At 45.2% G+C, this 57,671-nt stretch carries 48 protein-coding genes and 1 CRISPR repeat array (1 of these 49 running past the window's edge); of the genes, 27 read left to right on the top strand and 21 right to left on the bottom strand.

Annotated elements, in window-relative coordinates; all coding sequences use genetic code 11:
• Positions 1-1,707, bottom strand: the 5' portion of a protein-coding gene (locus AACV78_RS20615; protein WP_194008924.1) for a hybrid sensor histidine kinase/response regulator. 846 nt of this gene lie to the left of the window's left edge; only the first 1,707 of its 2,553 coding nucleotides appear in the window; its start codon is at positions 1,705-1,707; its stop codon lies beyond the left edge, outside the window.
• 249 nt (positions 1,708-1,956) lie between these two features.
• Here AACV78_RS20615 and AACV78_RS20610 point away from each other — a divergent pair, with 249 nt between their 5' ends.
• The 5 genes from AACV78_RS20610 to AACV78_RS20590 all read left to right on the top strand — a co-directional run bounded on the left by AACV78_RS20610 (position 1,957) and on the right by AACV78_RS20590 (position 11,057).
• On the top strand, positions 1,957-3,243 hold the full coding sequence (locus tag AACV78_RS20610; protein ID WP_194008925.1) for a CBS domain-containing protein: 1,287 nt from the start codon (positions 1,957-1,959) through the stop codon (positions 3,241-3,243).
• A 448-nt stretch (positions 3,244-3,691) separates the two neighbouring features.
• Complete coding sequence (locus tag AACV78_RS20605; RefSeq protein ID WP_194008926.1) at positions 3,692-5,611, top strand: response regulator; 1,920 nt, start codon at positions 3,692-3,694, stop codon at positions 5,609-5,611.
• 570 nt (positions 5,612-6,181) lie between these two features.
• Entirely contained in the window at positions 6,182-9,634 is a 3,453-nt protein-coding gene (locus AACV78_RS20600; RefSeq protein ID WP_194008927.1) for a PAS domain S-box protein, read from the top strand.
• A gap of 700 nt (positions 9,635-10,334) precedes the next feature.
• Positions 10,335-10,649: a DUF1830 domain-containing protein gene (locus tag AACV78_RS20595; protein WP_194008928.1), complete on the top strand. Its 315-nt coding sequence runs from the start codon at positions 10,335-10,337 to the stop codon at positions 10,647-10,649.
• Between the two features lie 63 nt (positions 10,650-10,712).
• Positions 10,713-11,057, top strand: a complete 345-nt coding sequence (locus AACV78_RS20590) for a late competence development ComFB family protein (RefSeq protein WP_194008929.1) — start codon at positions 10,713-10,715, stop codon at positions 11,055-11,057.
• 92 nt (positions 11,058-11,149) lie between these two features.
• Here AACV78_RS20590 and AACV78_RS20585 read toward each other — a convergent pair whose 3' ends face one another.
• A complete protein-coding gene (locus AACV78_RS20585; RefSeq protein WP_194008969.1) occupies positions 11,150-11,503 on the bottom strand; it encodes a DUF6464 family protein in 354 nt (117 codons plus the stop codon).
• Between the two features lie 249 nt (positions 11,504-11,752).
• Positions 11,753-12,484: a sucrose-phosphate phosphatase gene (locus tag AACV78_RS20580; RefSeq protein ID WP_194008931.1), complete on the bottom strand. Its 732-nt coding sequence runs from the start codon at positions 12,482-12,484 to the stop codon at positions 11,753-11,755.
• An 85-nt stretch (positions 12,485-12,569) separates the two neighbouring features.
• Here AACV78_RS20580 and AACV78_RS20575 point away from each other — a divergent pair, with 85 nt between their 5' ends.
• Positions 12,570-12,746 carry a hypothetical protein gene (locus tag AACV78_RS20575; protein WP_194008932.1) on the top strand — a complete coding sequence of 59 codons (177 nt, stop codon included), beginning with the start codon at positions 12,570-12,572 and terminating at the stop codon, positions 12,744-12,746.
• A gap of 101 nt (positions 12,747-12,847) precedes the next feature.
• Here the strand turns inward: AACV78_RS20575 and AACV78_RS20570 are convergent, their stop codons facing one another.
• Both AACV78_RS20570 and AACV78_RS20565 read right to left on the bottom strand, forming a co-directional pair.
• The gene (locus AACV78_RS20570; RefSeq protein WP_194008933.1) at positions 12,848-16,195 is read right to left on the bottom strand and encodes a PAS domain S-box protein; all 3,348 of its coding nucleotides are present in this window, start codon (positions 16,193-16,195) and stop codon (positions 12,848-12,850) included.
• A 546-nt stretch (positions 16,196-16,741) separates the two neighbouring features.
• Positions 16,742-17,401 carry an HAD family hydrolase gene (locus AACV78_RS20565; RefSeq protein WP_194008934.1) on the bottom strand — a complete coding sequence of 220 codons (660 nt, stop codon included), beginning with the start codon at positions 17,399-17,401 and terminating at the stop codon, positions 16,742-16,744.
• Between the two features lie 458 nt (positions 17,402-17,859).
• Positions 17,860-22,514: a CRISPR direct-repeat array (repeat unit 37 nt; unit sequence GCCGCAATAAACTCCACTCCCTTCTAGGGATTGAAAC).
• 209 nt (positions 22,515-22,723) lie between these two features.
• Here AACV78_RS20565 and AACV78_RS20560 point away from each other — a divergent pair.
• Complete coding sequence (locus tag AACV78_RS20560) at positions 22,724-24,532, top strand: aspartate kinase (protein ID WP_194008935.1); 1,809 nt, start codon at positions 22,724-22,726, stop codon at positions 24,530-24,532.
• Between the two features lie 282 nt (positions 24,533-24,814).
• Here the strand turns inward: AACV78_RS20560 and AACV78_RS20555 are convergent, their stop codons facing one another.
• The 3 genes from AACV78_RS20555 to dcm form a co-directional block, all read right to left on the bottom strand.
• Positions 24,815-25,180: a DUF5615 family PIN-like protein gene (locus AACV78_RS20555; RefSeq protein ID WP_194008936.1), complete on the bottom strand. Its 366-nt coding sequence runs from the start codon at positions 25,178-25,180 to the stop codon at positions 24,815-24,817.
• Positions 25,155-25,508, bottom strand: a complete 354-nt coding sequence (locus AACV78_RS20550) for a DUF433 domain-containing protein (protein WP_194008937.1) — start codon at positions 25,506-25,508, stop codon at positions 25,155-25,157. The genes AACV78_RS20555 and AACV78_RS20550 overlap by 26 nt, the downstream gene beginning before the upstream one ends.
• 117 nt (positions 25,509-25,625) lie before the next feature.
• Positions 25,626-26,591, bottom strand: coding sequence for a DNA (cytosine-5-)-methyltransferase (gene dcm, locus AACV78_RS20545; protein WP_194008938.1), 966 nt, complete (start codon positions 26,589-26,591; stop codon positions 25,626-25,628).
• Positions 26,592-26,848: 257 nt separating this feature from the next.
• Between dcm and AACV78_RS20540 the strand changes: the two genes are divergently transcribed.
• Complete coding sequence (locus AACV78_RS20540; RefSeq protein WP_194008939.1) at positions 26,849-27,232, top strand: DUF4346 domain-containing protein; 384 nt, start codon at positions 26,849-26,851, stop codon at positions 27,230-27,232.
• Positions 27,233-27,291: 59 nt separating this feature from the next.
• On the opposite strand, the gene psb32 is transcribed toward AACV78_RS20540, so the two are convergent.
• Positions 27,292-28,014 carry a photosystem II repair protein Psb32 gene (psb32, locus tag AACV78_RS20535; RefSeq protein WP_194008940.1) on the bottom strand — a complete coding sequence of 241 codons (723 nt, stop codon included), beginning with the start codon at positions 28,012-28,014 and terminating at the stop codon, positions 27,292-27,294.
• 262 nt (positions 28,015-28,276) lie between these two features.
• Between psb32 and tnpB the strand changes: the two genes are divergently transcribed.
• Positions 28,277-29,437, top strand: coding sequence for an IS200/IS605 family element RNA-guided endonuclease TnpB (gene tnpB, locus AACV78_RS20530; protein ID WP_194008941.1), 1,161 nt, complete (start codon positions 28,277-28,279; stop codon positions 29,435-29,437).
• 51 nt (positions 29,438-29,488) lie between these two features.
• Positions 29,489-29,686, top strand: coding sequence for a hypothetical protein (locus AACV78_RS20525; RefSeq protein WP_194008942.1), 198 nt, complete (start codon positions 29,489-29,491; stop codon positions 29,684-29,686).
• 205 nt (positions 29,687-29,891) lie between these two features.
• On the opposite strand, the gene AACV78_RS20520 is transcribed toward AACV78_RS20525, so the two are convergent.
• Complete coding sequence (locus AACV78_RS20520; protein ID WP_445329593.1) at positions 29,892-30,575, bottom strand: NADPH-dependent FMN reductase; 684 nt, start codon at positions 30,573-30,575, stop codon at positions 29,892-29,894.
• Between the two features lie 303 nt (positions 30,576-30,878).
• On the opposite strand from AACV78_RS20520, the gene ftsH reads away from it, so the two are divergent.
• Complete coding sequence (gene ftsH / locus AACV78_RS20515; RefSeq protein WP_228042360.1) at positions 30,879-32,816, top strand: ATP-dependent zinc metalloprotease FtsH; 1,938 nt, start codon at positions 30,879-30,881, stop codon at positions 32,814-32,816.
• Positions 32,817-33,191: 375 nt separating this feature from the next.
• Here ftsH and AACV78_RS20510 read toward each other — a convergent pair whose 3' ends face one another.
• Positions 33,192-33,803, bottom strand: coding sequence for a M23 family metallopeptidase (locus AACV78_RS20510; RefSeq protein WP_370528823.1), 612 nt, complete (start codon positions 33,801-33,803; stop codon positions 33,192-33,194).
• Between the two features lie 296 nt (positions 33,804-34,099).
• On the opposite strand from AACV78_RS20510, the gene AACV78_RS20505 reads away from it, so the two are divergent.
• Entirely contained in the window at positions 34,100-34,480 is a 381-nt protein-coding gene (locus AACV78_RS20505) for a hypothetical protein (protein WP_194008944.1), read from the top strand.
• A 167-nt stretch (positions 34,481-34,647) separates the two neighbouring features.
• On the opposite strand, the gene AACV78_RS20500 is transcribed toward AACV78_RS20505, so the two are convergent.
• Positions 34,648-35,478, bottom strand: a complete 831-nt coding sequence (locus AACV78_RS20500) for a phytanoyl-CoA dioxygenase family protein (protein ID WP_194008945.1) — start codon at positions 35,476-35,478, stop codon at positions 34,648-34,650.
• Positions 35,479-35,701: 223 nt separating this feature from the next.
• On the opposite strand from AACV78_RS20500, the gene AACV78_RS20495 reads away from it, so the two are divergent.
• Both AACV78_RS20495 and AACV78_RS20490 read left to right on the top strand, forming a co-directional pair.
• A complete protein-coding gene (locus tag AACV78_RS20495; protein WP_194008946.1) occupies positions 35,702-37,156 on the top strand; it encodes a RecQ family ATP-dependent DNA helicase in 1,455 nt (484 codons plus the stop codon).
• A gap of 240 nt (positions 37,157-37,396) precedes the next feature.
• Positions 37,397-38,359, top strand: coding sequence for an RluA family pseudouridine synthase (locus AACV78_RS20490; protein ID WP_194008947.1), 963 nt, complete (start codon positions 37,397-37,399; stop codon positions 38,357-38,359).
• A 53-nt stretch (positions 38,360-38,412) separates the two neighbouring features.
• Here the strand turns inward: AACV78_RS20490 and AACV78_RS20485 are convergent, their stop codons facing one another.
• Positions 38,413-39,450 (bottom strand): protein-L-isoaspartate O-methyltransferase family protein, encoded by a 1,038-nt coding sequence (locus AACV78_RS20485; protein ID WP_194008948.1) that lies wholly within the window; start codon positions 39,448-39,450, stop codon positions 38,413-38,415.
• Positions 39,451-40,039: 589 nt separating this feature from the next.
• Here AACV78_RS20485 and AACV78_RS20480 point away from each other — a divergent pair.
• The 4 genes from AACV78_RS20480 to AACV78_RS20465 all read left to right on the top strand — a co-directional run bounded on the left by AACV78_RS20480 (position 40,040) and on the right by AACV78_RS20465 (position 44,435).
• On the top strand, positions 40,040-41,896 hold the full coding sequence (locus AACV78_RS20480; RefSeq protein ID WP_194008949.1) for an albusnodin/ikarugamycin family macrolactam cyclase: 1,857 nt from the start codon (positions 40,040-40,042) through the stop codon (positions 41,894-41,896).
• 60 nt (positions 41,897-41,956) lie between these two features.
• Positions 41,957-42,232: a PqqD family protein gene (locus AACV78_RS20475; protein WP_194008950.1), complete on the top strand. Its 276-nt coding sequence runs from the start codon at positions 41,957-41,959 to the stop codon at positions 42,230-42,232.
• A gap of 111 nt (positions 42,233-42,343) precedes the next feature.
• Positions 42,344-42,763, top strand: coding sequence for a lasso peptide biosynthesis B2 protein (locus tag AACV78_RS20470; RefSeq protein WP_194008951.1), 420 nt, complete (start codon positions 42,344-42,346; stop codon positions 42,761-42,763).
• Positions 42,764-42,824: 61 nt separating this feature from the next.
• Entirely contained in the window at positions 42,825-44,435 is a 1,611-nt protein-coding gene (locus AACV78_RS20465; protein ID WP_194008952.1) for a cyclic peptide export ABC transporter, read from the top strand.
• Between the two features lie 178 nt (positions 44,436-44,613).
• On the opposite strand, the gene AACV78_RS20460 is transcribed toward AACV78_RS20465, so the two are convergent.
• The 3 genes from AACV78_RS20460 to AACV78_RS20450 all read right to left on the bottom strand — a co-directional run bounded on the left by AACV78_RS20460 (position 44,614) and on the right by AACV78_RS20450 (position 46,351).
• The gene (locus AACV78_RS20460) at positions 44,614-45,372 is read right to left on the bottom strand and encodes a phycobilisome rod-core linker polypeptide (RefSeq protein WP_194008953.1); all 759 of its coding nucleotides are present in this window, start codon (positions 45,370-45,372) and stop codon (positions 44,614-44,616) included.
• 102 nt (positions 45,373-45,474) lie between these two features.
• Positions 45,475-45,735 (bottom strand): hypothetical protein, encoded by a 261-nt coding sequence (locus AACV78_RS20455; protein ID WP_194008954.1) that lies wholly within the window; start codon positions 45,733-45,735, stop codon positions 45,475-45,477.
• Between the two features lie 19 nt (positions 45,736-45,754).
• Positions 45,755-46,351: a phycobiliprotein lyase gene (locus AACV78_RS20450; protein WP_194008955.1), complete on the bottom strand. Its 597-nt coding sequence runs from the start codon at positions 46,349-46,351 to the stop codon at positions 45,755-45,757.
• A 136-nt stretch (positions 46,352-46,487) separates the two neighbouring features.
• Here AACV78_RS20450 and AACV78_RS28785 point away from each other — a divergent pair, with 136 nt between their 5' ends.
• On the top strand, positions 46,488-46,751 hold the full coding sequence (locus AACV78_RS28785) for an NblA/ycf18 family protein (protein WP_445329592.1): 264 nt from the start codon (positions 46,488-46,490) through the stop codon (positions 46,749-46,751).
• 445 nt (positions 46,752-47,196) lie between these two features.
• Here the strand turns inward: AACV78_RS28785 and pstB are convergent, their stop codons facing one another.
• From pstB to pstS, 4 genes are all read right to left on the bottom strand, one after another.
• Positions 47,197-47,997, bottom strand: coding sequence for a phosphate ABC transporter ATP-binding protein PstB (pstB, locus tag AACV78_RS20440; protein WP_194008956.1), 801 nt, complete (start codon positions 47,995-47,997; stop codon positions 47,197-47,199).
• 114 nt (positions 47,998-48,111) lie between these two features.
• Complete coding sequence (gene pstA / locus AACV78_RS20435) at positions 48,112-49,005, bottom strand: phosphate ABC transporter permease PstA (protein ID WP_194008957.1); 894 nt, start codon at positions 49,003-49,005, stop codon at positions 48,112-48,114.
• 34 nt (positions 49,006-49,039) lie between these two features.
• Entirely contained in the window at positions 49,040-49,996 is a 957-nt protein-coding gene (pstC, locus tag AACV78_RS20430) for a phosphate ABC transporter permease subunit PstC (RefSeq protein WP_194008958.1), read from the bottom strand.
• 438 nt (positions 49,997-50,434) lie between these two features.
• Positions 50,435-51,589, bottom strand: coding sequence for a phosphate ABC transporter substrate-binding protein PstS (gene pstS, locus AACV78_RS20425; protein WP_194008959.1), 1,155 nt, complete (start codon positions 51,587-51,589; stop codon positions 50,435-50,437).
• 414 nt (positions 51,590-52,003) lie between these two features.
• Between pstS and AACV78_RS20420 the strand changes: the two genes are divergently transcribed.
• From AACV78_RS20420 to AACV78_RS20385, 8 genes are all read left to right on the top strand, one after another.
• Positions 52,004-52,582, top strand: coding sequence for a biotin transporter BioY (locus AACV78_RS20420; protein ID WP_194008961.1), 579 nt, complete (start codon positions 52,004-52,006; stop codon positions 52,580-52,582).
• Entirely contained in the window at positions 52,531-52,737 is a 207-nt protein-coding gene (locus AACV78_RS20415; protein ID WP_194008962.1) for a hypothetical protein, read from the top strand. The genes AACV78_RS20420 and AACV78_RS20415 overlap by 52 nt, the downstream gene beginning before the upstream one ends.
• 45 nt (positions 52,738-52,782) lie before the next feature.
• Positions 52,783-53,292 (top strand): signal peptidase II, encoded by a 510-nt coding sequence (gene lspA / locus AACV78_RS20410; RefSeq protein WP_194008963.1) that lies wholly within the window; start codon positions 52,783-52,785, stop codon positions 53,290-53,292.
• 300 nt (positions 53,293-53,592) lie between these two features.
• A complete protein-coding gene (locus AACV78_RS20405) occupies positions 53,593-55,230 on the top strand; it encodes a B12-binding domain-containing radical SAM protein (RefSeq protein ID WP_194008964.1) in 1,638 nt (545 codons plus the stop codon).
• A 163-nt stretch (positions 55,231-55,393) separates the two neighbouring features.
• Positions 55,394-55,726, top strand: a complete 333-nt coding sequence (locus tag AACV78_RS20400; RefSeq protein ID WP_194008965.1) for a type II toxin-antitoxin system RelE/ParE family toxin — start codon at positions 55,394-55,396, stop codon at positions 55,724-55,726.
• 4 nt (positions 55,727-55,730) lie between these two features.
• Positions 55,731-56,084: a helix-turn-helix domain-containing transcriptional regulator gene (locus AACV78_RS20395; RefSeq protein WP_194008966.1), complete on the top strand. Its 354-nt coding sequence runs from the start codon at positions 55,731-55,733 to the stop codon at positions 56,082-56,084.
• A gap of 13 nt (positions 56,085-56,097) precedes the next feature.
• Entirely contained in the window at positions 56,098-56,559 is a 462-nt protein-coding gene (locus AACV78_RS20390; protein ID WP_194008967.1) for an SRPBCC family protein, read from the top strand.
• Positions 56,543-56,731: a CPXCG motif-containing cysteine-rich protein gene (locus tag AACV78_RS20385; protein ID WP_015176827.1), complete on the top strand. Its 189-nt coding sequence runs from the start codon at positions 56,543-56,545 to the stop codon at positions 56,729-56,731. The genes AACV78_RS20390 and AACV78_RS20385 overlap by 17 nt, the downstream gene beginning before the upstream one ends.
• A 7-nt stretch (positions 56,732-56,738) precedes the next feature.
• On the opposite strand, the gene AACV78_RS20380 is transcribed toward AACV78_RS20385, so the two are convergent.
• Positions 56,739-57,488, bottom strand: a complete 750-nt coding sequence (locus AACV78_RS20380) for a gamma-glutamyl-gamma-aminobutyrate hydrolase family protein (protein ID WP_194008968.1) — start codon at positions 57,486-57,488, stop codon at positions 56,739-56,741.
• Positions 57,489-57,671 lie beyond the last annotated feature (183 nt).

The following is a 57,671-nucleotide window of genomic DNA, read 5'->3' as shown; positions in this document are numbered from 1 at the left end:
GAAGCGATCGCACTCTTGTTTGACCCGCTGTTCTTGTATTAATTCTACTCCTTTAGCCGCAGCTTTTTCTTTGAGGGCGTGCAGGCTCTGGGAAGCTAATTTAGAAATTGAAAATTCACTAATTTTTAAGATTGCTTTCCCCGCTTCTACTTGCGATAAATCTAAAATATCGTTGATTAATTCTAATAAGTGGTCGCCGCTATCTCGGATAGTTTGCAGGTATTGTCGCTGCTTTTGCACCGGCACTTGTTTGGTGCCAACTTTGCCGTAAGACCACCGCAACAGCGTGTCGGAAATGCCGATGACGCAGGTGAGGGGAGTCCGCAATTCGTGGCTCATAGCTGCCAAAAATTCGCTCTTGGCAAGGCTGGCAGACTGGGCGGCGACCAGTGCATCGCGCAGTTCTCGCGTGCGCTCTATGACGCGCTGTTCTGAGGTGTACTTTTGTTGCTGAACTTCTGCATAAAGTTCGGCTTGGTAAATGGCGATCGCCAAATGTTCTGCTATTTGTCGCAAAAATGTTATTTTGCTTTCTTCCCACTCCCGCACAGTAAACTGGTGGGCAATTAGCAGCCCCCACAAGTCGTCTTGAACTACGATCGGCACTAGCAATTTCGCCCGCACCTGAGCCCGCCGCATCAACTCTAAAAAACAAGGGTGCGAAGAGTAAGTTTTTTCGACATCCGTGACGCACAAAGCCAAACCTTTGCGATACTTTTCTCTGTCGATGACTCCATCGGGAAAACACTCGGCACCTTCACTAAAATTTAGTACAGACGAGATAGCGTCGCTGGCTAAAGCTTCGTAGGTAACGCGACCTAAATACAAGAAATACTGGGAATTTTCTTTTACTTCGCCAGACGCAGAAACCTCTGCCAGTATTTGTTTACTTAATTTGCCATCGGGAGAGGCTGGCACTTTTTCAAATTGATAAATTAACAGGCGATCTACATCCAAAAACTCTCGCACTCTCGAAACTGCTTTTGACAAAATGACAGGCAATTCCAAACTCTGGCGGATTTGAGTTGTCACCTGATTCAACAGTCGCTCTTGTGCGAGCTGCTGCTGCAAAGCATCTTCCACTGGCTGATAAAATTGAATGCAGGAATTTGGCATTTCTTCTGCGCGATCGCCCACTTCGGTCATCTGGTGCTGTAGTGTTTCGGGAGCGATCGGTTGGGGCGCGGAATTTTCCTCTATTTCCGTTTGGGCTTGTAGGGGCTGGTGATTATTTTTGCTGGCATCGATTGCGAGAATATCCAGCAAATTTAGGGTAAATTCGCTTTGAATAACGGCCGAGTTTGGCTGTATATTTTTAATGGCTTGTTTGAGGGTACGAATATTAATTTTTCCCTTGGTTCCTGGCGTTATTTTGGCGATTTTTGCTACTATGGGAGAGAGGAAATTTGCGATCGCCTCTGGCTCGAAAGTCAACTCCACATTTAATTGCCAATTGAGATATTTTTCGCTGTGTTTGCGTTCGTTTGTTGCAGCAGCATCTAATGGCTTCCCCCGCAGCAGCGCGCTAAACCCATCTGATATTACTGCTGCAAACCGTTCCGACGAGTTTTCCCGATTTTCAGTAAAGGCAGGAGCATCGTCCGCCAGCCAAATCGCCCCCGGGAGTTCAGCCATTTGCTGTAACAACTGGTAAGCAGCCTCAAAGGTTGCTAGTGGCAAAGTTCGACTTAAGCTTTTTGGTTTCAATCTAGGTATTTTTCCGGTTGTTTTCAAGAACACAAGATCGAGCCCGATATTTTAGGGACGAAACCGGGGCGCAGCAGGCGCGAACGCTCCCAAAGACTTGAGATGAAAGTAATCAGAAGGCTGGCTCTCATCAGGCCCGCGAGTGGGAGAGTACATTTCTCCCTATAGTTGTGATTACTTTAAACAATCTTATTCCAGTATAATATCAATATATAATTTGTTAACTTCTACTTAACACTATCCGGGTAAATGAGCAATCCAACTCAACTCACCCCCGATTTCACGATCGGACATCTGCCGTCTCACCACTGCCAAGTGAGTGCTGCAACTCTAGCACAGGTAGTGGCTGAAAAATTCGAGCAAGAACCAGACCTGCCGGGAGTAATTATTACTCACGAATCGCAGGTGTTGGGAATGATTTCTCGTGTCAAATTTCGAGAGCAAATGATTCTTCCCGATCGCGTAGAACTTTACGGGCAGCACCCGATTCGAGCTTTGTTAGATTTTATCAGAATTCCGCCTTTGGTGATGGAGGAAAACTGGAAAATTGACGATGCCGTGCAAGCCTCTCTCAACAGGCAAAAAGACTTGATTTATGAACCAATTATTGTGGTAATGAAAAACCACACACTCCGCCTTTTGGATGTTCAAACTCTGGTAATAGCGCAATCTAAAAATTTAGCGCAAGCTTACAAAATTATTCAAAAATATCGAGCAGAAAAACAAAAACATCTGGCGATAATTCAAAAAGAGCAAGCCCAAGTTCGCGAATATCATCAGCTTTTACAATCCCAAGTTATGGAAACAGAAAAATCGCAAAATACTCCCAGTTCTCAGGAATTGGCACTGGTAAAACAAGCCGAACAAATTGCTCAAATGAATCGGCGATTTGTGAGAATTGCGAAGTTGATTTCGTCGGAGGGTCGCCAAGCATTTCAAGCTACTTTTCAAGGTGCTAATTCTATTTGCAACAATACAGATAAAATTTTGGGAGTTGGCAAAGCCATAGCTAACGATCTAGAAACGGTTAACCGTACTTCCCGAACTATCCGGGAGGCGATCGAACAAGTCAGGCATTTAGCAGTACAGGTAGCTGTAGTTACCAATCAGATGGAACGCAAGCCCAACGGTCTTGGTCAAGTGAGTTTAGAAATTGGCCGACTGGCAAGTAAAACTTTTGAATTGGGGACTCAAATAGAGCAAATTGCCAGCCGGTTTAAACTTCGCGTTCACGAACTCACGGAGGCGGCAAGAGCTGGTGCTAATGTGGCAAAATTCGTGACCATCAAGATCGATCGTGCCGAAATGGCGCTGTTAGAATTGGAGGAATTAATAGCAGAAAAAAATCCTAATTCATTTATAGATACTAAAGAATCTTTAGGTGTCAAGAAAAGTGCTACAGCCCATTCTTTAGTTAAAGATATAGAACACGCAGAAATCGCGGTTTCTGAATTAGAAGAAATAGTTAAGCAACAAAATTCTTCGCAATATCTGATCGAAAAAATTCAGCAGGCTCTGAAGTCGAAAAAGCCCTAAAATCTTAGCAAAAATATGGTAAAAAGATATTTTTTTTCAATATTACAAGCATAATAAAATCTTATATGTTGACTGTCGAAAAAATACTATTTGTTGGAGCGAGGTGAAACAAATTAAAATAAGAGTTGGAAAAGGCTATTGAACATGGGTGTCAACTTAATATCTTGTGCCGTGCCGCTCTATTGTGTGACGGGAATAACCCCGCAGAATAGTGTTCAAAGTGAGTATTGTTGAGGGAGATTAGTGGGTATGCTCCCATCGAGACCAATCGGACTAGAGATACAAAAGACCTCTCATAAAAAGCCTGTAAAGAGCATCCTCGCCGCTCCACAAGAATTGTTCGAGAGGTATCAAGAAGTTATGATTTCATTGGACATGATGCAGGCTATTGAAAGCCGCAAAAATTGATCGTAAATTCCACGAATAGCTTAATTAAAAGGTGATAATTATGAAAATTTTGCTAGTAGAAGATGACGCAATTACAATTAATTTGTTAACTCAATCGCTCAACGCTCACAATTACAATGTGAATGCGGCGACCGACGGTGAAACAGCATTATATTTGGCGCGGGCTTACGATTACGACTTGATTGTTTTGGATGTGATGATTCCTAAATTAGACGGTATTAGTTTGTGTCGGAAATTGCGATCCTCCGGCTGCAAAATGCCGATTTTACTGCTGACGGCGCTAGATAGCAGCAGCAATTTAGTTGAAGGTTTAGAAGCTGGTGCAGATGATTATGTGGTCAAACCCTTCAATCTGAAAGAATTAATTGCTCGCATTCGGGCTTTGTTGCGCCGGGGTAAGGCAAGTTTGTCGAGTACAAATTTGACTTGGGAAAAACTGCAAGTCAACCCGGATACTACGGAAGTCACTTATGCCGAAAAGATGCTGCATTTGACTCCTAAAGAGTACAATTTGTTGGAACTTTTTTTGAGAAATCCCCGGCGCATTTTCAGTCGCAGCGCTATGCTCGATCGCATTTGGTCGTCCGGCGAATTTCCTCAAGAAGAAGCCGTTACCGCTCACATTAAGGGGTTGCGGCACAAATTAAAAGCAGCCGGGATGACTGTAGATTTAGTCGAAACTGTGTACGGATTGGGCTATCGGCTCAAAAGTCTGCCGGAGGATATGGAGAACCAAAAAGTTCTCCAGGAAACGGCAGAAACTACTAGAAGTCAAGAGAGTTTATCTGCTGAATCCAGCGGGCAGAATCAGGAATTAAATAATGAGGAGCGCCACTTGAAAGTCCTGAGTGCGATCGCCCAAATTAGGGAAAAGTTAAAAGCCGATTTTAGCGAAAAGGTGGCGATATTCGATCGCGCGATCGGTCAACTCAAAAGCGGAAGCTTGGAGGACGAACTGCGGCGGGAAGCTCAGGAGCAAGCTCATAAATTAGTCGGTTCTTTGGGAACTTTAGGGCTGCCGAAAGGTTCGGAAGTGGCGCGCAAAATCGAACATTTGTTTAAGGCTGAAAATGTCTTGAAACCTGGGAATGCTGAGCTGATGGAGGAATTTCTGGATTTGCTCAAACAGGTATTCGATCGCCCGCCGGAACCTGAAACCGAGCCTGTTGCTGAGGTTGTCCGACAATACCGCATCCTGATCGTTGATGATGATACTTTGCAGAGCGATCGACTAAAAATAGCAGCCTCCGGTTCCGGCTTCGAGATAGAAGTCGCAAACTCTCCGCAATCGGCAAGAAATGCGATTTCTCAACGGCCTCCCGACGCGATTTTGCTGGATTTGACCTTTTCGAGAACTCAGGAAAACGGACTTAATCTCCTAGCCGAACTCCGCAGTGAAAAGCCCGAAATTCCGGTGATGGTTTTTAGCGGGCACAATCAATTGAGCGATCGAATAGAAGTTGCTCGTTTGGGAGCTTCCGGCTTTTTACACAAATCAATTCCCGCAGCAGATATACTCAAAGCAGTCGCCCAACTCCTCGACCATACGGACTCTACAGAAGCCAAAGTTATGGTGGTAGATGATGACGTGCATCTATTGGCTGTACTGAAAGTGATTCTACAACCTTGGGGATTTCAGGTGACAACATTAGATAATCCAGAAAAATTCTGGGATGTACTCGAAACCACTTGTCCCGATTTGCTAATTTTAGATGTGGAAATGCCCGGTTATAACGGTATTGAGTTGTGTTTGGCAGTACGGAACGATTTGCGTTGGAGCAAGCTCCCAGTCCTATTTTTGACTGCTCATTCCGAGTCGGAAATAGTGCGCCAAATGTTTGTTGCGGGTGCTGACGATTACGTGAATAAGCCGATCGTAGAACCGGAATTGATTGCTCGCCTCCTGAACCGTTTGGAACGAAGCCAACTCAGACACAGACTGTCTCTGACACAGGGTTAAGCTTAGTCTCGATTCTCCCAGCGCCCTCCGATCGAAGGGGGGACAAGAGCGTCATATCCCTAGGACGATCGGGTGATTTAGGGCGGATCGAAGTCAACCCCTACTCCCCTTTTTAAGGGGGATGGGAGGGGAATCCGAACTCGACGCTAAACCCGAGGTACAAAGATTTTCAGGGAATTGTCAAATCAAGGATGCAGCAGATGTCCGAGACTGTGAATGCAAGCTTTCACCGAGATTTGGGATGGTTAGGTTGTGCGATTCGGATGCGTGCCGATCAATGTTTGATATCATGTATGTCGATTACCATAACAAATACTGTTCCCGCGTGCCCACAAAAGTACCCAATATTGAGCCTGTGCAAGTCCGCACGCGCGAACCTTATACCATTTTTCTAAAGATTTGCTATGGATGAAGTCATAGCCCCCCGATGCTTTGGGGGGTTGGGGGGAGGTAGTATGTAGCGCTACTTTATGAAATTGGCATTACTGCGGTCAATAGACCAGACTGGATATGACCGACAGGCAAAAACACAAACTCATTTAAAAACATATTTACAAAAACACGAAAGTAATGGTATTACCCTCAGACAAAGCCGCTATCAATGACAGCGAATACGAATTAATTTACACACCGGATTCCATTCAACCTCACGGCATTTTGTTGGTGCTAGAATCTCCGGTGTTGAAAATTTTGCAAGTTAGCAACAATACTTTTGATGAACTCGGCATTGAGCCCGAAGCACTTTTGGATCATTTTTTACAGGAATTTGTTAAAAGTGAGGAAATTGAGGCTATTGAAAAAGCTTTATTGGGAAACAGCTCTCAACGTAATCGTATTACATTATCATTCAAAAATCAAAAGCGCCAGTCTATTTTTGAGGGAACGCTGCATCAATCAAGTTCAGTATTAATTGTGGAACTAGAGCCGATTGTTGCGCCCAAAGCTAGCGATTGTTTCAATTCTGATGATTTGATTCAACAGCAGATTGACAAAATCCACAACACGCCAAACCTGCAAGCGCTGTGTCAGACAGCAGTTGAAGAAGTGCGGAGAACGATCGGTTTCGATCGGGCGATCGTCTATCAATTTGATGCCACCGGTGCCGGGAAAGTCGTCGCCGAAGACAAAGTAGAAAATTTAGCTCCTTTATTGGGGCTGCACTATCCGGCTACCGATATTCCCCACCAGGCCAGAAACCAGTTCACGATGAATTTAATTCGGTTTATTCCCGATATTCACTATCAGCCCGTACAACTAATTCCTCACTGCAATCCGCTGACCGGTCGCCCTCTGGAGCTGGAATTTTCTTTGTTGAGAACAGTTTCTCCTTGCCATCTTCAATATCTAAAAAATATGAAGATTGGCGCTAGCATGACTGTGACATTAATGAAAGACCAAAAACTCTGGGGATTAATTGCCTGTCACCACCAAACACCAAAGTATCTCAACTACCGAACAAGAAAGACTTGCGAATTACTAGCCAAATTTATCAATTTAGAACTAAACTACAAACAAGATAGCGAAGATCGAAAATATGCAATTTATTTAAAAGAAATTTGCCGTAAATTTATCGCAGAATTTTCTCAAGAAAACTGTTTTGTAGAAGGTTTACTTAAATCCCCAGAGGCATGGCTGGCCTTGGTGGGGGCTACCGGTGGAGTTGTGTGTGCCAATGAAAATTTGATGGCTACCGGCAAAACCCCTGAATTAGGAGAAATCGAAAAGTTAATTGCTTGGATAAAACCTCAAATAAATAATGAGATTTTTTATACAGATTGTCTAGCAAAACTGTATCCGCCAGCCCAGAAGTTTAAAGAAGTTGCTAGCGGTTTGCTGGTGATGGCTTTGTCGGAAATGCAAAATTATTATATTTTGTGGTTCCGTCCCGAAGCAATTCAAACTGTCAATTGGGCCGGTCAACCAGAGTGGCCACTTGAATTTAAACCGGATGGTAGCAGGTTGATGTCTCCTCGCACTTCCTTTGATTTGTGGCAAGAAACTGTGAGGTTAAAATCTTTGCCTTGGCAGCAGTGCGAAATTGAAATTGCCCGAGAACTGCGAGTGGCGATTGCTAGCATTGAGTTGCGGAAAATCAACCAGCAGCTTAACTTAGCTTTGTCGGCTACCAAAATCGGATTTTGGGACTGGGACGTGCAGCAAAATCGCATTGTTTGGTCGAGGGAACACCAAGAGTTGTTTGGTTTGGTACCGGGAACTTTTGCCGGAAATTATGAAAATTTTGTGGCCTGCATTTACCCCGAAGATTTAGAAAGTTTGGAGAATGCTGTGAATGTGGCGCGAGTGCAGCGATCGAACTTCTGTCACGAACACCGCGTGATTTGGCCTGATGGCAGCATTCACTGGATTGAGGGGAAAGGTAAGTTTTTTTATAGCGAAGCGGGCGATGCAGTGCGGATGGTGGGGACTGTTAGAGAAATTACCGATCGCAAAGCTGGAGAATTACAGTTGCGCCTGTTGGAATCAGCAGTCATCACGACTAACGACGCGGTGTTAATTACCGAAGCTGAACCGATTCGCGAACCGGGCCCGCGAATTGTTTATGTCAACCCAGCTTTCACGCGGATGACTGGCTATACGCTAGAAGAAGTTTTGGGCAAAACGCCGCGCATCTTGCAAGGAGAAAAAACAGATAGGGCAAGTCTCGATCGGATTCGGAGAGCTTTGGAAACCTGGCAGCCGGTGCGGGTTGACTCGATCAATTACCGCAAAGACGGGACGGAATTTTGGGTAGAATTGAGCATTGTGCCGATCGCAGGCGAAAAAGGTGGGTTTACCCATTGGGTTGCCGTGCAGCGCGATATTAGCGATCGAAAACTTGCTGAAGCCACCCTCCAGCAGCTCAACGAACGGTTAGAAATGCGAGTTTTGCAGCGAACCAGAGAACTAGAATTTTCTCAAGCAGAACTCCGGAAAAGCGAAGCTTTATTTCGCTCTTTGAGCGAGAGTTCCCCCGTGGGCATTTTCAAAATCGATGCAGGGGGGAAATGTACCTATACAAATCCGCGCTGTCAAGCAATTGGCGGCTTCACAGCAGCAGAAGCTTTGGGAAACGGCTGGATGCAGTTTGTTCACCCGGAAGACATTAAACTAATTCGGTCTAAATGGTCGGAATCGCGATCGCTAGAAGAGGTATTTTCCTGCGAATTTCGCCACGTCAAACTAGACGGAACAATCAGGTTTTGTTGGCTAAAAACAGCTCCGATTTTTTCCAACCGAGGTCAACTAATCGGTCACGTCGGCACAGTCACGGATATCACAGAAAGCCGGGAAATTGAAAAAATGAAAAATGAGTTTATTTCCATTGTCAGCCACGAACTGCGAACGCCGCTCACTTCAATTCACGGTTCTTTAGGTTTGCTGGCTGCTGGGGTGCTAAAAGATCGACCGGAAACTGCCGAAAAAATGTTAGAAATCGCGTCTTGTCAGACGGAACGGTTAGTGCGTTTGGTTAACGATATTCTCGATTTAGAGCGGCTAGAATCGAGCCAAGTTACGATTATTAAGCAGTGGTGCGACGCGGAGGTTTTGATGCGGAAGTCTGCGGAAGCTGTGCTGTCTGTGGCTGCTGAAAATCAAATTAATTTGTCGGTTTTGCCCTCTTCTGCACAAGTTTGGGCTGACCCGGACAGGATCGTTCAAATGCTGGTAAATTTGTTGAGCAATGCGATTAAATTTTCGCCGAGCGGGTGTACAGTAACTGTCAGGGTTGAAGATTTGGGCGATTCCCTACGGGATAGCTACGCTTCACGGGTTTTATTTGAAGTCAAAGATCGGGGTCGGGGGATTCCTGCCGATCGACTAGAAACTATCTTTGGACGGTTTCAACAGGTGGATGCTTCTGACTCCCGCCAAAAAGGAGGTACGGGTTTGGGTTTGGCTATCTGTCGCAGCATTGTGCAGCAGCACGGCGGCAGAATTTGGGCCGAAAGTGTTGTCTCTGAAGGCAGCAGTTTCTATTTCACGGTGCCTGGACCGTTTGAAAGCGAAGGGGAAAAAAGTTAGCTAATAATCTCGGAAAAAAGCGACAATATCAAGGTAAAACCCCCTCAAATCGCGGTAATTTCCTTGCAAAAATCACGCCATTATCTTAATAAATCTGGTTTCTGCGTCCAGGAAAATCCTAATTCGGCTGTTTTCAGAATTTCCTCATTTTTTTGATTTAGCTTTGAGATCGGGTGATTGGTTAGTTGAAACCCTGATTCCCCAGAAGTTCCACAGATAACCTCGGGGAGTCCGGGTTTTTTGTGGCGGGTAAATTTGAGCGAACTCTACATTATTAACGCGCAGAATAACTGTTGTTGAAGTTACCGAGACTTGCGTCAAGCACCGGTTAAAAACCCGGACTGTCGAATGTAGCGAAGTTTTTTTTAGGACTGGCGCGCGGGCGGCAATCACCTTGATTTTTCACGAATTACAGAGTCTGCAGCCGACAGATTAGGTAAAAAACCCGGGTTTCTGCGCTAGTGCGGTAATGCCTGCTGGGGCAAAAGTATATTCATCAAAAAAAAATGATAGTCTTCATAATTCCCTCAGATTTTTTAGATATTGTTTGTTTTAGGTTCTACAGTTGAAGGTCACACTCTCAGCAGTATCCCGCTGCCGAAGAAAAAACCTGCAGTCTGGGGAGTCGGGGTCAGGGATGGTGCTTTCGATTAACTGATGCCACAGCATAAGTTTTTGAAAGATTGTGGAGATTTGTTAAATGTTAGACCGGGTATCTTCTAAAGATAGCGACCACATTTTGTGCTATTACCCAAATACTACGAACCAAATTCAGGTAATTCGGATTGGGAACATTCCTAATTGGTACTTTGAAAGGGTGGTGTTTCCGGGAGAGCGACTGATGTTTAAAGCTGCGGTAGAAGCAGTCTTAGAAATTCACACCTGCGCCGTAGCAACTGCTATTTTATCAGACAAGATTCCGTGCTACGTGCTGCGGGTTATAGAAGAGGTTAGTTCTGAGTTGGATCTAGTTATTCCTAAAGAAAAACGTGCGGTATTATCGCGCTATAATTAAGGAAAAATCCGAACAAATAGCACGGGAAAAATATTAGTTAAGTAGTGTTTTAGGACGGGTAAAATGCAGAAAAATCTTGTCAATATGACCTTGGCTTTAGTGACAGAGGAAGTAGAAATTATCTTGGGGTCTTATCCCAAGTATCCTTACCAAGAAGCTTTTTCCCCTTGGGGCTTGCGGCAGGATTTGATTGCTTACGTGCTCAGCCGAGTTCCTAATAAATATATTGCGATCGACTCCGGTGAGTCTCTCAACCAAAAAGTGCAGATTCGCTGTTCTTCAGAGCAGTTGCTGCACATAGAAAATTTGATTCATACTGGGATTCGCGACGTGCTGCACAGCTATCAGAAGATAGATTACCGCGTTTGGGAACAAGTTAAATCTGGTGAGAGGGCTGCTAGTTGGTAAGAATAGTTTTTCGCTTGATGGGGTAGATGTCAGTCGGCTCGGCACTCTCGGTTGAGCGATCGAGCTATAATTGTGTACCTGTTCGATCGCGATTAACATTTTTGGTAATCGCCGCAGCCGTCGCAGGGGCCATTAGGTTTGACAGCACAGCGGAGAATTTCCGATAGAGCGTTAAAGCGGCAGCTAGGATCTCCGATAATCCAGATACCGCTGACAAATGTTCTTTCCGTCGGCGGTTCCACAGACTGCACGTACAGGGCAATTTTTTGCAGTTGGTAGCGGCCGGATTTGAGTTGATAGCGGTGGTGGCGTTCCAAAACAGCATAGGTTTGTTCCTCGAAATCTAGATAGTTCCCCGGTTGCGGTGTCCAATCGAGCCGAATGCTGCCTAAAGATTGGCGGGGGTGAGATAAAATTAATTCTACTGGTAAAGTATTTTGTTCCATGTGGCGGTCTGGCAAGCTAGTATACGCTGATGGTATCGCACTCACAGGTTCGATCGAGATGCGGTGGAGATTCTGAACGGATTTTAACGGTTTGCGGGACTTGCGGTGCTTTTGTCGTAAAGACTTCAGTCCTCTGAATCTCGATCGGGCGCGAGCTCGCTTAGGTGCTCGCAGGCTTTAAATGCAAAACACAGATGCTCCCGATGAGGACGGTCATCCTGACTGGGAACAAAACCGGATTTTGTGCCATCAAAATTCCCAAAAATATGCCATTCCTTCCATGATTCCCCCAGCGCTAGCAGAGCGAGCTAAATAATGATTGTTGCCGCCGAATTCGCGATGCCATGCTAAGAGTTCCGACATAGCGTTAGCGACGATTACCCCCCGAACATCTTGTTCAAACATACTGATATCGTTGCCAGAATCGCCGCAGACTAATGTTAACTCTGATGGAATTTGCAGGCGCTTTTGTAAATAAGTCAAGGCATTACCTTTATTGCTAGTTTCCGGTAAAATATCTACATCGCGATTGCTGCTAAAAATGATTTGAGCGGCCAATCCCGATGCTGTTAGTTTTTGCTGCAATTCCTGAAGAATCGAGCTGTGTTCTGTTGATGGTTCCAGAAAATAACTGATTTTCCAAGGATTTTGTGTTTGTGGGGGTTGGGGTTTAAGTTTCTTAAACTGCTGAACTAAAGAGACGATCGCCATTTTATCCCAATTTTGAGAAATATATTGAGCCCAATCTAAATCCAGAGTGCCATCTTGGTAAATCTCGCTACCTACACCTGCGATTAAATAATCCGGTGCTAGTAGTTTTTTTTCGGCAATTAATTCGCAAGTCGAAGCATGAGAGCGCCCGGTAGCGTAAACCAAACAAATTTGCGATCGCATAGATTGCAAGCGCTGGTTGAAAAATTGAGTTGCTGCGTCATCTCCCACGAGCGTATTGTCTAAATCTGTAACTAATAAAAACTTCATTTTTGGCATTAGTCCATAGTCAACACTCATCAGTGATTAATGATATCATTGACGATGGCTTGACTGCGATCGATCGGGTTCGCGCGTGCGGACTTATATCATTTCCGGTTGCATCGGACAAATAAAATCGAGTCAACAGTCAGTAGGGGCGGTGCCTGTGAGTGCGGGCCCTCTTAACAGTCAACAGTCAACAGTTAACAGTCAACAGTCAACAGTCAACAGTCAACAGTCAACAGTCATGTATGAGTACAACCGGATTTGATATTAAATCCGTTTTCGCTGCGGACACTTGGACGCAGTACAAACCGTTTTTGTTTTGGTAATCAAACGGAGACGATTTGACTTTTCCCCTGCGTCCGAATGTCAACGAATTGGAATTTCGATAATAAATTCAGTACCTTTACCCGGTTGGGAGACACAGTGCAATTTGCCGTTATGTTTTTCAACGACAATTTGGTGCGAAATTGATAAACCCAAACCTGTACCTTTACCTACGGGTTTTGTGGTATAAAACGGGTCAAACAAACGCACAATCTTATCTTCGGGAATGCCAGGGCCGTTGTCTTTAATCCGAACGCGAATCTTCTTGTTATCAACTGTTTCAGTTTTAATGGTGATTGTAGGAAAGCTAGAATCAGCGGTGTTTTTTCCTTGGGTGCTGTTTTCTTCCAAGGCATCCATTGCATTGGCTAATACATTCATGAATACTTGATTCAACAGTCCGGGATGACATTCTATTTCCGGCATTTCTCCGTATTCTTTAATAACTTCAATGCCCCGCCAGTTGGCTTTGGCTTTCAGCCTGCTGTTCAACATTAATAAGGTACTGTCTAAACCTTCGTGAATGTCGGCAGATTTGATTTTTGCTTCGTCCGCCCGCGAGAAATTGCGGAGAGTTTGAATAATTTCTACAATGCGATCGCATCCTGTGTGCATCGAATTGAGCAATTTTGGCAGGTCTTTTGCGAGAAATTCTATGTCTATATCTTCGGCTTGTTTCTGAATTTTGGCTGGGGGATTTGGGTATTCTTCTCCATACATTTGCACGATGTCTAACAAGTCGAGAACGTAGTCGCGGACGTGGCAGAGGTTGCCGGCGACAAAGCCCACTGGGTTGTTAATTTCGTGGGCAATTCCTGCTAGGACTTGTCCGAGGGAAGACATTTTTTCGGTTTGGACTAACTGCATTTGAGTTTGCTGCAAATTGTGCAAAGCTGTTTGCAGTTCTTGGGATTTTTGCCGATCGCGCTTTGCGGAGGCGGCCCGTTCTTCCTCAACTCCGATCGCCCCAGCAATAATTCCGATCAGCTTGCAATCGGCTTTAGAAGGTGCGATCGGTTCGGTGTAGACAACGCACACCGAACCGACATAATCGTCGCCGCGCCGCACTGCTTGTCCCAGATAGCTTTTGAGTTCGTAGCGGATGACAGCGGGATCGCTTTGGCCGTAGATCGTGTTCTGCAAGTCAGGAATTGCCACAGCCCGATCGCTGGCTTTTTTGTATACGTCAGTGCAGATGTGGCCCTCGGCGCGATCGACCTCCGGGTAGTCAGGCGGCGTTTGCCAAGTTGCGATCGCGCGCAGCAGTCCGCCACCGATGTGGCTGTAGACGGCGCAGGTTCCGCCCAAAAGCTCGCCGGCTAAGGTTGTCAGGCGCTGGATGTTGTCAGCAGCATCGGTGGTGAATCCCAAAAAGCACTCGTTGATTTTGCTGAGGCGGTACTCTGCTTGCCGGCGCGCCGTCATGTCGCGGGAGTTGATCACAATTCCCCTCACAGCGGGGTCTGCTAGCAGGTTAATGCCGACTCCTTCGAGAAAACACCAAGAACCGTCAACGCGCCGGAACCGACCTTCTACGGCGATGGGATCGCCGGGATTTGCGATCAGTTGTTGGAGATAGGAAATCACCGAGGGAAGGTCGTCAGGGTGAATGAAATCGAGAACCATTCGACCCATCAGTTCCTCTGGTTCGTACTCCAAGACTGTTTCTACAGAAGGGCTTTCGTAAACAATGCCGCCGCCCTCGTCGAGAATAGTAATGATGTCGGAACTGTTGAGAATGAGCGATCGCCACTTAGCCTCATTTTGCGATAAAGCTGACTCGGCTTGTTTGCGATCGGTAATATCCTCGACCATTTTGAGAATAAACTGCGGCATTCCCTGACTGTTGTCGATGACAGAGGCGCTGAGGCGTCCCCACCTGATGCTGCCGTCAGGGCGGAGATAGCGCTTCTCGATTTGGTAAGCTTGGCGATCGCCCAGGGCCAACTGCTGGCGCAACTGGCGCGAAGCTGGTGCGTCTTCCGGGTGCGCGCAGGAGTCGATATCCACCCCCCGGAGTTCAGCTTCCGATCGCCCCAGCATAGCTTGAAATGCCGGATTAGTGGCGATCGCAACACCTTGGAGAGTAGCGACTGCCATGCCGATCGCACCGCGTTCAAAAATTGCCCGAAACCGCTGTTCGCTTTCGCGCAAAGCTGCTTCTGCTTCCACTTGCTGGGTGATGTCCCGCCCCGCCACTGCCATGCCTTTGCGGGAACCGTCGGGGTTGAACAGCGGCACTTTCCGCACTTCAAACAAATTGCTGCCGCCTGTGGGTAAGGGGACAATTTGGCTGCAGGAGGTAAGAGTGCCTGCTTCCCAGGTGGTTTCGTCGGTTTCCTGCCAATTTAACAGGATTTCTCTGACTCTGGGATCGGCTGCTGCTGCGAGTTCGGCAGTCGTTTTGCCTTGGTAGTCTGCGGTTTCCCAGCCCAAAAGTTTGAGGGCGCAGTCGTTAGCAATCAGCCAGCGCCCCTCGCTGTCTGTGAGGTTGATGGCATCGGGCACGGCATCGATCGCGGTTTTCAGCCAGTATTCTCGATCGCGCAGGGCTGCTTCGGCTGCTTTGCGATCGGCGATTTCGGCGACAGTTCCTTCGTAGTAAAGGAGTTCGCCTGCTTTGCTGCGGACTTCGCGCACGTTTTCCGAGATCCAGGTAGTGCTGCCGTCACAGCGGCGGACGCAGGACTCAAACTCTTTCAGGGAGGAGGTGCGGCTGATTTCGGCGATAAATTCCGCGCGGCGGGTGCGATCGGTGTAAAGGTTTTTTGCCGAACATTTTGCGATCAGTTCTGACGGGGAATCGTAGCCGTACATTCGGGCGAGTGCGGGGTTGGCGCTGAGGTAGCGCCCGTCTGGGGCGGTTTGAAATATGCCTTCGGTGGCGTTTTCAAAGATGCTGCGGTATTTTGCTTCGGCTTGTTTGAGGGCTTCTTCTGCTTGCTTGCGATCGGTGATATCAGCTTGGACACCGATGAAGTGGGTGACGGTGCCGCTGCTGTCGCGTACCGGCGATATCGTGAGTTCGTTCCAGAAAGGGGTGCCGTCTTTGCGGTAGTTTTTCAGAACTACTTTGCAGTCGTGTTGTTCTTTCAGGGCTGCGCGGATTTTAGCGACGGCTGCGCGATCAGTATCCGGGCCTTGCAGGAAGCGGCAGTTGTGTCCGATGACTTCGCCCGTCGAGTAGCCTGTAATCTGCTCGAAAGCGGGGTTGCAGTAGACTATTGGTTGGTCGGGTAAGGTAGCGTCCGAAATCGCGATGCCGTTGCTAGTAGCTGCCAAGGCGCGATCGTACAGCCTCCATACTTCTTCTATTAAATTCGGTACATTGCCACCAGTGCGAGTCGGCGATAGCGTTTCAGAAGGAATACTTATATTATCGATCTGCATGAGTTTTTTATAGATTGAGTTTCTTGTCGGTTCCGACTGACTGCACCCCAAAGTTCAACAGAATTGCCCTATTTTCCTGCGCCCCAACTGAGAAGGCGATCGTGCAGAATTTATGCCGTAAATCCTACAAGAGAAAAAATCTAGTCTCCCTCATTTTTCTTTTCTTCGGCCTTGAGCCTTTTGCTTTGTGCCTTCAAACGACTCCTACTTGCTAATTTATAATAGTTGTTGCTAGGATATCTCTATCTCTGGTATGGTTTACTTGGCAGATGTCGCGCGGCTTACCGGTTCGCACAGCTAATTGTTTATAACAAACAAAAAAACACCTGCTATTTTTAAATATTTTTTATTCATAAATTGCAACTTTAAACAAATTTTGAAATTGCCTGTTATTTTATCAAATCCTCTATTCATCGGAATAGTAAATTTACTGTTGACTGTTGACTGTTAACATCATTCCGGTGCAACCTGAATTAATATTAAGTGCTGCAATTATTTTTATTAAATAAAATAATTGAACTTCTCCTGAAACAAACCGACTCAAGATTAATTTTGAATCATCGCAGCAAGTTCCGAAATATTGTCGATCGCGAAAGTCGGTTCTAGGGCGAGACACTCAGGGCGATCGCCGTATCCGTAAGCCGCCCAACAAACATCTATCCCAGCATTTTTCGCAAACAGCAAATCAACCGCCGTATCGCCAACCATTAACACTTGATTGTTATCCAACTCCGGAAACAGCGGTTTAATAATCGAGTGAAAAACACTCGGATTTGGTTTCTGAATAATTTGTCCGTCATCACCTAAAATTAAATCAAAAAAACTGTGAATCTTTAACTTTTCTAGAAACAAATTAACAAAACTAACGTGCTTGTTGCTCAAAACTCCCAAATTCAATCCCGACTTGCTCGCCAACTGCAATACTTGCTTGGTTCCGGGAAATAAATCGAGTTGCTTTTCACCTTCTGTCCGATAAAAAGAGCGGTAAGTTTCCACCCATTGGGGAATTGCGCTTTCCTCGATCGCCGGATGCAGGATTTTGAAACTATTTGCTAAATTGATCCCGATCGTCCCTTGAATTGTCTCAGCAGCAGGGGGAGCAATATTGAAACTTTCAAAAGTTTTGGTAAAGCAATATACAATAGCTCTGTGAGTAATTGCCAAAGTGCCGTCAAAGTCGAAAATAATTAACTTGTACTGATTCATTTTCGTCAAAAAATCCTATAATTAGAATATGTGCGAATAAATCTTACCTAGGAAGGCGAGTTTTGCCGCAGTCCTAAACTCCCTTTTATTAAAGTTTACAGCCTAAACCAGCCCTTTGTTTTTTCCCTTGTGTGCTTGCTGTCAGGGTAAAATTGAGGGTATTGGCGGGGTAGTCCGGGGCGATCGAACTATTTTCTTTGCGTAAAAATTCGCCAACCTGTAGGTGTAAAATTTGGGGGGTCAAATTTTTAGGCTATAATCTATATAGAGTAAGGGTTTGATGCTCCCTCTCCGAAAATGAGGTTGGCGAAATCGCTAGGACTGTTGCTACATAAGGATTTTAGGTTAAAGTGCGAGCTATGGTATTGACAGAACGGGGACTGAAATGGTATTTTGGGATGAGGTTGGCGAAACTGAACCTTGAAAACCAAATAGAGCAATGGTTTCACACACCGGCGGCCGCAATAAACTCCACTCCCTTCTAGGGATTGAAACCCTGTGCTTTTTTATCAGAGTGTTGCGACCTATGCCGCAATAAACTCCACTCCCTTCTAGGGATTGAAACATCACTAATTAGCTTGTTTGAACAAGCGAACAAATGCCGCAATAAACTCCACTCCCTTCTAGGGATTGAAACATAATGACCGTGAATACCTGCAATCACGACTACCTATGCCGCAATAAACTCCACTCCCTTCTAGGGATTGAAACCATTGGCCCCCTTAGTTGCCCTGTTGAATAGTAGGCCGCAATAAACTCCACTCCCTTCTAGGGATTGAAACTTTAACACCGTGCATCTCTCCCTCTATCGCTTGCCGCAATAAACTCCACTCCCTTCTAGGGATTGAAACGCGAACATTTTAGTGCGATAACAGCCACAAGAAATGCCGCAATAAACTCCACTCCCTTCTAGGGATTGAAACGGGTGATCGCCAGCTCGGACGAGTTTATAGATAAAGCCGCAATAAACTCCACTCCCTTCTAGGGATTGAAACAAGAAGTTGAAGCGCGACGCACCTGCGACGACTTTTACGAGCCGCAATAAACTCCACTCCCTTCTAGGGATTGAAACAAAATTATTGCCACAGAAGCGAGGAAAGGAAAAGGATACAGGGCCGCAATAAACTCCACTCCCTTCTAGGGATTGAAACAACAATTAGATTTTGAAGAGATGTCGCATCGTCTTTTGGCCGCAATAAACTCCACTCCCTTCTAGGGATTGAAACTTGCGGCTACAAGATACTGAAGATAGAGCATTGATTGTCGGTGCCGCAATAAACTCCACTCCCTTCTAGGGATTGAAACCAAGAGTGCGCCATTTCAATAAGAAATCGAAACAAGCCGCAATAAACTCCACTCCCTTCTAGGGATTGAAACAAGTCGGGGTGTCGCTCTGTCAAACCTCAGAGCTCGAGCCGCAATAAACTCCACTCCCTTCTAGGGATTGAAACTCCACCAACACCCGCAATCTTTAAGCCAAAATCTAGCCGCAATAAACTCCACTCCCTTCTAGGGATTGAAACTAAAATGTGAACTCTGAATCTCTTATTTTCACGCCGCAATAAACTCCACTCCCTTCTAGGGATTGAAACAACCCAGACTTTAAACATTATCAGCAATTTACCCGCTGCCGCAATAAACTCCACTCCCTTCTAGGGATTGAAACTTCTACTGAGACAGCTAGCTTAGTACAAGAGCAAGAGCCGCAATAAACTCCACTCCCTTCTAGGGATTGAAACGATTTTGCAGCACATCATTTTTACTTTGTCGATAAAAGCCGCAATAAACTCCACTCCCTTCTAGGGATTGAAACTTGTAAAGAATTGCGATCGACCTAAAACAACGATCGCAAGCCGCAATAAACTCCACTCCCTTCTAGGGATTGAAACTAAGCAGCCTAGATCCGAGGGGATGAGAGGGATTAGCAACGCCGCAATAAACTCCACTCCCTTCTAGGGATTGAAACGGCTATTGACATTTATCAGCAAAATAATGAATAATCAGCCGCAATAAACTCCACTCCCTTCTAGGGATTGAAACAGAGTATTTTGATAAGTGGATAGTAAGTATTAATTAGCCGCAATAAACTCCACTCCCTTCTAGGGATTGAAACTTGCAATCGTTGACCGTTACAGGTCTTTCACATTCGCCGCAATAAACTCCACTCCCTTCTAGGGATTGAAACGGATAGTCAGCAGGGTAGTTGCATTTATTTTAAAAATGCCGCAATAAACTCCACTCCCTTCTAGGGATTGAAACCTGAACCCTACAGCTATCCCAGAAAGTTTGTACAGGCCGCAATAAACTCCACTCCCTTCTAGGGATTGAAACCTTTAAATAAATATATAAAATACACTATTCATTCTAAGCGCCGCAATAAACTCCACTCCCTTCTAGGGATTGAAACCAATCTCATACTTGATGGCTATGAACCATTTGTCGCCGCAATAAACTCCACTCCCTTCTAGGGATTGAAACCTTACCTTTCCTCATATGACTAAGCTCAGAAGCGCCGCAATAAACTCCACTCCCTTCTAGGGATTGAAACGCGAATCCTAACCGCTGTCTTTCTGACTCAATCCAGCCGCAATAAACTCCACTCCCTTCTAGGGATTGAAACGGGTCTTACGGCGGCAGAAGCCGATGCGACCACGCCGCAATAAACTCCACTCCCTTCTAGGGATTGAAACTCCATTACTAGCTCCGTCACCTTCTCAGTCAGTACAAAGCCGCAATAAACTCCACTCCCTTCTAGGGATTGAAACGTGGCAAAAGCTGGACGGCTCGACTGCTAGCCAAGCGAAGCCGCAATAAACTCCACTCCCTTCTAGGGATTGAAACCAAAAGTGCGATCGCCTTTATCTACAGGCAACAGCCGCAATAAACTCCACTCCCTTCTAGGGATTGAAACTTCGCGACAAGCTGTACCACCTGAACTAAAAGAGCGCCGCAATAAACTCCACTCCCTTCTAGGGATTGAAACCGGATTGAGCCGAGGGAATATTGAGGTAAAATCTCGCCGCAATAAACTCCACTCCCTTCTAGGGATTGAAACAGCACTAGGGCGTGACAGTAAAATGTCCAGTATCCGGCCGCAATAAACTCCACTCCCTTCTAGGGATTGAAACTCTCTGATTTTATTTTAATGACATGACAATTACGCCGCAATAAACTCCACTCCCTTCTAGGGATTGAAACGCGATGTGCGAATCATGCTTGGCGCTAGCGATGATGGCTTGGCCGCAATAAACTCCACTCCCTTCTAGGGATTGAAACTCAGCTTTCCAAGCTAGTTTCTGAGCCTCAGTTTTTGCCGTACCGCGCCGCAATAAACTCCACTCCCTTCTAGGGATTGAAACTGACATTAGCGGCCGCTTGTCGTTGCGGGCCTCGCCGCCGCAATAAACTCCACTCCCTTCTAGGGATTGAAACAATCATTACAGATGCGGGAGATACCACAATGATTGCCGCAATAAACTCCACTCCCTTCTAGGGATTGAAACCTTTGGGCGGGGAATTGGCACTGGAATAAATTGAGCCGCAATAAACTCCACTCCCTTCTAGGGATTGAAACTTCATAGATTTTATTCCACATGACCCTTTGGGAGTTAACGCCGCAATAAACTCCACTCCCTTCTAGGGATTGAAACTTTGGGTTTTGGGCGATCCTTTCTGCTCTGTAGCGCCGCAATAAACTCCACTCCCTTCTAGGGATTGAAACATCAGTTTGACTTCATTGGGATAGAGAAAATTCCATTGATGCCGCAATAAACTCCACTCCCTTCTAGGGATTGAAACGAGGAGCATATTAACAATAGCTCATAATGTACTGTTGGCCGCAATAAACTCCACTCCCTTCTAGGGATTGAAACGGGTTTTGTCGAGTTTGTCTGAGTTTTCAAAAACTCATGATTGCCGCAATAAACTCCACTCCCTTCTAGGGATTGAAACCGGTCGCCTGATGGTGAGTTGATGTGTCACCCGCATTGCCGCAATAAACTCCACTCCCTTCTAGGGATTGAAACTAGCTCCCTGGGCTGCCCGCACCACGCTTTCTTGGCTCTCTTGCCGCAATAAACTCCACTCCCTTCTAGGGATTGAAACCCATAAAATATTCCTTAGATTGCCGATCGCACTTGCCGCAATAAACTCCACTCCCTTCTAGGGATTGAAACGGCGATTAACTGGATGTCTCTGTGGTTATTTTGCCGCAATAAACTCCACTCCCTTCTAGGGATTGAAACCGGTTGGCGATCACGTTTGACATCGGATCGAGGTCAAGCCGCAATAAACTCCACTCCCTTCTAGGGATTGAAACAATCCGATGGGCTCGAACGGTGCGGTTGGCGATCAGCCGCAATAAACTCCACTCCCTTCTAGGGATTGAAACTTGATGCTCCCCAAAATTGTTGAAGTGTATCAGTGTACGCCGCAATAAACTCCACTCCCTTCTAGGGATTGAAACAAAACTCTCAAACTTAGACACCCTGAAGTTTTGAGTGCCGCAATAAACTCCACTCCCTTCTAGGGATTGAAACTTTCCCTGGAATTGGCGGCACACCTGTTAGATCGCGCCGCAATAAACTCCACTCCCTTCTAGGGATTGAAACGATTGTAGTGTGGGCCATCCCTCCCCCTAGCGCCGCAATAAACTCCACTCCCTTCTAGGGATTGAAACCCTAAGTCACCCTTAGCCCTGTCTTACCGGGGAGGCCGCAATGCCGCAATAAACTCCACTCCCTTCTAGGGATTGAAACTCTAAGCCATTAGGCAATGAGTGGAAATCAGTAAAGCCGCAATAAACTCCACTCCCTTCTAGGGATTGAAACTCACCCTTGACAAAATCTTGGTGAAGCTCCAAAGCCGCAATAAACTCCACTCCCTTCTAGGGATTGAAACGAAGTAGCAATATAAAAAGGCAACAACATATTTAGCCGCAATCAACTCCACTCCCTTCTAGGGATTGAAACCTGACCTGGGTCAATGGTAATCTGCGGACTTACACGCCGCAATCAACTCCACTCCCTTCTAGGGATTGAAACAGGTTGGTTGAAAAAGGCTTGATATCGCTGCAACGCCGCAATCAACTCCACTCCCTTCTAGGGATTGAAACTTAGAGCTTCCTATGCCCAAATACTCGCCCAAAACGATCGCTCTCGTAAAAAACCGGGTTTCTTGATTGAGAGTGTATAAGTCCGACTGCTGCAAAAAGCCCGATCGACCACCAGCCTCACAAACAAGATAAACATCCGCTATAATCCAGAGTTTGCGTGTATTAATTGGTTAAGAGTAAAGTATTGCATCACTTTTGTGTAAAGTCCTATGGCACTAATTGTTCAGAAATACGGCGGAACATCGGTTGGTACAGTCGATCGCATTTTGGAAGTAGCGCGACGAGCAGTCAAAACAGTAAAGCTGGGAAACTCCCTAGTTGTCGTACTTTCGGCGATGGGAAAAACGACTGACGGTTTAGTGAAACTGGCTAAGGAAATTTCCGCAAATCCCAGCAAGCGGGAAATGGATATGTTGCTCTCCACCGGGGAACAAGTCTCGATCGCGCTTTTGAGCATGGCACTGCAAGAAATGGGACAGCCCGCAATTTCCTTTACAGGAGCCCAAGTCGGCATCGTCACCGAAGCAGCCCACACCCGCGCCCGGATTTTGCGGATCGACCCGAACAGGGTTGAAACCCAGTTAAATAGCGGTAAAGTCGTAGTCGTCGCCGGTTTCCAAGGCATCGCCAACGCCGGAGAATTGGAAATTACCACCTTGGGGCGGGGCGGTTCCGACACCACAGCAGTCGCCCTTGCCGCAGCGCTGCGGGCCGATAGATGCGAAATTTATACCGACGTGCCCGGAATTCTGACTACAGATCCGCGCTTAGTTGCACAGGCGCAATTGATGGACGAAATCACCTGCGACGAAATGCTGGAATTGGCGAGTTTGGGTGCAAAAGTCCTGCACCCGCGCGCCGTAGAAATTGCCAAGAATTACGGTGTGCCGCTGGTGGTGCTTTCTAGCTGGAGTGACGCGCCCGGTACGCGGGTAGTGTCCCCCCCTCCATCCGCCCGGCCTTTGGAGGGCTTGGAGCTCGCGAAAGCGGTGGATGCGGTGGAGTTTGATTTGGATCAGGCGGGGGTGTCGCTGTTGCGCTTGCCCGATCGCCCTGGAGTAGCAGCGCGGTTGTTTGGGGCGATCGCGCAGCAAAACCTCGATGTAGACTTAATTATTCAGTCAATTCACGAGGGAAATACTAACGATATCGCCTTTACGGTGAGGCGAAATTCGCTGAATCAAGCTGTGGCGGTTGCAGATGCAATTGTCCCCTCCCTCGGCAAGAATTCGCGCCCAGAATTGGGGGAACCGGAAGTGAGGGCAGAAGAAAGACCCATAGCTAAAGTTAGCATTGCGGGTGCGGGAATGATCGGCCGTCCGAGGGTAGCAGCCCAGATGTTTAATACTTTGGCGGATGCGGGGATTAATATTCAGATGATTTCGACTTCCGAGGTGAAGGTTAGTTGTACGATCGATGCGGCAGAGTGCGATCGGGCAGTTGCCGAACTTTGCAAAGCATTTGATGTCGCCAACTCCCCTGTCGGGCTGCATTCATCATCCCACAAACCGCCCGCTGTGAGGGCTGTAGCCTTGGATCTCAATCAAGCGCGTCTGGCAATTCGCCAATTGCCCGATCGACCCGGAGTAGCAGCAAAAATGTTCGGACTTTTAGCCGAAGAAAATATCAGCGTAGACACGATCATTCAATCGCAGCGGTGTCACAATATCGACGGCATATTAACGCGCGACATTGCATTTACCGTAGCACAAATTGACGCAGAAGCAGCTAAAACAGTCCTAGAAAAATCAGCAGTAGAATTCGGCTGGGGCGAAGTAGCAGTCGATACAGAAATCGCCAAAGTTAGCGTTGTCGGTTCCGGGATGGTAGCGCATCCGGGAGTTGCGGCAAAGATGTTTGAAGCGCTGTCGCAGCACCAAATCAACATTCAAATGATTGCAACTTCCGAGATTAAGATTAGCTGCGTTGTGGATGAGGCACAGGGTATCACAGCTTTGAAAGCAATTCACGCGGCGTTTGAGCTTTCGGGCAGTGAAAAAGTTCAAGTTCCAGCGTAATACTTGTTTGCTGAATTAGTCCTGGATGCGCGGATGGTCAGAAACCGGGTTTTTTCACAAAAATCTTGCATCGTAGCCCGTAGATTAGGTAAAAAACCCGGTTTCTTGGAGTCTTGACGCGCCCGTGACTGTTAATATTATGTCCGACTCAGCCTGTGTTAAGATGAAATTGGCGATCGGCCTTGATATCGTTTCCGGTTGCATCGGAATAATAAAATCGAGTCAACAGTCAACAGTCAACAGTCATGAGGAGTGCAACCGAAATTGATATGACAAATTTATTCAAACAATTTCTCGCAAATGAACTATTTGATCCTGATATTCAGCATCAAAAGATGCCTCAGCAATAAAAATCAATTGCCGAATATTTTGTCCGATACTTAATTTTGCATTGAGGAGAAAAATCCCCGGAATATGACAACCCTCAGCTAAATGATCTGTCAAATGCACGGGCATCGATTTACGATTGTTCGTCACCAATATAAAGTTATATTCCTCGCACCATTTAATAATTTCTGGATCTAAAGTTCCTCGACTCGGAGCTTCGGGTTCGCCCACGCACCAAATTATCAAATCGGGATTGCGTGTCAGCATTTCAGCTTTATAGCTAGGATCGACATTTTCATCTAACAGATAATTCAGACTCATTTGTGATTTGTTTAGCTTTTTGTTCCGCTATCAATTTTTGCAGTCTGGCAATACCAGGTGGAGGATTAAGTTGTTGTGCTTTAAGTTGCTGGTGACTCCACTCCAACCAATCAGCAATGTAGTTGCTAACCGCCTCTTTGTTGTGCAGGTAGTAAAGGATAGTAGCATAAACTTGTTCCAAGTTTAGAGATGGATAAGTTTGAGCAATTTGTTCGGGAGTGCGATTGCGATGGATGAAATCATATAGAATGGTTTCAATGCCGATTCGCGTTCCTTTTATGCGAATATCATCGGGCCGCTGAAAGTCGAAATAGTCTTCAAGTTGCATGGGTGAACAATCCTATTTTAAAGTTTGTGTAAATTGAATTTATAATTAATATTGTATCATTTCAAGTGCTATTATTCCTTAGTCCGCGAATCGTCCTGACTTCGTATAGAAGGAGTTTCAACCGCCGATTAATATTTCTTTCGCAATCGCCTCCACCACGGGCACGCAAACCGAATTCCCAATTTGCTTGTAACTTTCCCCCGCACTCGGATAATTCTTAAAATCTTCAGGAAAACCCATGAGACGGTAACATTCCTTCAGCGTCAACTTTCTCACCAAATCTCGATCGGGAAAATAGACAAAAAACCGGCCCGATGTTTCTTGCGAAGGAATTGTCGGATGCACGCCATCCACCGAATAAATGCGATTCGGCTGTCTGTGCACCCTCGACAAATGTTCTGTATTCGGCCTCACCCCAGTTTTCCAAGTACCTTTATTTCTGTATCCTACAAACACAAGTCCCGAATCTTGCTTTCTCGGATAATCAATTAAAGTATATTCTGATTTATCCAATATTTCAAAATCCCCCGTCTCGTCTAGAAATTCCCTGAGTTTGGGAGGAAACTTGCTTTTTAGGAATGAAAAATTGAAGGGTTTACCTTTAGTTGCAATAATAAATATTCTTTCGCGGTGTTGGGGAATGCCAAAGTCTTTAGCATTCAGCATTTTGTAATTCACGCTGTAGCCCAAATCTTCCAGACTAGCGATAATTACTTTTAAGGTATTTCCCTTGTCGTGATGGATTAAGTGCTTGACATTTTCGAGAACAACTACTTGAGGTTGTTTTACTTTAAGGATTTTACAAATATCGAAAAATAGCGTGCCTCTAGTATCTTCAAAACCGAGCTTTTTGCCGCAGATACTAAAAGGTTGGCACGGAAAACCGGCGACTAAAACATCAAAGTCTACTAATTCGGCGGGATTGATGTTACTGATGTCGGCAAAAGGCACTTCGCCGAAATTGTCTGCGTACACTTCTCGACATTTGGTGTTAATTTCGCAGGAAAAAATGCAGTCAAAGCCAACTTTCTCAAAACCTTGTCTGAAACCTCCTATTCCCGAAAATAAATCTATAAATTTCATCAATAATTTAATGCTAAATCTTGCCAAAACTAATGATAACAGATTTTGTTTCTCTTTCTTCTTTCACTCTGCGTTCTCTGCGCTCTCTGCGGTTAATAATACTCATTCAAACAAAAACCCCGCGACGGACAGGAAATTGCCGTGTCTGCCGATATCGCCTGTAATGTCGATCGCCCAAAAACTCCCAAACTTGTCCCGCAGCCGACTAAACTAGAAACAGCCAAAAAAATTACAGCTATTGTCTGCTTTATTTCACCATGAGTCAAACCTTGGAAAACCTCACCGCCATCGATGACAACCTCTCCAAACGCCACCTCGAACTCGATCCGGGCGGCTACTTCATCATCTATCTCGATCGCGAAACCAGCTTAATTTGTGCCAAACACTTCACCAACATCATCGACGATCGCGGCCTGGCTGTCGATCCCGAAACCGGCAAACCCATCCCCGCCCGTGGCAAGGTAGAACGCACTCAGTGGACGCTGTTTAGCGGCAGAACCGCCAAAGAACTTTGCGTCAAAATCCTAGAAGAAACCCGCCCCAGCCCGGTGACAATGTTAGATCACGCGGCTTATCTGGGACGGGAATTTGTACGGGCAGAACTTGCATTGTTGAGCGATCGAGAATACGTTCAAGATTAGTCCAGTCTCGCCCTAATTTCTGGAGAAAAAGGTAACTAATCGGATTTAGCAGTACGCGATTACGAAAAACCTTGGTACCAGAAATAAGTCACCATTGGAATCACTGTCGCCAACACCAACAGCACAACCACAACAACTGTGGCATTACCTTGTTCTGTTTCTTCAGCTTTTTTAAAGGTGCCTTCAACTTGAATGTTGTCAACAACTTTAGGCGCGCCCGGATCTGGTTCACCAGACATAACAGTAGCAATGCGCGAACTGGCCTCCGTCAAAGCCTCGTTGTATTTGTTAGCTTCCCGCAGGGGAACCTGCAGGGTTTCCCCTGCTACACTCTGGGCAATTTCATCGGGTAGCAGGGATTTCACCCCTTCCCCGGTGCGAATTACCGCGCTGTTGGTAACAGTGTCGAGAACGAGTAAAATTTGATTAGCCTGGTCTTCTTTTGTGGGAAACCACTGTTCAAATAGTTGATCCGTAAAAGTGGCAACTGTTTCGCCGTAGTCTAAGCGGCGGATGGTGACAAACCTGACTTCTTTGCCAGTTTGCTTTTCCACCTTGTCGAGTTCGCTGTTGATATTGCTTTCGCTGCTGCGGCTGAGTACGTCGCCTTTGTCGAACACCCAAGTTCGATCGCCCGCCGACAACAGGGGAAAGTCGTACACGCCAGCCGCCAATGCCGGCAACACCGCTATCTGCGAGGCGATTAGGGCGATCGCGATCGTCGCCGCCACTGGTTGGAGATATTTTCTCCAGTTAAATAATTGCTTCAGGAGTCTAGTCATGAGGTTAACCGTAAAACTGACTTTTTTCCAAAAATACTATAGAAACCCCCGTAAAATTCATTTTACACGGTGCAATATTTACAATTAGGTCGCCAGTCCAACTCCCCGCCCGATGATTTAAGGATTTCAACTATGGAACCAGCAGATAGTTATCATAAAAATTGGGTGGAGCGTAGCGGAGGGTTAAAACCTCCCCCTTGTAGGGGAACTTTACATTTAGCTCACTTTAGTTTACCATAGTATGAGTGGTTTGGTAAGCTATGTGTTAAAAGCCTATAAGTACAGAATCTATCCAACCGACGAGCAAGCGGCATTGCTGGCTAAGTCGTTTGGCTGTGCGCGATGGTTTTACAATTTTGCTCTCAACCTTACTAACGAAACCTACAAAGCAACAGGTAAAGGTTTAAGTCGTAATCAGATAATTAACCTACTACCATCTTTAAAAAAAGAACATGAATGGTTAACAGAACCTCCATCACAATGTTTGCAGCAAGCAGCGTTAGACCTGTCTACTGCCTTCTTAAATTTCTTTGAAAAGAGGGCTAAGTATCCAAATTTTAAGAAGAAGGAACAAAAGCAATCTATTCGTTTTCCTCAAAAAATAAAACTAGATGGTAGCTACTTAATTTTGCCAAAATTAGGTAAAATTTACGGCAAAATATCTCGATTTCCCGTCGGGAAATTAAAGTCTGTGACTGTATCTCTGACACCATCTGGGGAATACTATGCAGCTTGTCTCTATGATGACGGTAAAAACCAGCCATATTCAACATCAGAAGGTAAAGCTGTAGGCATAGATCTGGGATTAACTCATTATGCCATTACTTCAGATGGAACCAAGCACGGCAATCCCAAATATTATCGCAAATATGAGGTAAGACTTGCTAAAAAGCAAAAGCAACTCAGCCGCAAGCACAAGGGTTCTGCTAATAGGAACAAAGCACGAATTAAAGTTGCTAAAATCCAGGTAAAAATTACTAGATGCCGAGAAGATTTTTTACACAAACTAAGTCGTAAATTAGTTGATGAAAACCAAGTCATCGTAGTAGAAAATCTCGCCGTAAAAAACATGGTGAAAAACCACAAGCTAGCCAAGTCAATTACTGACGCTGGCTGGAGTAAATTTTGCACCATGTTAAAATACAAGGCCCAATGGTCAGGGAAAATATATATTGAAGTAGAGCGATTTTTCCCGAGTTCAAAGACTTGTAATAACTGCTTGCATCAAATAGATATTCTGAGTTTAGAGATACGTAGTTGGCAATGTCCTAAATGCCACATGAGGCATGACAGGGATATCAACGCGGCTATCAACATCAGAGATGAAGGTTTACGAATTTTGGCGGGAGGGCATCTCGCTACTGCTTCTGGACAACGTGTAAGACCATCTAAAGGCACTGCTTTTAGAGGCGATGTTGGGTGAAGGAAGAATCCCCACGCCTTCAGGCTGGGGAGTTGTCAAAAAGGTTGGATTATGCAATCCCAGAAAGTATTCTACGTCGAAGTTTGGGATAGCCGCGGCAACCGCCACGTCGCCGTCCAAAATGCCAAAACTGAGGAAGAAGCTTTGGAATTAGCGAAAAAGTGGATTGATAAGTACGAGTCAAAACCCGGAAGAATGGCGATCGACGTACCGTATCCTTTTGGAGAAATCATCGATATGCCATTTTGAAGTCAGTAGTCAGTAGTCAGTAGTTAGTGGTTATTGGTTATTGGTTATTGGTTATTGGTTATTGGTTATTGGTTATTGGTTATTGGTTATTGGTTATTGGTTATTGGTTATTGGTTACTTGCTACGAATTGCCACTTTCCACTTCTCAATTTCCAATAACAACTAACAAATAACAACTAACAAATAACAGCTAACAGTCCTTATACTAAGAAATTCCTCGCAATTTCCGCGTATTTTCTACTAAACTGCGAGCTAATTCATCAAACCTTTCAGACAATTTTTCATCCAACAATTTACCATCAGGACTAAAAGCGTTCCAAGCTTGTCCGATCGCAATTTGTTCGGGAATTACCCAAGCGTGCACCCATCTCAAAATAGTTCGCAAATCGTTAAGTGCGTTGCTGTTAACTTGCCCTCCCAAAACGCTAATCGCACCCGCAACTTTGCCGTCCAAATGCTCGAAAGTGAGTAAATCGAGGGCATTCTTGAGAGCGCCGCTGACGCTACCGTGATACTCCGGCGTTGCTAAAATCAAAGCGTCGGCTTGCTTTACCGCATTCCGCAGCTTTTCCACATCCGGGTAATCGAGATAATCATTCTCACCGTCGCAGAAGGGCAGATTGAGCGATCGCAAATCTAATATTTCAACTTCCGCGCCCAGGGCTTGCGCCCGTTCTGCTGCCACCTTCAACGCTAACTGGCTGTAAGATCCAGCCCGCAAACTCCCACCAATGCCGACAATTTTCACCATAAAACTTAAAAACAATAATTGCAGAAATAAGACGTACTCATTACGACTATGGTTAATATAACAAGTGCGATCGGCAACTGTCAATCGATTTGAGATTTGAGATTTATGGACGTGGCCGAGAAACCGGGTTTTTGCCAAAATTCTTGATTAAAGCCACAGATTTGGGAAAAAACCCGGTTTCTGAGTCGCTGTCCGTAAGTTGAGTAGACGTGACCGAGAAACCGGGTTTTTTGAGCAAAATCCCCGATCGAAGCCCCAAATTCAGTAAAAAACCCGGTTTATCAGTGGCAGTGGATTCAAAACCTGCCCTCTCAAGCGGACTCTTGAGAAGCCAGCGACAGAGAAACCCATCCAACACCCGGCATCTTGTTAAAATAAATGAATGTAGCAAATCAAAAGCGGTCAATCTTGGCAGTCTTCAACCTCGGGCAAAAAACCAATATGAAAAATTCTTGGAAACAGGTATGGCTGGGGCATCTAGCTGTAAACAAAGACAAATCGAGCCAGCAGAATCATAAAAAATCAATGCCCGGACGGAATCTTTGGCGCATCCTGGGCGGTTTGGTGATTTCTCAAGGAATATTGCTCTCGCCCCCGGTTTTTGCCGACAGCGCGCCTAACACCATGAGTTACAGCAAACTCATGGACAACATAGAGAAAGGGCAAGTCAGTAAAATCGAAATAGACGAAACTCAAAGAACTGCAAAAGTTAAGCTAAAAAATCAAAAAACCGATGGAGAACAAACTGTTACTCTGTTCGATTACAACAACCGAGAACTTTACTCGCAAATCCGCGCCAAAAAGATTGACTTTGAAGTCAAACAAACAGCCGACAATGCCGCGGCAGTCAGTTTAGTAATAAACTTGCTGGTGATTTTTGCAGTGTTGGCGGTGTTGATGGCTATTGTGCGCCGATCGACCCAATCCCAAGGAAATGCCATGAACTTCGGCAAATCCCGAGCCCGTTTCCAAATGGAAGCCAAAACCGGCGTGATGTTCGACGACGTAGCAGGGATCGAAGAAGCCAAAGAAGAACTGCAAGAAGTCGTCACCTTCCTCAAAAAACCCGAACGCTTTAACGCCATAGGCGCGAAAATTCCCAGAGGAGTTTTGTTAATCGGGCCTCCGGGAACCGGTAAAACAATGCTGGCAAAAGCCATCGCAGGCGAAGCAGCAGTCCCCTTCTTCAGCATCTCCGGTTCCGAATTTGTCGAAATGTTCGTCGGAGTCGGCGCTTCCCGCGTCCGCGACTTGTTCAAAAAAGCCAAAGAAAATGCCCCCTGCATTGTCTTTATCGATGAAATAGACGCGGTAGGAAGGCAGCGCGGCGCTGGTATCGGCGGTGGAAATGACGAACGCGAACAAACCCTCAACCAGTTGCTGACAGAAATGGACGGCTTTGAGGGTAACAGCGGCGTGATTGTGATTGCTGCTACTAACCGCCCTGATGTACTCGATACTGCCCTGCTGCGGCCCGGCAGGTTCGATCGACAAGTAACGGTAGATTTACCCAGCTACAAAGGACGTTTGGGGATTTTGCAAGTGCACGCGCGCAACAAAAAACTCGACCCAGAAGTTGCCCTAGACACGATCGCCCGCCGCACTCCCGGCTTTTCCGGCGCTGACTTGGCAAACTTGCTCAACGAAGCGGCAATTCTCACCGCGAGGCGGCGCAAAGACACGATTAGTAACTTAGAAATTCACGATGCGATCGACCGAATCACGATCGGGCTGACTCTGAATCCGCTGCTCGACAGCAAGAAAAAGTGGCTTGTAGCATACCACGAAATCGGACACGCCCTCGTATCAGCCATGCTCAAAAACACCGACACCCTAGAAAAAGTCACGATTATTCCGCGTTCCGGCGGTATCGCAGGCTTTGCTAACTACGTGCTCGACGACGAAATGATCGACAGTGAAGGTTTGAGGAGTCGGGCGTGGCTGTTAAGCCGGATTACAGTAGCTTTGGGGGGACGGGCTGCAGAGGCTGAAATTTATGGCGATGCCGAAGTAACTCTCGGCGCCAGCAGCGATATCACAGAAGTCAGCAAACTAGCGAGACAGATGGTAACGCTTTACGGAATGTCGGATTTGGGGCCTGTGGCTTTGGAAAGTCCGAACAATGAGGTGTTTTTGGGCCAAAGCTGGAATTCGCGGGCCGAGTATTCCGAAGAAATGGCTATCAAGATCGATCGGCAAGTCCGGGAAATTGCTATTCACTGCTACGAAGAAGCCCGCCGGATTATCCGCGAAAACCGCCATTTGGTAGACAAGCTGGTTGAAGTGCTGTTGGATGAAGAAACGATCGACGGTGATGAATTCCGCAAAATTGTCGATCGATACGCCGAGTTGACCAAAAAAGAGTTGGAACCAGCGTAAAGAGTCAGTTGACAGCAAAGCAGTTGACAGCAAAGCAGTTGGCAGTTGACAGGAAAGCAGTTGACAGGAAAGCAGTTGTCAGTTGGTAAAGAGTCATTAGTCCTTAGTCATTAGTCATTGGTCATTAATTCAGGTAAAGAATCATTAGTCATCAATCATTGGTGATTAGTGATTAGTCATTAGTTAACTAAGTAGGAATTATGCACCGACTCTATTTTTAGGGTGTGCCTGAAGCACTTTACTACTAACCCAAAAAAATGACTAATGACTGATGACTAATGACTCTTTATCTTAACTAATGACTAATGACTCTTTATCTTAACTAATGACTAATGACTAATGACTAATGACTAATGACTAATGACTAATGACTAATTAAGACTGATTGGAATACATTTCGCGAAGTACCAAAGCCGGGTCTACCCAGCGGCCGCCGTACTTCAAGCCCCAATGCAGGTGAGGGCCGGTCGTGCGGCCAGTCATTCCCACTCTGGCAATTCTCGCACCAGCCGGCACAGTTTGACCCTGCCAAATTTTCATGCTGCCTTCGCGATCGACATAATAGCGCCCGCCGTTAACTTTTTCTACCTTACCTCCGAGGTGACAGTAGATGTGCTCCCAATCTCCCGATCGCACCACCATACCAGTGCCGCACCTGCCATCTTCCCAAACTTCCACCACTTGACCGCCCCACCAATTGCGGATATAGCTACCTTCTGGCGCCGCCATGTCCAAACCGTAATGAAAATCTCCACCACGGGGGCCGAAGGTGGAACTGTAGGCTTCAAAATTTTCGACTGGGAAAGAAGCTTCTTGCCACAACTTACCCGTAGCGATTTTGGTTGGTAAAGCTGACTGAGCCTTGACCAACTCCTGCTGCAAATAAGGGCTAATCACCACGATACAGAGCGAAAGAACTAACAGTAGTATCGGTCTAAGGCGAAAAAAGCGTTTAACCGTCAGCGGGCCCCTAGAGTCTTGCACGATTTATTTAACTCCTGAAAGTTTAATGTGTTGGCGAATCTGCGTTGTCTGTTGTGCCAATTCGCTGCAAGATTGCCTCGCGTGCTGAATCTACTAGCGAATCAGTTAACCAAGGTGTATCTTACTGCATAGAGAACTGGTGTCAAGCCTTCGGCTTAAATATTGTAGCGAACAGAAAGTCATTGGCCCGGTGAAATTTGTGCTGCGGTTGAATTCGATCGAGCTTTTGTTTGACACTATAGTTTAGTACGGGATTTTGGATGCAGTCTGAAATCTCAAATTTATAACACACATAAGCAATGCTTACTGAAATTTTCCCTTTTAGTTTTGCCATAGACGCAACTGCGATCGCCGGTGCCTCCTTGTGGTCTTTAGCCCTGTACTGGGGTCTGTCGCCCCTGACAGAATGGGTAATCCTGCAACTCAACCGCTGGATGAATTTTGCCGAAAGATCCCTCTACACCTCCGAAGCCGAGTTTGAAAGAACCCGCCAAGCCAGAGAAGCTCAAAATGCCTTTTATGCTTCGCTGTTGAGCATTGTGCCCTTTTTGATTGCGGGCGGATTGTGCAATTGGGGAGTCGAATGGTCTCTGGGTACTGGTTGGGCGGTATCTATGGGTACTATCGCCTGTATTGGCGGCGGCGTTTACGAACTCGGCCGCCGAGACGGTCAATCTTAGGCGATTTGAGATTTTGGATTTTGGATTTTGGATTGCTCAAGATATTCGGAGATTTACCCGCCTCTAGAATCGATCGCAATCTCAAATCCAAAACTCCAACTCTCAAATAAATATGACATTTTCCGTTTATTTGTCGGTCGCGCCTCAAACAAAATTAGCAATGTATTTTAACCGTAATTTGACTCAGGATGTTTGCCTAAAAGTCGCAGTTGCCGCTCTGTAGCGGTAGCGATAATTTCGGGATTGAACTGCCACGGCCAAGGCGAAAATTTCTGCGCGATGTTGCGGTGGGAATAATGAACTTGCAGCATATAGCGACTACCATCGACAGTGGTATTTCTGCCGCCAGAGTGCCAAATTTCACTGCGGAAAAACAGCACATCTCCAGCTTTGCACAAAACTGGTTCTAGGGAGTGTCCGTTCCAAGTTTCTTCCCCGCGTTCGGGTTTTCTACCCGATTTGTGACTGCCAGGAATAATATAGGTAGGACAGAGGTCTTCTGTGATGTCGCTGAGATAGAAATGGGCTGTACAGATCCATACTGGCAGTTGAAAAGTGCGATTTTCTTCGAGGGCTCCGCTAACAGCAAACACGCTTTCGGGCAGTGGCACAAACACCTGATCGACGTGGACGCGCCAACCGTCGTAACCGGGCCCGCTTTTCCATGCAGTCATGCCGATAATGTGGCAATCGCTGCCCATCAATGCTTCTGCCAATTCAATAATACCAGGTCGATCGGCATAGGAAAGCCACAGCCGATCGCGATTAAACACGCATTTAAAATGTTTGTTCAATTCACTCCAACTGCTACCATCAAGTCCGAAGGGTTGCAGGCGATCGAGTGCTTCCCGGGCTGCCACGATTTCCGACTCGTCGAGCACACCGGGAATCAGCGCAAAACCATCTTCATGTAACGCCTCTACCGCCCCTGCTGTATCGGAAAGCTCACAAGTCTTTTGTCGATAGCTGAAAACTTCGCTCAAGGTGCTTGCGTTCATAATTCAAATTCGAGTAAAATTATTAACTGCTATTAAAATAACACTTCGGACAGTTTAACGGCTGACGCCCATGAGCGAGAAACCGGGTTTCTAAGAAAATTTTGCGATTAGTAACGAAAAGCCTACGAAGAAACCCGGTTTCTGAAGTCGCAAGGGCGAGTGTAATTGTCATTGATGCGTAATTCCTGTCTGCTATAATTAACTCTTCTGATTTGGAAATAAAATGAAATACCAACCAGAACCCACATCATTAAATCAAGCCCGCGCCGCCTTCCAAAAAATCTGGGGATACGACGACTTTCGACCGCCGCAAGGAGAAATAGTCGGCAATTTGTTAGCCGGAAAAGATACAATTATAATTATGCCGACAGGAGGCGGAAAATCAATCTGCTTTCAACTACCAGCTTTGTTACAAACAAACTTGACTTTGGTAGTTTCGCCCTTAGTCGCGCTGATGGAAAATCAAGTGCAAGAATTGCGCGATCGCAATCTCCCCGCTTCTATCCTCCACAGTCAAATTCCAACACAGCAGCGCCGACAAACGATGCAATTGCTGCAACAAAATAAATTGCGATTGCTGTACCTGTCTCCCGAAACATTGCTCAGCAAACCAGTTTGGGAAATTATCAGTCAGCCGCAAATCCAAATAGACGGTTTGATATTAGACGAAGCTCACTGTTTAGTGCAGTGGGGCGATACCTTTAGACCAGCTTACCGCCGTTTGGGGACAGTGCGGTCGGCTTTGTTGAAAGCTAAACCGCAAGGAAGTAAAATGGCGATCGCAGCTTTCACCGCTACCGCCAACCCGGAAGCACAAAAAACAATCAAAAATGTTTTGCAACTGCAAAAACCCGAAGCATTTCTCCTAAGTCCTTACCGTTCTAACTTACACCTGCAAGTTCAAACAGTTTGGACTCCGAGAGGACGCAAACAGCAATTATTAAATTTTATCAAAGCTCGATCAAAACAAGCAGGTTTAGTGTACGTCCGCACTAGAAAAGATAGCGAAAACTTGGCGGATTTGCTGGAAGAATCAGGCTGTGAAACCGCAGCATATCATGCAGGTTTGAGTCCAGAATCGCGGCGAAAAATCGAAACAGCTTGGCTGAACAACGATCTTAAATTTGTGGTGTGTACCTCCGCCTTCGGGATGGGAATTAACAAGCCGGATGTGCGGTGGGTTGTGCATTTTCAAGCACCTTTGCTATTATCGGAATACATTCAGGAAATTGGTAGAGGCGGACGCGACGGCAAATCGGCGATCGCCCTGACATTGATTAGCGAACCTACGGGCTTGCTTTATCCCGAAGACAAACAAAGAAAGGAGTTTTTTCAAGATAAATTGCGATCGCAATACCGAGAAGCGCAGCAGTTAGCCCAACAACTGCCAGTTAAAGGAAATATAGAAGCTGTTTCTCGCGAATTTCCCGAAAGCGATCTCGCCCTTTCCATCTTGCACAGCAGCGGACAATTAACATGGGAAGATCCTTTTAATTATGTTATCAATAAATCTGCACAGCAAAAAGGCGCAAAACAAAATTTTACCGCCGCTGCTGAAATGGCACAATATCTCAAACATCGAAAGTGCCGGTGGCAATTTTTGCTGCAAGCTTTTGGCTTTACCAATGAATCTCAATCTATGCGGTGCGGCCACTGCGATAATTGTCGCTTGCATTGACAATTAGACTAAAAAATGCTAGAATAAAAGATTAGACGGCGGTTAAAACCGCTGCTATACAAACGATGTCCGCCTCCGCGGACTGAAGAGGATAAATGAAGAGGATAACGTAATTTGTATTGCCTTTGTCTTCAACCCGCGGAGGCGGGTTTTGTCTTTATAGACGCGGTTTCAACCGCCGTCTGATCTTTGCGTAATTCCTGCTTGATAAAATCGGCAAAAACTGTAAAAATTAATTAAATGATAGAAACAGAGACGGCGGCACAGATATATACAGTAGAAAATACAGAGGAATTTAACCCGATTAATGTTACTCAACGATTAGATATTTGGCTGTCAAACCAGATACCAGACTTATCCCGATCGCGCGTGCAAACCCTCATATCACAAGGCCACGTCAAAGTCAACGACCAAACCTGCACCTCGAAAAAAATCTCAGTAAAAACGGGCGATCGCATCCACCTCACCTTACCCGAAACCCAGCCCACATCCTTACAAGCCGAAGCAATTCCCCTGTCTATCCTCTACGAAGATGACAGCCTAATTATCATCAACAAACCAGCCGGATTAGTCGTTCACCCAGCAGCCGGACACCCAGACGGTACATTAGTCAACGCTCTCTTAGCCCATTGTCCCCTAGCAGAAATCGGCGGAGTTCACCGGCCCGGAATCGTCCACAGATTAGACAAAGATACAACAGGTGCGATCGCGATCGCCAAAACCGACATTGCCCACCAACACCTGCAAGCCCAACTGAAAACCAAAACCGCCCGCCGCGAATATTTAGGCGTAGTTTACGGAGTTCCTAACACCGAAACAGGCACAATAGACCTACCCATCGGCAGGCATCCCACAGACCGCAAAAAAATGGCAGTAGTACCAGAAGAAAAAGGCGGCCGCCCCGCAGTTACTCACTGGAAAATTCAAGAAAGACTCGGCAACTATTGCTTAATCCACTATCAATTAGAAACCGGACGCACCCATCAAATTCGCGTCCACACAGCCGAAATCAAACACCCGATTGTCGGCGACCCCGTTTACAGTTCCAACCGTTCGATCGGCGTGAATTTAACCGGACAAGCCCTGCACGCTTGGAGGCTGACTTTGCAGCATCCGGTAACAGGAGAATTGATTGAGGCGATCGCACCTTTACCCGATCAATTCAACACCCTGTTAAAAATATTGCGGTTGCGCCGTTTGTAGTAAGGACTTTAGTCCTTTCTTTTTTTATTCAGAAAGAAGGACTAAAGACCTTACTACAGCGTTACCCCTACTTGATAGCCGCACTGAACGTACTTTAAAACAGGTCGCAATTGCTCAAAACCCGATCGCCCACTAGCACGCCAGCTAGAAATCCAGTCTGAAAGCTTTACTGCCGCATCGCGTTCCCCTGCTGCTGCATAACCCTCGCCACACAGAGACAGCATAGCTAGACTTCCAGGCTGACTGCAGCCAATAGCTGGTCCGAGATTCTGCGTATATGCAGTTGTGAAACCTTCTGGATAGGTAGCCAACAAGTAAGCGCGCAAAGCTTCCACATCCTCATCGGGGTAGAGAGGGCCCTCCTGGCGTGAAGCTACTTGCATCAATTCCAGGATTTGTTCTGCTTCCCCTATTTGTTGTTCTTGCCGCAACCACTCAGCACTAGCCCAGATTACATCTGTCTCCATTTCAGCATTTTCTATCTTTATTTCAGCCTTAATGTCGGCATCTTGAGCGGGGCCATACCAATGAGTTAAGGGTTTGTCTGTCAAGGGGACAAACCCCCCAGGAATTACCCGTTCTCCGATCGGGTTTTTATTGGTATCCAAACGTACCCGCGCGATCGCCGTAGTAGCAGCTAATTGCCTTAATCGGACAGGTGCAACAATTAACCCGCCCGGAGATAATTGTTCGATCCAGGTGTGTGGGATTATATCCGCAGTTGCCCAAACAATAATGCGGTCAAAAGGTGCTTCTGTCGAGCAGCCCGATCGACCATCTGCCACCACAACTTTTACGTTAGCTAAATTATTTTTGGTCAATAAACTGCTGGCACGTTTAACCAGATTTGAGTCTACATCCAAAGAAACGACAAAGCCGTCAGATCCCACAAGGTGAGCCAACAAAGCCGTACTGTAACCTGAACCCGTCCCCACTTCCAAAACCCTCGCACCTGGAGGCACCTGTAAAAGCCGTAATGCAGCAGCAATAACTGTTGGAGAAGAACTTTGGGGAATCGGGTACCCATCTGGTTTTAAAACATAGGCATCCATCACAATATCCGTCAAGGCATAGTCTACTTTATCGCTCATGTTTTTTCTCTCTATTCAAATATTTTGCTGTATCTCTTTGAGTTTTATTTTTAATTTTATTCGATATGGTAAATCTGAATTGAAAAGCTTTTTTAATACCTCAAGCCATCTATGATAAAAAAAAAACTATGAATGCTTTGAGCCAAAAGTTGCTGGCTTAGTGATATATTTATAAAAGCAGTTACTAAAAGCTGAAAAAGGAGAAGTGTATGAACACCGATCATCAATCCTTACAAAACCAAGCTCAAGATATCAAACTGAAGCCATATAAAGCTCCCCAACTATTGCCACTGGGCAACGTAGTTGAAGCCACGTTGGGTGGTGGTTTAGCTGACACGCGAGATCAGAGAAGATTCTACTGGTAAGTAGGGTATCTTATGGTTGTAACGTTTCCGCTTGTTCTGTAGACTATAGCGCGAGCGTGGTGCTCGCGCTACAAAATATTTTCACAACAGCATGATAAATACTGTTTTCAAGAACTAATAATAAAAGTTGTGGGTAGTTTGAGAGTGAAAATTTACAGATACTAAGACTTTATAACAACAATTTTTGATCGGCATTGTATAAAACTCAAAGCTTAATTAAAGATATGAAGCAAACAATATTTCGTTGGTTTTATGGCTTTTTAGCTGAAGCTGAAGATGTTGCTCTAGCTTTCGCAAATCCTTGTAACTCTCAGATTATATGGAAAGACAAAAGTTATCTTTTCCTCTGCGGGTCTTGGAAGAAAACTGACTATTTTTACTTATCTCAGGGAGAAGTCGAGCTGGCGATTATTGGTCGATTATTGATACATAGTGAGCCTCTCTTTGACCAAATTAATTTGGCTGTAAGAACTAAAGATTACAGGATTTTAATGAAGTTGCCAGGTAATTACAACCTTATTGTCAAAGATGGGAATCAAAATTATATTTTTACAGATATAGCAAGCCTTAAGCCCATATTTTACACGGTAAAAAATTCTTCGATCGTGTATTCTTCGCATTGTGTTGCGATAAAAGAACTGATCGATGCAAAAGTAAATTTATCTTGGCTTGCTGCTTGGCTAATGTATCCTGGAATGATAGGTATAGATAAAAATTCCTCTCCTTTTTGCAACATACAAATAGTTCCTCCAGGCCACTATCTGCAAGTATCCCCTGGCAAGGTTGTCTGTGAGCCATACTGGACAGAGCCAACAGAGCTTAAAGACAGGTTAGAAGCAGCCGAACAGTTACGAGAACAGTTGATCGCTGCTGTTGAACGAAGAGTAGATTTATACGACATTGTAACTAGCGATCTGAGTGGTGGTATGGACTCTACCAGCTTATCTTTAATAGCGGCTAAAACTTTAGCTAATCAGGGTCGTAAATTGCACACTATAACGTTTGCAAGTAGTTCTGTTACTGAGCTGGAAGATTTAAAGTATGCACAGCAGGCGGCTAGTTTTTATCCCAATATTAGCTCCGTAGTTTTGGATAGTAACAAATTTCCTATGGCTTATAGCAATCTGGATGAAATGCCAATGACCGATGAGCCTGCGCCAGTTGCGACTACCTTGGGCCGATTTCTCTATGGTCTAGAAGTCGTTAAGTCGAAAGGCTCTCAGTTGCATCTGAGCGGAGATGGTGGTGACGCAGTTCTTTTGGCACCCTATTCATATCTGGCAGATCTTGTTCAGAATGCACATTTAGGTACACTAATTAGGCATTCTTTTGGTTGGGCAAAAGTTAAAAATATTTCACCAATAGCTTTAATAAGTAATTCTGTAAAGCTGGCAACTACCTCTTACCGTTGTTGGCTGTTGCAGCAAACTAAAAAACTAAAAAGTGGTCAAATATCATATGAACAAATTCAGAAAATTATAGCTTGGTCTAGTCCTCCAAGTTGTGCTAGTTGGTATACACAAAAAACCACTGAGTTGGTCATACAGCAGTTACAACAGTACATGGCAGATGCTAAACCATTTTCAAACCAGCCAGGTCAGCATGGTGCTATTGAGAGTATTTATGCTATGGGGCGCAGTTGCAGGATTCTCCAGCAGGTAGCTGAAATTTATGGCGTCAATCTAGATGTCCCTTATTTGGACTCATTGGTAGTTGATGCTTGTCTCTGTGCAAGAACTGAGGAAAAAACCACTCCATTTATGTTTAAGCCACTACTACATGCAGCCTTTCGTTATGATTTACCAGAGATTATACTAAACAGAACAACTAAAGGTGACTACACGCGTGATATGTTTGACGGCATACGGCAGAATCAAACCCAGGTTAATGAATTGCTCCAAAGTTCCTGTTTAGCAGACCTTGGATTAATAGACGTAGAAAAATTTAGGATTGCAATAGAAAATTTTAGCATGGGATTTAATATAGGTTTATGCCAATTTGAAATTACATTAGAAGTTGAGTTTTGGCTGCGTAGCGTACTTAAGTCTAACCATTTTTTTGATCGAGCTTATTTAAAGTGAAAATGCTTAAAGTCTAAAGATGCTAATTTTCATTGTTTGTATTTAACAGGACAAATTACAATGCCAAAATTTTATATTCCCAAATACGTTACCACAACGATACTTGAAGATGTTATAATCTTAATGGATTTACGTAAAAACACTTACTATGCTTTAAAAGACAGTGCAGTTGAATTTTGGCAAGCTTTGGAAAAATATGACTCATTTGATTTGGCAATCAACGAAGTATCAAAATCATATAATGCCTCAAAAGATGTGATTAAAAAAGATATGGAGAATTTTGTTTTTTCTCTGCTAAAAGCTGGCTTGCTTGACAGAAGACCCAGCGGTATATAAACTAGCTATTGTGGCTGGCTAAGTAATAATTATAATATTTTTTTAAGCAAGTATAACTGAGTTAAAAACTAGATTGGCAATAAACGTTAGTGTCAGGAGTAAATATCGATCATGAGTAAAATAATGTCATTGAGTTCGATTGACTCAAGCTTAAAAGGGGTAGATAGGCTCAGAGGTTTGTTGGCTCTAACCGCAGCACATGTCATGCTACGACTTTTTTCTCTTATAACGATTGTCAAGTTTATTCGCCTAGCAAGACGTTCCTACTTTCGTAAAATGAGCAGGGAAGAAGCAGACACTGCGTGGACAGCCATACATCAATCTAGCTCATTTTATTTGGGAAGATCTGCTTGCTTAGAATTCTCATTAGCTTTCGTACTTTTCGCTTTAAGCAAAGGTCAGTCAGTTTTATGGTGTACAGGAGTGAAGCTTAAACCATTTGAAGCTCATGCTTGGGTAGAGATAGATGGTAAGCCATTTCGTGAACCAGATTATGTGGAACACGATTTGAAAAAAACCCTGGAAATTTAAAATTAATTTCTAGTATTTTATAAAACCCAAAATAAAAATCATTTTTTGAGGTTGAATTATCATGAAGATGATGTGGTTTCTCCTCCAGTCGTCTTGGTTTACAGTTGCGATCGCAGCCCTCACAGGTTCAATCAGCGGGGCTTGTAGCGCTTCATTAATTGCGTTAATTAATAATGCCATTAGTAGCAATGTCAATCAAACAGAACAACTCTTTTTAGGTTTTATTGGATTAGCAACCGTCGCTTTTTTAACTAATCTTATATCTCAGTATTTATTATCTAGTGTATCATACAATAGCGTTTACGAACTGCGGTTGAAATTAAGTGATTGGATCTTAGCTTGTCCCCTTCGGCATCTAGAAGAAATCGGGACGAATCGGATTATAGCCACTTTAACAGAAGATACCGAAATGATTGGCAACACGATTGGTAGCATCCCCTTTTTGTGGATTGATATTGCACTAATTTTAGGTTGCTTGGTATACTTGTACTGGTTGTCGTGGGTAGTATTTTTAGTGACGGCGATCGCATTAACATTTGCCTTAGTATTGCTGAAAATTTTGTCAGCAAAAGCTCAGGTATTTCTCAGCCTTGCCCGAAAAGAGCAAGATAATTTATTTAAACATTTTCACACGATTACTAATGGAATTAAAGAACTAAAATTAAATAGCAAACGCCATCAAGCTTTTGTCAATGAAGAACTGAAAATCACAGCGGCAGCAACTCTTTATTACGACATTGAATGTGTAAAACTATTCGGTATTTCTAACGGCGTTGGACAATTAATATTCTTGGTAATTGTCGGTTTATTAGTCTTCGCTTTGCCCAAATTTACGCCTCTTAATGCCACTGTTTTATCAGGTTACGTACTTGTCATTACTTATTTAACTGAACCGTTACAGCGAGCGCTTGCTTTGCTACCTGGATTGAGTCGCGCCAGCGTCGCGTTGCACAATATTGAAAAATTGGGGTTATCACTTGCTAGTCGTTCTGAAGCATTTTCTTCTGAACTTAAAACACCGCTTAATTTCCAGAGTATTGAACTCATTGGTATTAGTCATACCTACGGCAAAGAGCAAGAGGAAAGTTTCACATTGGGACCAATCGATTTAAAGTTATATCCAGGAGAAATAATTTTTATTGTAGGTGGAAATGGTAGTGGTAAATCTACTCTGGCAAAACTAATTACTGGACTGTATATTCCTGATGCGGGCGCGATTTATCTTGATGCTAAGATGGTTAGCGATCGTAACCGTCAAGATTACCGTCAGTTGTTTTCTACTGTATTTTATGATTTTTATTTATTTGAACGTTTGCTGGGATTAGATTTAGATAATCTAGATATTCAAGCGGATAATTATCTGAAAAAACTTCAATTAGACCAAAAAATGCAAATTAAAAATGGTCGTTTTTCCACGATTGAACTTTCCCAAGGACAGCGTAAACGTCTGGCACTCCTAACTGCTTATTTAGAAGATCGTCCCATTTATTTATTCGATGAGTGGGCAGCAGATCAAGATCCCTACTTCCGAGAAATCTTTTACAAACAACTGTTACCAGAGTTAAAACAGCGAGGTAAAACCGTGCTGGCAATTAGTCACGATGACCGCTATTTTGATTTTTGCGATCGCATCATTAAATTAGACTGCGGTAAGGTAGTGGAGCCGAATTAACCTGAGTTCGCTGTAACGCGAAGTTTTACCGCGGCGGAATGTGGGCTAAAAAATTATGAGTCCTGAGTTTTGGATTCCAAGTTTAGTAAAAAACTCAAACCTCAAAACTCAAAACTCAAAATTCTTTTAGACTAAAAGTCGATCGCCCGACACAAATAATCGCACCAGGCAGCATCAATTACCGACGGTAAGGAACCATCGTCTCGATATTGATATTGGCCAACGGCACCCGCTGCGGGGGAGTAGCAGGAGCTGCGACTTGCCGCGCCATACCCAAATAGTTGGACGGATCGCCGGCCTTGGCTTGCTGCTCTTGAGGAACAAAACGGCGAACAGTCGTCTGCCAAATGATTTGCGGGAAGCCTAGCTGCGAGCGGTGGTACTCACCGTAGCGAGGAGTCTTCAGGTTGAAAGGAGTTTCTCCTCCAACACGCTGAGGCAAAATCCGGCGCTGTTGGTAAGGTACTGTATCGTAGCCGAACTTTTCCAGGTACTCATCGCTATTGACCAACTCGTCAATAAACCCTTGAGGCCCCTTAGTAGCTACCACGATCGACCAAGCAATCTTTTCGCGATCGCTGTAAACATCCCGGCCCAAAATGCGCTGCACGCACATTTCGACAAATCGGTAGTTGCTGTTAGTTTGGTAATTCCGCTCCAAGAAAGGAGCCGAAGTCGCCAAACCGCGAATGAAATCCCGCACCGTAATCTGGCCGAACTTTAGTTGCGACTCCAAAAACGTTTGGCGGTTGCTCTTGAGGATTTGGTGTTCGCTGTAAATCTGGCGATATCCAGCCCAAATCAAATTTTCCATGTCTCCCGACGAGAGCACGTTTTCAGTTGTGAAAACTCTCGGCTGCTCGTCGCCCCCCAGTTCGTAACCAGCAACGCGCTGGTTTTGGCTTTTGGGGGCGTAATTTAACAAAGGAAGCGCCACGTTATAATCTCCGTTATCTCAAATTTCAGAAATAGTTGATACCGCGAGCTGCCAGCATAACGATACAACTAACCAACATACAGATTAGGGGATTCGGGCAATCTAAATCTGGTTTTCCTGATTTTTTGCAACAATCTGTAACATTTGTTGACTGTTGACTGTTGACTGTTCGCTGTTGACTGTTCGCTGTTGACTGTTGACTGTTCGCTGTTGACTGTTGACTGTTGACTGTTCGCTGTTGACTGTTGACTGTTGACTGTTCGCTGTTGACTGTTGACTGTTGACTGTTCGCTGTTGACTGTTCGCTGTTGACTGTTCGCTGACAACTACCCACTGCTTTCGGGCCAACTGCTTTCGGGCCAACTACCCACTGCCAAATAAATTACCAGCCTAGGGCCGAGTAAAACTCGCTAGCAACCGGTTCCTTCTCGGCAGCCGGGGCCGCTGCATCCGAGTCTGGTTCCACTCGAATTTCAGTGCAAAAAGTTGAAGTGCTGAAACCGCCAAAGCGCTTGACGCTACTCGTCCGCATCCGCACGTTGGGATTGGCAAACCAAAAACGCTCGATCGAACTCATCGTCTCGTATTCGGTAATCAGCAGCAGCGCATCCTCATCATCCATTTCAAAACGGCCGGCCACCGGCACAATTTCCGCATAGCCCCGTTCCCGCAACATCAAACCCTGCCGCGGATTCTCAGGATCTGGGACGATCGCGAATACGGTAGAGCCCTTGTGATTCTCATCATCCTTATCCCACGCCATAGTGCCGTGCCAAGTCACAAATGCTCCCCCAGCAGCCCGACTCGGATCGACCTCGTGCATCTGGCAAATTTCAGCCACTCGCGCGTCATCCGCACCCAGAGCCGTTACCTGAATATTTGAATCCCCAATCTCCGCTTGACGGAAAGCGAGGTGGTGAGTGCTGCGCTGCGATCGCCATTCTCCAGCACTACTCTGAAAAAACTCCATTGCATCCATACAAAATAGCTCCTTTGGCTTAGGCTTCCCGGTTTTTACCCCTGTTTTATGATAAAGCTCCCCCCACTTAGATGTACTTTTGCGGCACAAATTAGTCTCAAAATGTCTACTTTGGACATATTGTCAAGTGAATGTTATGATAGTTTACAATGTAGGAGACACAACAAATCTTGCGAAACGTCATTTCGATCGAACTCGCATCGATATCAGCAAACTGAAGGAGCGAATTATGGATATGCCTACAACCAGCCTCAGCATGGAACAGCAGTTCAAACTGCAAGTCCTCAGCGAACAAGTCAAAAGCTTGAGCCAAGACCAAGCTCAGGAATACTTGCTAGAAGTTATGCGGCAGAACATGGTCAAGGAAAATTTGTTAAAGTATTGGATGAAGAAAATGTGAACTCTTCGATAACTTCTTCAACAAAATTAGCGGCTTGTATCTGCAAAAAGTGCGATCGAGCTATTAAATATAAAACCCAGAATTCCGGTGTCTCCAAGGCACCGGAATTCTTCAGTTATACAATTTTTTTATAAAAATTTCCTCTACTCTAAAATTAGTTCGTAGTGCGGACTTGCATAGGCAATATGAATCGGACTGAAGTCCGTACTGCGAACCTTTTTTGTTCCGATGATCGATCGGACATGATATAATACTAACTATTGAAAATCATGCAAATGTCTTCCGTCGGTTGTGTCGCCATTAAAAATCTCTGAATCAAAATTGATTTTCGAGCTAGCGACGCACCCTAGAAATTCTCAGGTGCGTCGCTAGCTCAATTTTCAAGATAATTTAGAGATTAAAAATCGTGGCGCAGCCTGCGGAGACTCCCGCAGACTCCCGCAACTCAACCAAAACGGCCGCTTACATAATCCAAAGTAGACTCTTCCTTCGGACTTTGGAAAATCACCTCAGTTTTGTCACACTCCACAAGATAGCCAAACCGCTTCCCATCGTCAGAAAGTTTAGCATTGAAAAAAGCAGTCAGGTCAGAAACCCGAGAAGCCTGCTGCATATTGTGAGTCACAATTACGATGGTATACTTCTCCTTGAGTTCCCGCATCAACTCCTCAACCTTAATCGTCGAAATCGGGTCAAGAGAAGCGCAAGGTTCATCCATCAATACTACATCGGGATTAATCGCGATCGCCCTAGCAATACACAAACGCTGCTGCTGGCCGCCCGAAAGAGAAAAACCGCTTTGCTTTAACTTATCCTTAACCTCATCCCACAAATAAGCTTGTTTGAGCGACTTTTCCACCAGCTCATCCATATCTCCCTTATAATTGTTCACCCTCGCACCGTAAGCAATATTGTCATAAATTGACTTCGGGAAAGGATTCGGCTTTTGAAACACCATCCCAATCTTGCGGCGCACCTCCACAGCATCAATATCAGGGTCGTAAAGATTTTGACCTTGGTAATGAATTCTGCCCTCTAAACGAAAACCGCTAACTAAATCGTTGAGACGATTAAAACATCGGAGAATTGTACTTTTTCCGCAGCCAGAAGGCCCGATCAAAGCAGTAATCTGATTTTTAGGAATTTCTAGCGAAACATTTTTTACCGCGTGAAAACCGCCGTAAAAAATATTGATATTTTCAGTCCGTAAAACAGTTTCCGTCTGCTTGTCCAAATCCATCATCATACACGTAATGCTCCAATCAAATTTTACAAAATAATGAGAAAATGAAAGTGGAAAAGTTGGAGAGGGAGAAAATCTTCCTTCTTCCTTCTTCCTTCTTCCTTCTTCCTTCTTCCTTCAATAAACCTTTTGGCGAGTAGCCCAACGAGACAGAATACTCGTCAGCAAAACCATCAACACCAAAATCAAAGATGCCGCCCAAGCCAACTCTTTCTGTGCCTGAAAAGGAACCGTTGCAAAGTTATAAACCAAAACCGAAAGCGACGGAGTTGGCTTATCAAATCCTGCCGGCCAAAAAGGCGAATTCAGCGCCGTGAAAATCAAAGGAGCAGTTTCTCCAGCAGCGCGGGCAATTGCCAGCGTCACACCAGTTAAGATAGCCGGAATTGCCGCAGGCAAAACTACCTGCAACACTGTTTGATAATTAGAAGCACCCACACCCACCGACGCCCATCTAATATCTTGCGGGACAAGTTGTAGGGCTTCGTCAGTAGTTCGCACAATTGTCGGCAACATCAACACAGCCAGCGCCGCGCCCCCTGCAATTGCCGAAAAACCTCCCATATTGACCACAAACAAACCGTAGGCAAATACCCCGGCAATAATCGAAGGAACGCCGCTGAGGACATTAGTAGCAAAGCGCACCCAGCGGGTGATTTTGCCGCTACTAAACTCCGACAAATAAACGGCGGCCAATACGCCAAAAGGAACAGCAATTAGAGAAGCAATTCCTACGGTCATTAACGTACCGATAATGGCATTGGCGATACCGCCTCCCGACAGTCCCGGTGCGGGCGGCAGCTTCGTAAACAAGTCTAAATTTAGGCGATTAAAACCTTGTACGGCTACGTAGGAAAGCACTGCAAACAAAGGCAGCAGAGTGACAGCCAGACAAGCTCCAGCCAGTACAGTCATCGCCATACCAAACAGCGCTTGCGGGCTGTTTTTAACCTTCTTCAAACTGCCTGTTTTCGATCCAACAGGATTCTCATCGGAGGCTCTCTTTGACATAAACTAAAACTATGTAGGAAATTGTGCCAAACTTCTAGTTGTACTTCGCTCTTACTTGAGAAACAATCCACTCTGCCAAAATATTGACAATCAGTGTCATAATAAACAGAATTAGCCCCGCGTACATCAGAGCGGCCACTTGCAATCCTGAAGCTTCGGCAAATTGATTTGCCATCAGAGAAGCAATAGTATTTGCAGGAGCTAGCACAGAAGCACTTAACTGATTGGAATTTCCAATTAACAGCGTTGCGGCCATCGTTTCTCCCATCGCCCGGCCGAGGCCTAGCATAATTCCGCCGACAATGCCGGAAAAAGCTGCTGGTACGAGGACTCTAAAGATTGTTGTCCAGCGAGTTGCTCCCAAACCCAGAGATGCTTGTCGCAATTCGGGGGGGAGGCTTGCTAAACAGTCGCGCGAGATAGCAGTAATAATGGGCAAAGTCATAATCCCCAAAATTACTCCGGCGGGTAACATTCCCGGCCCCACTGGCGCTGTGCTAAAAATTGGCAGCCATCCGAAGTTACCGTTGAGAAACTTTCCGATGTTGGTAATAATGGGGATCAATACAGCAATGCCCCACAAACCGTAGACTACGCTGGGAATAGCGGCTAAAAGTTCTACTAAGAAAACTAAAGCTGTACGCACTGGCAGCGGCAAAAAGTCTTCGCTCAAAAAGATGGCAGTCCCTACTCCTAATGGTACTGCAATTAGGAGCGCGATCGCAGAACTGACGATCGTCCCGTAAATCATCGGCAGCGCACCGTACTCTTCTTTAACCGGATTCCAATCACTGCTAAACAGAAAGCCCAAACCGTACTGTTGAATCGCTGGTAAAGCTCTGAAAGCAACGGTTAGCGCGATTACCAGCAAAATTACGCCAACTCCGATTCCCAAAATCCGAGTCAGCCAGATAAAGCCTTGGTCTAAGGATTTTTCTATCCGAGAGCGGGAACGTTTCTCTGGTTGAGCGGTGTTACTATCTGAAATCATATACAAAAATCCAAAAAAATAGTAAGGAAAAATTGCATTTTTGCCAAAAAGCTAGCTAGAAGAAAGCAGAAAGAAAGACTATAGATCAAATTCAAGAAGGGTAGGTTGATAATTTCCTGACTTTTCAACAAATATTTCTGGTAAAACCTGCCCCTTGTAGGGTGCGTCGCTGCCAGATTTTAGAGCTTTCCCGGTAGATTGTTGGTGGCGACGCACCCTACGGTATCTACATAAATAGATGCACCGAAAGATATCGAAGTTGGGTGGGGTGGGTTTACAAGATTGTGGGTTTTAGGCAATTATTGTTGGTGAACCCACCCCTACAGAAATATCTCTATTGTTTCTTCCTTTTTTTTACCCGCTCGGCCTTGCCAAAGGGATTTTTCCCCTCTGACAACTGTCAACTGTCAACTGTCAACTGTCAACTGACTTCAATTACTATTTGCCAATCTCAATCTTGTAGTCGGGGCTGATGCCGTCGGCGGCCAAAGCAACTTTTTCTCTGACGTTTTGGGGCAGAGGAACGTAACCCAATTCGGCACTAACTTTTTGACCTTCGGTTAAGCCGTATTCCACCATTGCCTCGATAACTTTGGCTTTGTTGGGGTCTGCAACTTTTTTGGGAACGAGCATCCAAGTGTAGGTGACAATTGGATAGGATTGAGCGCCTTCGGGGTCTTCGATAAATGCTCGCAGGTTTTCGGGCAGGGGCGCAGTTGCTAAAGCTTGAGAAGCTGAATCGTCTGTAGGTACGACAAATGTGCCTGCTTTGTTTTGCAAAGATGCAAATTTGACGTTGTTGTTTTTGGCGTAACCGTATTCGATGTAGCCGACGCTGCCTGCTGTTTGCAGGAGTTGGCTGGTGACGCCTTCGTTGCCTTTTGCGCCTACGCCTGCGGGCCACTGTACTGTTTTGCCCTCGCCTACTGCTGTTTTCCAGTCGGGGCTGATGGTGCTGAGGTGTTTGGTGAAGATGGCGGTGGTGCCGCTACCGTCGGAACGGTGGACGACGGTGATGTTTTGGTCTGGTAATGTTACACCGGGATTGGCTGCTGCTATTTTGGCGTCGTTCCACTTGGTAATTTTACCGAGGAAGATTTCTGTATAAACGTCTCTGGGCAGTTTGAGTTCGGGTACTTCTGGCAGGTTGTAGCCGATGACGATGCTGCCGGCTGTCATGGGCAGCAAAATCACGCCTTTGTCTGCTGGAACTTTGGCGATTTCGTCGTCTTTCATGGCGGTGTCGCTGGCCCCAAAGTCTACTGTGCCTTTGGTAAATTGTTCGACTCCGGCACCGCTGCCTATTGATTGATAGTTAATTTGTACTTTGGGGTGGATTTTGTTAAAGTCTTGAAACCAACGCTGATATAGGGGGGCTGGGAATGAGGCGCCTGCTGCGGTTATGGCTACGTCTGAGGCTAGGGTGAGTTTGCTGTTTGCGGCTGTGCCTGGGGCTGCAACGGGGGATGCTCCTTTGTCGCCGTTGCTGCTGGTTGTGCTGCCGCCACAAGCTGCTAAGCTGAGGGCGATCGCCACAGCGGAAATTGCTGTTGTCGCACGATTTGGATTAATCAGGTTCAGACGAAAAATCATAGGTATACAAAATCTGCGATCGTTATACGGATGTCCCGCCATAGCATATCGCGCGAAAGTAAAGGTTAGGTTAAGAATCTTTACATTCGATCGCAACTTAATATGAATTAACATTAATTTAATTCATTGATGAGCTTGGCAAGTGTAATTTTATAAGATGGGTGAAAGATCAATTGGTGGGGAAACAAGGGTGCGATCGCCCTGCTGCGAACAATTCCTCATTAAATTATCGGAATATCCAGGTTTGAGAACCATAAAACCATACAATAGTGGTTTTTTTGACGGTAGTGCTATTATGAAGGGTTTAAAAGCTGCGAGCGTTGAAGCTGGCATCTGACGAAGACCTTCTTCCGACTTTCATCCGTTACATCTGTTACACAATCCGTTGCCGAACTTCCTTCAACATCTGCTATAATGCCTGCTCCTCTTGAATTAATCTGGGCTTTTATTGGTTTGCTCCTAACGATTGGAGGCAATTTTTTGCCTGCATCTGTGACAATGCCGATCGGATTGTGGGACGATCGCGGACTGCAGGCGTACTCTTTAGGCGTGACTTATCAAATTGGAGCCGTGTTGCTAGTAGGCTGCATGGGCGGCAAAAATGCTGCTGCTCTCTCGCAAATTGCCTATTTGGTATTAGGATTAACTTTGTGGCCGATTTTCGATCGAGGCGGCGGCATCGGCTATCTTAAAGAAGCGAGTTTTGGGTATTTGCTGGGTTTTATTCCTGGTGCTTGGGTGTGCGGCTGGGTCGCTTTTAAGGTGGCTTCGCGACTGGAATCTATGGCTTTTAGCTGTTTGTGCGGTTTATTTACAGTTCACGCGATCGGCTTAATTTATCTGATTTTTAGCTACTTGCTGATTCCTGGCAAAAAAGTACCTTTATTAAATGAAATTCTGACCTATTCGGTTTATCCCCTGCCGGGACAATTGGCAGTGGTTTGTGCGATCGCATTGCTATCATTTACTTTGCGCCGCTTGATGTTTTATTAATTGCGAAGGAAGAAGGAAGAAGGAAGAAGGAAGAAGTAATTGGTAATTGTGTCAAATCAGGTTATACTGTCATTGCCAAACAGGAAAAATATCTCGCTGCGGCTGGGATTGCTTTGCTGCACCGCATTCTGCTCGCAATGACACGCGAGATTTGAATAAATTATTTCCGATCCGGTACCCCATCTTCTATTGGCTAATCCATGCGTTTTAAAAGAAATCCCTTGTTCTGGGTTGCTGCTATTATCAGTTTAGTTTTGGACCACCTAAGCAAGTTTTGGGTAGTGCAAAATTTTGACTTGACAATTCCTCCGCAGACTCAGCCGCTGTTACCAGGGATATTTCACTTCACTTATGTTGTTAATACTGGTGCGGCTTTTAGTTTGTTTAGCAATGGTGGGGCGAGTTGGTTGCGCTGGCTGTCTTTGGGGGTGAGTGTGGGATTGATGGTGCTGGCTTGGTTCGGGCCGCGAATTAACCGCTGGGAACAAGCTGGCTACGGTTTAATTTTGGGGGGCGCGCTGGGTAACGGGATCGATCGATTTGTTTTGGGCCACGTTATAGATTTTCTGGATTTTCGGATAATTCGGTTCCCGGTTTTTAATCTGGCAGATGTGTTTATTAATGCTGGGATTATCTGTTTGCTGATTGCGACTTTTCACGGCCCACCGCCGCCGAAAAACCGAGACGCGAGTAATTCTATTTCAGAGTAACTTTGAAACACCAAGTTCGGAAACGGATTAGTAAAAGCGGATGTAACAGATGTAACTGCTAACTAATCCTAGGCTGCGCTGGTAGATTATTTTTTTTAAAATATTTATACTTTATCTGCATAAAAGCTCGATCGGGCAACCGCTGATTGAAGGCAGATGCAACGCAGATAATTTCAATTCAATAATTGAAATGGACTGAGTGCAATGCAAGTCTATTCAGAAATTATACACCATACAATAACTTTAAAAATAACTTAAAATAAGATAGTAACAAACCTATTGTTAACATTAAACTTGCCCATGACTCCTAATCCTTTTGCTCAAGAACGCCTGCTATTTGCCCCAGCAACCCCCGATGCTGATGCTATCCCGACTATTTTTGCATTTCCCAACGAGTACACGGTTGGCATCACCAGTCTCGGCTATCAGATTGTATGGGCTACTTTGGCTGTGCGATCGGATCTTGAAGTAAGCCGTTTATTTACTGATATCCGCGAACAACTTCCCCGACATCCAGAATTACTGGGATTTTCGCTTTCTTGGGAACTCGACTACGTAAATATTCTCAATTTATTAGAATCTCTAGACATTCCGATTTGGGCATCTAAACGCACCGATAGCCATCCCATAGTATTCGGCGGCGGCCCGGTTTTTACGGCGAATCCAGAACCTTTTGCAGATTTTTTTGATGTAATTTTATTGGGAGATGGCGAACATCTCATTGACAATTTTATTGATGCTTGTAAGGAAGTTCGTACCGCTGACAGACCAACTAAATTGCGGCATTTAGCCCAAGTTCCGGGGGTTTATATTCCGAGTTTGTACGAAGTAACTTATCTGGATGCAACTGAGGGGATTAAAGCAATTCAGCCTGTCGATTCGGAAATTCCCAGTGAGGTTGAAAAACAGACGTATCGCGGCAATACTTTATCTGCTTCTACTGTGGTGACAGAAAAGGCGGCTTGGGAAAATATTTATATGGTGGAAGTGGTTCGCAGTTGTCCAGAAATGTGCCGTTTTTGTTTAGCAAGTTATCTGACTCTGCCGTTTAGAAGTGCAAGTTTGGAGGGTTCGCTAATTCCGGCGATCGATCGCGGTTTAGCTGTGACTAATCGTTTGGGTTTGTTGGGCGCTTCTGTGACTCAACACCCGGAATTTGAACAGTTGCTGGAACATTTGAATCATCCGAAATACGACGGCGTGCGGCTGAGTCTTTCTTCAGTACGCACGAATACGGTGACAGTTAGGTTGGCAGAAATCTTGACAAACAGAGATAGTAAATCTGTGACAATTGCGGTGGAAAGCGGTAGCGAGAACCTCCGCAAAATTGTTAACAAAAAACTCACTAACGATGAAATTATTCAGGCGGCTATCAATGCTAAGGCTGGCGGTTTAAAAGGAATTAAACTTTACGGGATGGCGGGAATTCCGGGGGAAGAGATGGAGGATTTGGAGGAGACGGTGGCGATGATGCGGGCGATTAAAAAAGCGGTTCCCGGTTTGCGTTTGACTTTTGGATGCAGCACTTTTGTCCCGAAATCTCACACTCCTTTTCAGTGGTTTGGAGTGAATAAAGATGCGGAGAAGAGGCTGAAGTTTTTAGATAAAGAATTGCGGAAGTTAGGTTTAGAATTTAGACCTGAAAGCTATAACTGGTCTGTAATTCAGGGTGTGTTGTCGAAGGGCGATCGGCGTTTGTCTAAGCTGTTAGAATTAGTGCGGCATTACGGCGATACTTTGGGTAGTTATCGACGGGCTTTTAAGGAATTGCGGGGAGAGTTACCGGAGATGGATTTTTATGTTTTTCAAGAGTGGAAATTAGATCGGGTTTTACCTTGGAGTCATTTAAAAGGGCCGCTACCGGAAGCGACTTTGAAAAAACATTTGGCCGAGGCTAGGAGTTATTTTAAGATGGAGGATTTGCAGTTGACGAGTTAAGAAATAGCGGATGCGAAAGTACGTTAGCGTTAGCGAAGCGATCCGAAGGAAAGCCCGCCCCTACGGGGGCTACGCCAACGAAGAGGATCGCATCTTTGCAAGTAAGTAGATTGAAAGCTAACTTAACAAGATAAAATAAGGAGCTACGTACTATAATACAATTATGCCAGAAGTCCAACCCAAGGAAATTCAGCGTTATGTCACCTCAGATGGCAGAGTACCTTTCGCTGAGTGGTTTGATTCCTTCAAAGATACAAACACTCAAGCCAAGATTCGATCTAGGCTAAATCGGGTTGTTACTGGTAATTTGGGAGACTATCGTTCAGTTGGAGAAGGAGTTTGCGAACTCAGAATAGACTATGGCCCTGGTTTCCGAATCTATTTTGGGCAAGTTGGAACAACAATTGTGCTTCTCCTCTGCGGTGGAGATAAAAGCACTCAAAACCGAGATATCCTCCAAGCAAAAGAATACTGGACAGATTACAACAGGATTTAAAACAATGGCTAAAAGTATCCCAGATCATCCGTTTTTGATTGAATCTCTGAGACAAAACCCGGCATTGTCAGCCGCCTATATAACGGCGACTATAGAGGAAATCGACCCGGAACCTGAATTGCTGAAACTTGCTCTGGGCGATGTAGCAGAAGCTCTGGGTCAACCAAAAATGACTCCCGAACAATATGAATTGCACTTAAAAAAACTGGATGAATTGCTTTCGCAGCAAGGAAGTAATGCGATTTATAATCTGGGAACTTGGCTGAATGTTTTGGGATTGAAACTAACTGTTGCTGTTTGTGCTGATACAGAAGATAATACTGCAAATGCTGAAATTATATCCGAATTAACTGTTTAGCTCAATTCAACAAATGCCTAATTTTCGATATTCATCCCTAATTAATTCTGCCGTTGAAACTGTCTGGAACTTTTACGAAAGGCCGGACATTTTGCAACTTTTGACTCCGCCTTGGCAACCGGTGAAAATCATTCGCCGGGAGGGCGGACTCGATGTGGGTGCTGTATCAGAATTTCGGCTGTTATTGGGGCCGATTCCGGTAAAATGGGTGGCGACTCATACTGAGTGCGAACAATATCGCTTATTTGTTGACGAACAAACTGAGGGGCCGATGACACGTTGGACTCACCGACACGAGTTTACTACAGAAAATGGCCAGACTCGATTGACAGATGCGATCGCCTTTTCGATACCGGGCGGCCCGATTGTCGATTTGCTGTTAGGTTGGTGGGTGGAAATGCGGTTAACAGATATGTTTCGCTACCGCCACGAAGTCACAAAAAGAGAGTGCGAAAAAAATGCAAACAACGGCTGAATATTACTGTGCTTTCTGCGGCGAACCGAGTACAACTTTTGTTGATATCAGCGCTGGTATGGAGCAATCTTATATCGAAGATTGTCAGGTTTGCTGTCGCCCGAATGTTCTGTATGTCAGAATAGATGAAGATACCCTGGATATTGAAATTGATACTGACTATCAAGAATAAGTGACTCTCAAAATGTATGAATTGCATTTGATGCAGACTTGGTGGAATTCATCAATCTTGAAGCGGCTGCTTCTACGAAAGCCTTAAAAATTCCAGAGTTTACCGAACATTTTGGCGACATTTCCGGGTGCCATTGAATTGCTATCATCCAAGGGTGATAGCAGTGTTCCATTGCTTCTACCAAAGTGTCAGGTGCATCGGCTACAATTCGCCAATCGGATGTTACTTTCCGCACTGCTTGATGATGCCAGGAAACAACAGTTGTTGAAGTTTTTCCCATAATTTTTGCTAGCCGACTGGTTGGCTCAATTTCAATGGTATGCTCGATCGCGCGCGGGGGAATTCCGGTGCCGTGACGAACATCCTCTCCGTAAGCATCCGGTACATGAATCACCAAACTGCCGCCGCTGGCTACATTCAGCATTTGCATTCCGCGACAAATCCCCAACACAGGTATGTCAGACTTCAAAGCTAGCTTAGCTAAGTTTAATTCAAAATTGTCGCGTTCTGCGTTAACTGAGTAAACTGTGCGATCGCACAAACCGCCATAAAGTTCGGGGTTAATATCTCCGCCCCCCGAAAAAATTAAACCGTCTACTGCATCAAAAATACTAGCTGCATCTAATTGATTGGGCGGCAACAAAATCGGAATGCCGCCAGCCGCTTGCACTGCATCAATATAGGATCCATTTAAGCAATATTCTCCTGCTAGGCTGCGGTTGTAAGTTGTGATACCAACGATCGGATGTTTCTTCATTTGCTAGAGAGTTAGAGATAATTAATTAGATTGGTGCTCAGATTTTGCACTATTTGTAATCAGTCTTTTACGGGCCGGTTAGAAGTTCATCCCACAATAAAACGTACTTATTGTGAAACAGGCGACGGGCTATAGCAGTTATCAAAAAAGTGAGGTATGCCCTATGCCCTATGCCCCATGCCC

The organism is Tychonema sp. LEGE 07196, from assembly GCF_963890365.1.
Lineage (GTDB): Bacteria > Cyanobacteriota > Cyanobacteriia > Cyanobacteriales > Microcoleaceae > Microcoleus.
Note: the sequence above shows the minus strand (reverse complement) of the source record. Positions and strands in the feature narration are given on the sequence as shown.

Coding starts and splice junctions, on each gene's coding strand:
- AACV78_RS20560 (WP_194008935.1), top strand. CDS start 22,724: ATGGCACTAATTGTTCAGAAATACGGCGGAACATCGGTTGGTACAGTC.
- AACV78_RS20610 (WP_194008925.1), top strand. CDS start 1,957: ATGAGCAATCCAACTCAACTCACCCCCGATTTCACGATCGGACATCTG.
- AACV78_RS28785 (WP_445329592.1), top strand. CDS start 46,488: ATGATAGTTTACAATGTAGGAGACACAACAAATCTTGCGAAACGTCAT.
- AACV78_RS20395 (WP_194008966.1), top strand. CDS start 55,731: ATGGCTAAAAGTATCCCAGATCATCCGTTTTTGATTGAATCTCTGAGA.
- AACV78_RS20525 (WP_194008942.1), top strand. CDS start 29,489: ATGCAATCCCAGAAAGTATTCTACGTCGAAGTTTGGGATAGCCGCGGC.
- AACV78_RS20600 (WP_194008927.1), top strand. CDS start 6,182: ATGGTATTACCCTCAGACAAAGCCGCTATCAATGACAGCGAATACGAA.
- AACV78_RS20555 (WP_194008936.1), bottom strand. CDS start 25,180: ATGAGTCTGAATTATCTGTTAGATGAAAATGTCGATCCTAGCTATAAA.
- AACV78_RS20380 (WP_194008968.1), bottom strand. CDS start 57,488: ATGAAGAAACATCCGATCGTTGGTATCACAACTTACAACCGCAGCCTA.
- AACV78_RS20385 (WP_015176827.1), top strand. CDS start 56,543: ATGCAAACAACGGCTGAATATTACTGTGCTTTCTGCGGCGAACCGAGT.
- AACV78_RS20470 (WP_194008951.1), top strand. CDS start 42,344: ATGAGTAAAATAATGTCATTGAGTTCGATTGACTCAAGCTTAAAAGGG.
- pstC (WP_194008958.1), bottom strand. CDS start 49,996: ATGATTTCAGATAGTAACACCGCTCAACCAGAGAAACGTTCCCGCTCT.
- AACV78_RS20500 (WP_194008945.1), bottom strand. CDS start 35,478: ATGAACGCAAGCACCTTGAGCGAAGTTTTCAGCTATCGACAAAAGACT.
- AACV78_RS20505 (WP_194008944.1), top strand. CDS start 34,100: ATGCTTACTGAAATTTTCCCTTTTAGTTTTGCCATAGACGCAACTGCG.
- ftsH (WP_228042360.1), top strand. CDS start 30,879: ATGAAAAATTCTTGGAAACAGGTATGGCTGGGGCATCTAGCTGTAAAC.
- pstA (WP_194008957.1), bottom strand. CDS start 49,005: ATGTCAAAGAGAGCCTCCGATGAGAATCCTGTTGGATCGAAAACAGGC.
- AACV78_RS20605 (WP_194008926.1), top strand. CDS start 3,692: ATGAAAATTTTGCTAGTAGAAGATGACGCAATTACAATTAATTTGTTA.
- AACV78_RS20565 (WP_194008934.1), bottom strand. CDS start 17,401: ATGAATCAGTACAAGTTAATTATTTTCGACTTTGACGGCACTTTGGCA.
- lspA (WP_194008963.1), top strand. CDS start 52,783: ATGCGTTTTAAAAGAAATCCCTTGTTCTGGGTTGCTGCTATTATCAGT.
- AACV78_RS20585 (WP_194008969.1), bottom strand. CDS start 11,503: ATGGAACAAAATACTTTACCAGTAGAATTAATTTTATCTCACCCCCGC.
- dcm (WP_194008938.1), bottom strand. CDS start 26,591: ATGAAATTTATAGATTTATTTTCGGGAATAGGAGGTTTCAGACAAGGT.
- psb32 (WP_194008940.1), bottom strand. CDS start 28,014: ATGACTAGACTCCTGAAGCAATTATTTAACTGGAGAAAATATCTCCAA.
- AACV78_RS20485 (WP_194008948.1), bottom strand. CDS start 39,450: ATGAGCGATAAAGTAGACTATGCCTTGACGGATATTGTGATGGATGCC.
- pstB (WP_194008956.1), bottom strand. CDS start 47,997: ATGATGATGGATTTGGACAAGCAGACGGAAACTGTTTTACGGACTGAA.
- AACV78_RS20475 (WP_194008950.1), top strand. CDS start 41,957: ATGCCAAAATTTTATATTCCCAAATACGTTACCACAACGATACTTGAA.
- AACV78_RS20590 (WP_194008929.1), top strand. CDS start 10,713: ATGCAGAAAAATCTTGTCAATATGACCTTGGCTTTAGTGACAGAGGAA.
- AACV78_RS20550 (WP_194008937.1), bottom strand. CDS start 25,508: ATGCAACTTGAAGACTATTTCGACTTTCAGCGGCCCGATGATATTCGC.
- AACV78_RS20540 (WP_194008939.1), top strand. CDS start 26,849: ATGAGTCAAACCTTGGAAAACCTCACCGCCATCGATGACAACCTCTCC.
- AACV78_RS20420 (WP_194008961.1), top strand. CDS start 52,004: ATGCCTGCTCCTCTTGAATTAATCTGGGCTTTTATTGGTTTGCTCCTA.
- pstS (WP_194008959.1), bottom strand. CDS start 51,589: ATGATTTTTCGTCTGAACCTGATTAATCCAAATCGTGCGACAACAGCA.
- AACV78_RS20390 (WP_194008967.1), top strand. CDS start 56,098: ATGCCTAATTTTCGATATTCATCCCTAATTAATTCTGCCGTTGAAACT.
- AACV78_RS20495 (WP_194008946.1), top strand. CDS start 35,702: ATGAAATACCAACCAGAACCCACATCATTAAATCAAGCCCGCGCCGCC.
- AACV78_RS20400 (WP_194008965.1), top strand. CDS start 55,394: ATGCCAGAAGTCCAACCCAAGGAAATTCAGCGTTATGTCACCTCAGAT.
- AACV78_RS20405 (WP_194008964.1), top strand. CDS start 53,593: ATGACTCCTAATCCTTTTGCTCAAGAACGCCTGCTATTTGCCCCAGCA.
- AACV78_RS20580 (WP_194008931.1), bottom strand. CDS start 12,484: ATGAAGTTTTTATTAGTTACAGATTTAGACAATACGCTCGTGGGAGAT.
- AACV78_RS20480 (WP_194008949.1), top strand. CDS start 40,040: ATGAAGCAAACAATATTTCGTTGGTTTTATGGCTTTTTAGCTGAAGCT.
- AACV78_RS20490 (WP_194008947.1), top strand. CDS start 37,397: ATGATAGAAACAGAGACGGCGGCACAGATATATACAGTAGAAAATACA.
- AACV78_RS20465 (WP_194008952.1), top strand. CDS start 42,825: ATGAAGATGATGTGGTTTCTCCTCCAGTCGTCTTGGTTTACAGTTGCG.
- AACV78_RS20450 (WP_194008955.1), bottom strand. CDS start 46,351: ATGGATGCAATGGAGTTTTTTCAGAGTAGTGCTGGAGAATGGCGATCG.
- AACV78_RS20570 (WP_194008933.1), bottom strand. CDS start 16,195: ATGCAGATCGATAATATAAGTATTCCTTCTGAAACGCTATCGCCGACT.
- AACV78_RS20595 (WP_194008928.1), top strand. CDS start 10,335: ATGTTAGACCGGGTATCTTCTAAAGATAGCGACCACATTTTGTGCTAT.